This window comes from Caulobacter sp. GW456-12-1-14-TSB4, assembly GCF_059424195.1.
Map to the genome: position 1 here is coordinate 1 of NZ_JBWKZF010000013.1, position 56711 is coordinate 56711.

51 protein-coding genes and 2 pseudogenes (1 of these 53 running past the window's edge) are annotated in these 56711 nt (G+C 67.5%); 15 read left to right on the forward strand and 38 right to left on the reverse strand.

What is annotated here, in order from left to right; all coding sequences use genetic code 11:
• Positions 1–136 precede the first annotated feature (136 nt).
• On the reverse strand, positions 137–1975 hold the full coding sequence (gene aspS, locus AC07YH_RS13755) for an aspartate--tRNA ligase (RefSeq protein WP_494747547.1): 1839 nt from the start codon (positions 1973–1975) through the stop codon (positions 137–139).
• A 90-nt stretch (positions 1976–2065) separates the two neighbouring features.
• Complete coding sequence (tpiA, locus tag AC07YH_RS13760; protein ID WP_494747548.1) at positions 2066–2827, reverse strand: triose-phosphate isomerase; 762 nt, start codon at positions 2825–2827, stop codon at positions 2066–2068.
• Between the two features lie 137 nt (positions 2828–2964).
• On the opposite strand from tpiA, the gene AC07YH_RS13765 reads away from it, so the two are divergent.
• Positions 2965–4926, forward strand: coding sequence for a peptidylprolyl isomerase (locus AC07YH_RS13765; protein WP_494747549.1), 1962 nt, complete (start codon positions 2965–2967; stop codon positions 4924–4926).
• Positions 4926–6461, forward strand: a complete 1536-nt coding sequence (gene trpE / locus AC07YH_RS13770) for an anthranilate synthase component I (protein ID WP_494747550.1) — start codon at positions 4926–4928, stop codon at positions 6459–6461. Before AC07YH_RS13765 ends, trpE begins: the two co-directional genes overlap by 1 nt.
• Before the next feature lie 25 nt (positions 6462–6486).
• Here trpE and AC07YH_RS13775 read toward each other — a convergent pair whose 3' ends face one another.
• Positions 6487–6696 carry a hypothetical protein gene (locus tag AC07YH_RS13775; RefSeq protein ID WP_494747663.1) on the reverse strand — a complete coding sequence of 70 codons (210 nt, stop codon included), beginning with the start codon at positions 6694–6696 and terminating at the stop codon, positions 6487–6489.
• A gap of 117 nt (positions 6697–6813) precedes the next feature.
• Here AC07YH_RS13775 and AC07YH_RS13780 point away from each other — a divergent pair, with 117 nt between their 5' ends.
• The 6 genes and pseudogenes from AC07YH_RS13780 to lexA all read left to right on the forward strand — a co-directional run bounded on the left by AC07YH_RS13780 (position 6814) and on the right by lexA (position 11605).
• Positions 6814–7410 carry an anthranilate synthase component II gene (locus tag AC07YH_RS13780; RefSeq protein ID WP_494747551.1) on the forward strand — a complete coding sequence of 199 codons (597 nt, stop codon included), beginning with the start codon at positions 6814–6816 and terminating at the stop codon, positions 7408–7410.
• A 7-nt stretch (positions 7411–7417) separates the two neighbouring features.
• Complete coding sequence (gene trpD / locus AC07YH_RS13785; RefSeq protein ID WP_494747552.1) at positions 7418–8443, forward strand: anthranilate phosphoribosyltransferase; 1026 nt, start codon at positions 7418–7420, stop codon at positions 8441–8443.
• Positions 8440–9228, forward strand: coding sequence for an indole-3-glycerol phosphate synthase TrpC (gene trpC, locus AC07YH_RS13790; RefSeq protein WP_494747553.1), 789 nt, complete (start codon positions 8440–8442; stop codon positions 9226–9228). Before trpD ends, trpC begins: the two co-directional genes overlap by 4 nt.
• Positions 9229–9313: 85 nt before the next feature.
• Positions 9314–9883 (forward strand): lysophospholipid acyltransferase family protein, encoded by a 570-nt coding sequence (locus AC07YH_RS13795; RefSeq protein WP_494747554.1) that lies wholly within the window; start codon positions 9314–9316, stop codon positions 9881–9883.
• A 42-nt stretch (positions 9884–9925) separates the two neighbouring features.
• Positions 9926–10726: pseudogene (locus tag AC07YH_RS13800) on the forward strand (class I SAM-dependent methyltransferase); the annotation flags it as partial.
• 171 nt (positions 10727–10897) lie between these two features.
• The gene (lexA, locus tag AC07YH_RS13805) at positions 10898–11605 is read left to right on the forward strand and encodes a transcriptional repressor LexA (RefSeq protein WP_494747555.1); all 708 of its coding nucleotides are present in this window, start codon (positions 10898–10900) and stop codon (positions 11603–11605) included.
• Positions 11606–11671: 66 nt separating this feature from the next.
• Here lexA and AC07YH_RS13810 read toward each other — a convergent pair whose 3' ends face one another.
• Complete coding sequence (locus AC07YH_RS13810) at positions 11672–12427, reverse strand: isocitrate lyase/PEP mutase family protein (protein ID WP_494747556.1); 756 nt, start codon at positions 12425–12427, stop codon at positions 11672–11674.
• 30 nt (positions 12428–12457) lie between these two features.
• Positions 12458–14641 carry a ComEC/Rec2 family competence protein gene (locus AC07YH_RS13815; RefSeq protein ID WP_494747557.1) on the reverse strand — a complete coding sequence of 728 codons (2184 nt, stop codon included), beginning with the start codon at positions 14639–14641 and terminating at the stop codon, positions 12458–12460.
• A gap of 162 nt (positions 14642–14803) precedes the next feature.
• On the opposite strand from AC07YH_RS13815, the gene gltX reads away from it, so the two are divergent.
• Together gltX and gltA are read left to right on the forward strand one after the other, a co-directional pair.
• A complete protein-coding gene (gltX, locus tag AC07YH_RS13820) occupies positions 14804–16216 on the forward strand; it encodes a glutamate--tRNA ligase (RefSeq protein ID WP_494747558.1) in 1413 nt (470 codons plus the stop codon).
• Positions 16217–16283: 67 nt separating this feature from the next.
• Positions 16284–17564 (forward strand): citrate synthase, encoded by a 1281-nt coding sequence (gltA, locus tag AC07YH_RS13825; protein WP_494747559.1) that lies wholly within the window; start codon positions 16284–16286, stop codon positions 17562–17564.
• Between the two features lie 56 nt (positions 17565–17620).
• On the opposite strand, the gene AC07YH_RS13830 is transcribed toward gltA, so the two are convergent.
• Entirely contained in the window at positions 17621–17884 is a 264-nt protein-coding gene (locus tag AC07YH_RS13830) for an EscU/YscU/HrcU family type III secretion system export apparatus switch protein (protein WP_494616755.1), read from the reverse strand.
• Complete coding sequence (gene fliK, locus AC07YH_RS13835; protein ID WP_494747560.1) at positions 17881–19596, reverse strand: flagellar hook-length control protein FliK; 1716 nt, start codon at positions 19594–19596, stop codon at positions 17881–17883. Before fliK ends, AC07YH_RS13830 begins: the two co-directional genes overlap by 4 nt.
• 125 nt (positions 19597–19721) lie before the next feature.
• On the opposite strand from fliK, the gene AC07YH_RS13840 reads away from it, so the two are divergent.
• Positions 19722–21470, forward strand: a complete 1749-nt coding sequence (locus AC07YH_RS13840; RefSeq protein ID WP_494747561.1) for an ATP-binding protein — start codon at positions 19722–19724, stop codon at positions 21468–21470.
• Here the strand turns inward: AC07YH_RS13840 and lpxB are convergent.
• The 15 genes from lpxB to rpsB all read right to left on the reverse strand — a co-directional run bounded on the left by lpxB (position 21429) and on the right by rpsB (position 36339).
• Positions 21429–22616: a lipid-A-disaccharide synthase gene (gene lpxB / locus AC07YH_RS13845; protein WP_494747562.1), complete on the reverse strand. Its 1188-nt coding sequence runs from the start codon at positions 22614–22616 to the stop codon at positions 21429–21431. The two genes, AC07YH_RS13840 and lpxB, sit on opposite strands and share 42 nt — an antisense overlap.
• Positions 22616–23458, reverse strand: a complete 843-nt coding sequence (lpxI, locus tag AC07YH_RS13850) for a UDP-2,3-diacylglucosamine diphosphatase (RefSeq protein WP_494747563.1) — start codon at positions 23456–23458, stop codon at positions 22616–22618. The genes lpxB and lpxI overlap by 1 nt, the downstream gene beginning before the upstream one ends.
• Before the next feature lie 9 nt (positions 23459–23467).
• Complete coding sequence (lpxA, locus tag AC07YH_RS13855) at positions 23468–24262, reverse strand: acyl-ACP--UDP-N-acetylglucosamine O-acyltransferase (protein ID WP_494747564.1); 795 nt, start codon at positions 24260–24262, stop codon at positions 23468–23470.
• The gene (gene fabZ, locus AC07YH_RS13860; protein WP_494616749.1) at positions 24259–24735 is read right to left on the reverse strand and encodes a 3-hydroxyacyl-ACP dehydratase FabZ; all 477 of its coding nucleotides are present in this window, start codon (positions 24733–24735) and stop codon (positions 24259–24261) included. The genes lpxA and fabZ overlap by 4 nt, the downstream gene beginning before the upstream one ends.
• Positions 24732–25757, reverse strand: a complete 1026-nt coding sequence (gene lpxD / locus AC07YH_RS13865; protein WP_494747565.1) for a UDP-3-O-(3-hydroxymyristoyl)glucosamine N-acyltransferase — start codon at positions 25755–25757, stop codon at positions 24732–24734. Before lpxD ends, fabZ begins: the two co-directional genes overlap by 4 nt.
• 53 nt (positions 25758–25810) lie before the next feature.
• Positions 25811–26449, reverse strand: a complete 639-nt coding sequence (locus AC07YH_RS13870) for an OmpH family outer membrane protein (protein WP_494747566.1) — start codon at positions 26447–26449, stop codon at positions 25811–25813.
• Between the two features lie 2 nt (positions 26450–26451).
• Positions 26452–28815 (reverse strand): outer membrane protein assembly factor BamA, encoded by a 2364-nt coding sequence (gene bamA, locus AC07YH_RS13875; protein ID WP_494747567.1) that lies wholly within the window; start codon positions 28813–28815, stop codon positions 26452–26454.
• 17 nt (positions 28816–28832) lie between these two features.
• A complete protein-coding gene (locus AC07YH_RS13880) occupies positions 28833–30029 on the reverse strand; it encodes a M50 family metallopeptidase (protein ID WP_494747568.1) in 1197 nt (398 codons plus the stop codon).
• Positions 30030–30050: 21 nt separating this feature from the next.
• The gene (dxr, locus tag AC07YH_RS13885; RefSeq protein WP_494747569.1) at positions 30051–31250 is read right to left on the reverse strand and encodes a 1-deoxy-D-xylulose-5-phosphate reductoisomerase; all 1200 of its coding nucleotides are present in this window, start codon (positions 31248–31250) and stop codon (positions 30051–30053) included.
• Complete coding sequence (locus AC07YH_RS13890) at positions 31238–32068, reverse strand: phosphatidate cytidylyltransferase (RefSeq protein WP_494747570.1); 831 nt, start codon at positions 32066–32068, stop codon at positions 31238–31240. Before AC07YH_RS13890 ends, dxr begins: the two co-directional genes overlap by 13 nt.
• A complete protein-coding gene (uppS, locus tag AC07YH_RS13895) occupies positions 32046–32825 on the reverse strand; it encodes a polyprenyl diphosphate synthase (protein WP_494747571.1) in 780 nt (259 codons plus the stop codon). The genes AC07YH_RS13890 and uppS overlap by 23 nt, the downstream gene beginning before the upstream one ends.
• Before the next feature lie 49 nt (positions 32826–32874).
• Entirely contained in the window at positions 32875–33441 is a 567-nt protein-coding gene (frr, locus tag AC07YH_RS13900; RefSeq protein ID WP_494747572.1) for a ribosome recycling factor, read from the reverse strand.
• Between the two features lie 28 nt (positions 33442–33469).
• Positions 33470–34210 carry a UMP kinase gene (gene pyrH, locus AC07YH_RS13905; protein ID WP_494747573.1) on the reverse strand — a complete coding sequence of 247 codons (741 nt, stop codon included), beginning with the start codon at positions 34208–34210 and terminating at the stop codon, positions 33470–33472.
• A 190-nt stretch (positions 34211–34400) separates the two neighbouring features.
• Positions 34401–35339 carry a translation elongation factor Ts gene (gene tsf / locus AC07YH_RS13910; protein ID WP_494747574.1) on the reverse strand — a complete coding sequence of 313 codons (939 nt, stop codon included), beginning with the start codon at positions 35337–35339 and terminating at the stop codon, positions 34401–34403.
• 151 nt (positions 35340–35490) lie between these two features.
• Positions 35491–36339: a 30S ribosomal protein S2 gene (gene rpsB / locus AC07YH_RS13915; protein ID WP_494747575.1), complete on the reverse strand. Its 849-nt coding sequence runs from the start codon at positions 36337–36339 to the stop codon at positions 35491–35493.
• A 359-nt stretch (positions 36340–36698) separates the two neighbouring features.
• On the opposite strand from rpsB, the gene AC07YH_RS13920 reads away from it, so the two are divergent.
• Together AC07YH_RS13920 and AC07YH_RS13925 are read left to right on the forward strand one after the other, a co-directional pair.
• The gene (locus AC07YH_RS13920) at positions 36699–37349 is read left to right on the forward strand and encodes a haloacid dehalogenase-like hydrolase (RefSeq protein ID WP_494747576.1); all 651 of its coding nucleotides are present in this window, start codon (positions 36699–36701) and stop codon (positions 37347–37349) included.
• Positions 37350–37486: 137 nt separating this feature from the next.
• Complete coding sequence (locus AC07YH_RS13925) at positions 37487–37711, forward strand: hypothetical protein (protein ID WP_494747577.1); 225 nt, start codon at positions 37487–37489, stop codon at positions 37709–37711.
• Positions 37712–37730: 19 nt separating this feature from the next.
• Here AC07YH_RS13925 and AC07YH_RS13930 read toward each other — a convergent pair whose 3' ends face one another.
• The 4 genes from AC07YH_RS13930 to sidA all read right to left on the reverse strand — a co-directional run bounded on the left by AC07YH_RS13930 (position 37731) and on the right by sidA (position 42435).
• Positions 37731–37979, reverse strand: a complete 249-nt coding sequence (locus AC07YH_RS13930; RefSeq protein WP_494747578.1) for a hypothetical protein — start codon at positions 37977–37979, stop codon at positions 37731–37733.
• A gap of 438 nt (positions 37980–38417) precedes the next feature.
• Positions 38418–38768 (reverse strand): GFA family protein, encoded by a 351-nt coding sequence (locus AC07YH_RS13935; RefSeq protein WP_494747579.1) that lies wholly within the window; start codon positions 38766–38768, stop codon positions 38418–38420.
• Between the two features lie 116 nt (positions 38769–38884).
• Positions 38885–42316: a DNA polymerase III subunit alpha gene (dnaE, locus tag AC07YH_RS13940; protein WP_494747580.1), complete on the reverse strand. Its 3432-nt coding sequence runs from the start codon at positions 42314–42316 to the stop codon at positions 38885–38887.
• Between the two features lie 29 nt (positions 42317–42345).
• Positions 42346–42435 (reverse strand): cell division inhibitor SidA, encoded by a 90-nt coding sequence (gene sidA / locus AC07YH_RS13945; protein WP_099577629.1) that lies wholly within the window; start codon positions 42433–42435, stop codon positions 42346–42348.
• Positions 42436–42603: 168 nt separating this feature from the next.
• On the opposite strand from sidA, the gene AC07YH_RS13950 reads away from it, so the two are divergent.
• Together AC07YH_RS13950 and AC07YH_RS13955 are read left to right on the forward strand one after the other, a co-directional pair.
• Positions 42604–43563, forward strand: a complete 960-nt coding sequence (locus AC07YH_RS13950) for a nucleoside hydrolase (RefSeq protein ID WP_494747664.1) — start codon at positions 42604–42606, stop codon at positions 43561–43563.
• A gap of 157 nt (positions 43564–43720) precedes the next feature.
• Entirely contained in the window at positions 43721–44836 is a 1116-nt protein-coding gene (locus AC07YH_RS13955; RefSeq protein ID WP_494747581.1) for a hypothetical protein, read from the forward strand.
• On the opposite strand, the gene AC07YH_RS13960 is transcribed toward AC07YH_RS13955, so the two are convergent.
• The 12 genes and pseudogenes from AC07YH_RS13960 to nuoL form a co-directional block, all read right to left on the reverse strand.
• Positions 44837–45523 carry an ABC transporter ATP-binding protein gene (locus AC07YH_RS13960; RefSeq protein WP_494747582.1) on the reverse strand — a complete coding sequence of 229 codons (687 nt, stop codon included), beginning with the start codon at positions 45521–45523 and terminating at the stop codon, positions 44837–44839.
• The gene (locus tag AC07YH_RS13965) at positions 45516–46796 is read right to left on the reverse strand and encodes a lipoprotein-releasing ABC transporter permease subunit (RefSeq protein WP_494747583.1); all 1281 of its coding nucleotides are present in this window, start codon (positions 46794–46796) and stop codon (positions 45516–45518) included. Before AC07YH_RS13965 ends, AC07YH_RS13960 begins: the two co-directional genes overlap by 8 nt.
• Complete coding sequence (proS, locus tag AC07YH_RS13970; protein ID WP_494747584.1) at positions 46796–48124, reverse strand: proline--tRNA ligase; 1329 nt, start codon at positions 48122–48124, stop codon at positions 46796–46798. Before proS ends, AC07YH_RS13965 begins: the two co-directional genes overlap by 1 nt.
• Positions 48091–48412: pseudogene (locus tag AC07YH_RS13975) on the reverse strand (hypothetical protein). Before AC07YH_RS13975 ends, proS begins: the two are co-directional and overlap by 34 nt.
• 48 nt (positions 48413–48460) lie before the next feature.
• Positions 48461–48721 carry a DUF1467 family protein gene (locus AC07YH_RS13980; protein WP_494747585.1) on the reverse strand — a complete coding sequence of 87 codons (261 nt, stop codon included), beginning with the start codon at positions 48719–48721 and terminating at the stop codon, positions 48461–48463.
• Positions 48721–49137, reverse strand: a complete 417-nt coding sequence (mce, locus tag AC07YH_RS13985; RefSeq protein ID WP_099577617.1) for a methylmalonyl-CoA epimerase — start codon at positions 49135–49137, stop codon at positions 48721–48723. Before mce ends, AC07YH_RS13980 begins: the two co-directional genes overlap by 1 nt.
• A 109-nt stretch (positions 49138–49246) precedes the next feature.
• Positions 49247–50926, reverse strand: a complete 1680-nt coding sequence (locus AC07YH_RS13990) for a ribonuclease J (protein ID WP_494747586.1) — start codon at positions 50924–50926, stop codon at positions 49247–49249.
• Entirely contained in the window at positions 50926–51711 is a 786-nt protein-coding gene (locus AC07YH_RS13995; RefSeq protein WP_494747665.1) for a type III pantothenate kinase, read from the reverse strand. Before AC07YH_RS13995 ends, AC07YH_RS13990 begins: the two co-directional genes overlap by 1 nt.
• Positions 51708–52463, reverse strand: coding sequence for a biotin--[acetyl-CoA-carboxylase] ligase (locus tag AC07YH_RS14000; RefSeq protein WP_494747587.1), 756 nt, complete (start codon positions 52461–52463; stop codon positions 51708–51710). Before AC07YH_RS14000 ends, AC07YH_RS13995 begins: the two co-directional genes overlap by 4 nt.
• Positions 52450–53895 carry an NADH-quinone oxidoreductase subunit NuoN gene (gene nuoN / locus AC07YH_RS14005; protein ID WP_494747588.1) on the reverse strand — a complete coding sequence of 482 codons (1446 nt, stop codon included), beginning with the start codon at positions 53893–53895 and terminating at the stop codon, positions 52450–52452. Before nuoN ends, AC07YH_RS14000 begins: the two co-directional genes overlap by 14 nt.
• Positions 53896–53902: 7 nt before the next feature.
• The gene (locus tag AC07YH_RS14010; protein WP_494747589.1) at positions 53903–55405 is read right to left on the reverse strand and encodes an NADH-quinone oxidoreductase subunit M; all 1503 of its coding nucleotides are present in this window, start codon (positions 55403–55405) and stop codon (positions 53903–53905) included.
• On the reverse strand, positions 55402–56711 hold the 3' portion of the coding sequence (nuoL, locus tag AC07YH_RS14015) for an NADH-quinone oxidoreductase subunit L (RefSeq protein WP_494747590.1). It continues 790 nt past the right edge of the window; only the last 1310 of its 2100 coding nucleotides appear in the window; the start codon falls outside the window, past its right edge; the stop codon is at positions 55402–55404. Before nuoL ends, AC07YH_RS14010 begins: the two co-directional genes overlap by 4 nt.

The window sequence follows — 56711 nt, forward strand, 5'->3', positions numbered from 1 at the left end:
GGCGCCGCCCGCGCCCCCTGCCCCTCCGGCGCCGCCGAAGAAGTGGTAGTCGGCCTCCAGGCCAACCGACCAAGAAAAAGCCCTCCGATCGCAAGACCGGAGGGCTTCTTTGTTTCTGGGCTCTACCGCCCGCGCCTTAGACCTTGATAGGCGGCGCGGTGCGGATGTGCAGCTCCTTGAGCTGCTTGTCGAGCACGTTGGCCGGCGCGTTCATCAGCAGGTCCTGGCCCTGCTGGTTCAGCGGGAAGGCGATGACTTCGCGGATGGCGACCTGGTCGGCCAGCAGCATGACGATGCGGTCGATGCCGGGGGCCAGACCACCGTGCGGCGGGGCGCCATAGCGGAAGGCGTTCAGCATGCCGCCGAACTGCTCCTCGACCACTTCCGGGCCATAGCCGGCGGTGGCGAAGGCCTTGAGCATGATCTCGGGCTTGTGGTTCCGGATCGCGCCCGAGCACAGCTCGTAGCCGTTGCAGACGATGTCGTACTGGTAGGCGCGGATGGTCAGCGGGTCCTGGGTCTCCAGGGCCTCCAGACCGCCTTGCGGCATCGAGAACGGGTTGTGGCTGAAGTCGACCTTCTTCTCGTCCTCGTTCCACTCGAACATCGGGAAGTCGACGATCCAGCAGAACTTGAACTGGTTCTCGTCGACCAGCTTGAGCTCCGTGCCGACGCGCGTGCGGGCCAGGCCCGCGAACTTGGCGAACACGGAGGGATCGCCGGCCACGAAGAAGGCGGCGTCGCCGGCGCCCAGGCCCAGCGACTCCATGAGCGCTTGGGTCGGTTCGCCCAGGTTCTTGGCGATCGGGCCGCCCCAGCCGCCCTGGTCTTCCGACCAGAAGACATAGCCCAGGCCTGGCTGGCCTTCGCCTTGGGCCCAGCTGTTCATGCGGTCGCAGAACGCGCGCGAACCACCGGTCGGAGCTGGGATCGCCCAGATCTGGTTCTTGGCGTCCGCGCCCAGGATCTTGGCGAAGAGGCCGAAGCCGCCATCACGGAAGTGCTCCGAGACGTTCTGCATCTTGATCGGGTTGCGCAGGTCCGGCTTGTCACTGCCGTACCAGGCCATCGACTGCATGTAGGTCAGGCGCTCGAAGCCTTGGTGCTCGAACGAGTCGCCCAGGTCGTTGGTGAAGGTGTGCGTGCCCGAGATCGGCGAAACCGGCTTGCCGCTCGAGAACTCCTCGAACACGCCGTGCATGACGGGCTCAATGGCCGCGAACACGTCTTCTTGCGTGACGAAGCTCATCTCGACGTCGAGCTGGTAGAATTCCAGCGAACGGTCGGCGCGCAGGTCTTCGTCGCGGAAGCACGGGGCGATCTGGAAGTAGCGGTCGAAGCCCGAGACCATCAGCAGCTGCTTGAACTGCTGGGGCGCCTGCGGCAGGGCGTAGAACTTCTCGGGGTGCAGACGCGACGGCACCAGGAAGTCACGCGCGCCTTCCGGCGAGCTGGCCGTCAGGATCGGCGTCTGGAACTCGTTGAAGCCCTGAGCGAACATGCGGTTGCGGATCGACTGGATCACGCGCGAGCGCAGGACGATGTTCTTGTGCAGCGTCTCGCGACGCAGGTCGAGATAGCGGTGCTTGAGGCGAATCTCTTCCGGATAGTCCGGCTCGCCGAAGACCGGCAGCGGCAGTTCGGCGGCTTCCGACAGCACCTCGACGGCCGAGACACGAATCTCGATCTCGCCGGTCGGCAGGTTGGCGTTCACCACGCTGGCGTCACGGGCGACGACTTCACCATCGATCTTGATCACGCTCTCGGCGCGCAGACGCTCGACGATCGCGAAGCCCGGGGTCTCCGGGTGCAGGACCAGCTGCGTCAGGCCGTGGTGGTCGCGCAGGTCGATGAAGACCAGACCGCCGTGGTCGCGCTTGCGATGGATCCAGCCCGACAGGCGCACCGAGGAACCGGTGTCGGAAGCGCGCAGGGCGCCGCAGTTGTGGGTGCGATAGGCGTGCATGGAGGTCATGAAAGTCTTGAATACGCGGTGATTTGCAAGGCGCGGTAAGGCGCACGTGGGCGCCCGGATGTCAAGGATTCTGGGGCCGTTTCTGGCCCCTCACGCCGCCGCGATGATCGCCAGGAAGTCCTTGGCCTTCAGCGACGCGCCGCCGACCAGGGCCCCGCCGACGTCGGGCGCGGCCAGGATCTCGTGGGCGTTGTCGGGCTTGACCGAGCCGCCATAGAGGATCGGGACCACCCGGCCCTGCTCGCCGAACAGGGCGATCAGCTCGGCGCGGATCGCCGCGTGCATCTCGACGATGTTGTCGATCGAGGCCACGTGGCCGGTGCCGATGGCCCAGATGGGCTCGTAGGCGACGTTGAAGGCCTTGCCGGCCAGGCTGGGCGGCAGCGAGTTGTGCAGCTGGCCGACGACGAAGGCCACGGCCTCGCCGGCCTCGCGCTGGGCCAGGCTCTCGCCGACGCAGATGATGGGCTCCAGGTCCGCGGCCAGCGCGGCCTCGACCTTGCCGGCCACCAGCTGGCAGGTCTCGGCATGGTCGGTGCGGCGCTCGGAGTGACCCAGGATCACCATCGTGCCGCCAGCGTCGACGATCATCTCCGCCGAAGTGTCGCCGGTGTGGGCCCCGCTGGCCTTGCCGTGGCAGTCCTGGCCGCCGGTCAGGACGACCGTGCCCTCCACGGTCTGCGCCAGGCGGTGCAGCAAGGTGGCCGGCGGGAAGATGGCGACGCGGGCGGCGGCCGGCTGGCCGTCCAGGCCGGCGGCGATGGCGCGGGCCTCGTCGAGCGCGGCGCTCAGGCCGTTCATCTTCCAATTTCCGGCGATCAGCGGCCGAGGAGTCGTGTTCGATTGGGTCATAGGCGCCTTCTTGGCGTCACGCTCGCTTGGGAAGTCAAGCCCGCGCGCTTGCTCACGCGCCCACGGCTCTACTATACCCGCTGCTCTTGGTCGGTGCGCGAGCGCGTCGCCGACCCGACTGGAAGGTTTTCGATCGCATGCTCGCCGGTTTCCGCTCTTTCGCCAAATCGCCGTTCGCGGTGCTGCTGTTTGGCCTGCTGATCGTCAGCTTCGCCATCTTCGGCATCAGCGACGTCTTCAAGGGCCCCAAGGGCTCGGGCGTGATCAGCGCGGGCTCGCGCTCGGTGTCCGCCCAGGACTTCAAGCAGCGCTTCGACAACTATCGCAAGGCGATGGAGCAGCGCAGCGGCCAGGCCCTGACGCCCGACCAGGCCGTCGAGCAAGGCATCGATCGCCAGATCGTCGCCGAGCTGACCCTGCAGGAATCGATGGCCGCCGCCATCAACAAGATGGGCGTGAAGCCGTCGGACAAGCTGGTCGGCGACATCGTCCACGAGCAGATGAGCCAGCTGCCGCCCACCCAGCGTCCGTTCAATCCGATCACCGGCAAGTTCGACCAGCAGGCCTACGCGGCGCTGCTGGCCCAGAACAACCTGACGCCGGCGAACTACGAGGCCTCGCTGCGTGACGAGATCGCCAACGCCCACTTCTTCTCGGCCGTCGCCGCCGGCCTGAAGGCCCCGCGCATCTATGGCGCCCTGCAAGGCGGTTACATCCTGGAAGCGCGCGACGTCGCCGCCTTCGCCGTGAACCCGGCGTCGGTCGAGCGCCCGGCCCCGCCGACCGACGCCCAGCTGACCGCCTTCATGAAGGAAAACGCCGAGCGCCTGACGCGTCCGGAGACCCGCGTCCTGTCGATCATGCGCGTCAGCGCCAAGGCCCTGGAGCCGACCGTCGCCATCGACCAGGCCGCCGTGCAGAAGGCCTACGACTTCCGCAAGGACAGCCTGGCCAAGCCGGAAACCCGCACCCTCGTCCAGATCGTCGCCCCGGACGCCAAGGCCGCCGCCACGATCTCGCAGCGCCTGGCCAAGGGCGAGGACCCGGCTGTCGTCGCCAAGGCGTTCGGCAAGACCCCGCTGGTCCTGGCCGACAAGCCCAAGACCGCCATCCCGGACCGCAAGGTCGCCGACGCCGCCTTCGCGCTGGCCGCCGGCCAGGTCAGCGGCCCGATCACGGGCGAGCTGGGCGTCTCGGTGGTCAAGGTCGCCAAGATCACCGCCGGCTCGGCCGCCACGCTGGACAGCGTGCGTCCGCAGATCGAAGCGGAGGTCCGCGCCCAAGCCGCCCAGACCAAGGCCTACGACCAGACCCAGACCTATCAGGACGCCCATGACGGCGGCGCCGACCTGCTCGCCGCGGCCAGCAAGGCCGGCGCCCTGGTGCTGACGACCGCGCCCATCACCGCTCAAGGCGCGGACCAGACCGGCCAGCCGGTCGCCGGCCTGACGCCGGACATCGTCAAGACCGCCTTCGGCCTGTCGCAAGGCGGCGAAAGCGAGCTGATCGAGCTGGGCAAGGGCGAATACTACGCCGTGAAGGTCGAGAAGGTCGTCCCGGCCGCCATGCCGGCGCTGGCCGAGATCAAGCCGCAACTGACCGCCGTCTGGATGGGCCAGGAATTGACCAAGCGCTTGAAGGCCAAGGCCGACGAACTGGTCGCCCGCGTCAAGAAGGGCGAGTCGATCGAGGCCGTCGCCGCCTCGGTGCAGTCCAAGGTCCAGAAGGTCCCGGGCCTGTCGCGCCAGAACGCCCAGCAGCACATGGGCCTGGGCCGCGAGTTCCTGGGCGCGGCCTTCCAGGCCAAGAACGGCGAGGCGTTCACCGCCCGCGCCGGCCCGCAGGGCGAGGCCTATGTGGTCGCCAAGCTGGAAGCGGTCCGCCCGGCCCCGACCGCCGCCATCGCCCAGATCGCGGCCATGGCCGGCGCCCAGGCCGGTGAAGGCCTGATGCGCGACCTCGGCGAGGCCGCCCGCGGCGCCGCCAAGACCCAGCTGAAGAGCAAGAGCAACCTGACCCTGGCCCGTCAGGCCATCGGCGTCGACACCGAGGCGCTGGCCAAGGCCGACGCCGCCAAGGGCGGAAAGAAAGCCGAGTAATGAGTCTGGAACCCGCGTTCGACGCCTTTTCGGAAGCCTATGATTCCGGACGGCAGCAGGTCGTCTGGACCCGCCTGATCGATGATCTCGAGACCCCGGTCTCGGCCTATCTGAAGATCGCCCAGGCGCGTCCCTACAGCTTCCTGTTCGAAAGCGTCGAAGGCGGGGCCTGGCGCGGTCGCTACTCGATCGTGACCATGAACCCGGACCTGGTGTGGCGCTGCCGCGGCGACCAGGCCGAGATCGCGGAAGGCGACGACATCGCCGCCGGCCGCTACACGCCCCAGCCCGGCGGCGCGCTGGACAGCCTGCGCGACCTCGTGGCGCGCTCGCGCATGGAGCTGCCCAAGGGCCTGCCGCCCATGGCCGCCGGCGTGTTTGGCGCCCTGGGCTACGATCTGGTCCGTCTGGTCGAACGCCTGCCCGACATCAACGAAGACACGCTGGGCCTGCCGGACGGGATCATGACCCGCCCGCAGATCGTGGCGATCTTCGACGCCATCGCCCAGGAGATCATCCTGACCACGGCCGTGCGCCCGCAGGCCGGCGTCTCGGCCAAGCAGGCTCACGACGCCGCCCGCGCGCGGATCGAGGCGGTGATGGCCGACCTGCATCGTCCGCTGGGCCACGACGCCCCGCGTCCGGCCCGCGATCCGATGGAATTCACGACCCCGGTCAGCCGCGCCGACTACGCCGACGTGGTCGCCAAGGCCAAGGACTACATCGCCGCCGGCGACATCTTCCAGGTCGTGGCCAGCCACCGCTTCCGAGCGCCCTTCGACCTGCCGCCGTTCGCGCTGTACCGCTCGCTGCGCCGGACCAACCCGTCGCCGTTCCTGTTCTTCCTGAATCTGGACGGCTTCAATCTCGTCGGCTCCAGCCCCGAGATCCTGGTCCGCCTGCGCGACAACAAGATCACCATCCGGCCGATCGCCGGCACTCGTCCGCGCGGCGCCACGCCCGAGCAGGACGCGGCGCTGGAAGCCGAGCTGCTGGCCGACCCCAAGGAACGCGCCGAGCACCTGATGCTGCTGGACCTGGGCCGTAACGACGTCGGTCGTGTGGCGATGCTCAACCACCAGGGCCGTAACGCCCCAGCTGAGCGTCCCAAGGGTCCGAACGTCCGCGTGACCGAGAGCTTCAAGATCGAGCGCTACAGCCACGTGATGCATATCGTCTCGAACGTCGAGGGCACCGCCCCCGACGGCGTCGATCCGGTCGACGTACTGATGGCCGCCCTGCCCGCCGGCACGCTGTCGGGCGCGCCCAAGGTGCGGGCCATGGAGATCATCGACGAGCTGGAAGTCGAGAAGCGCGGCATCGGCTATGCCGGCGCGGTCGGCTATTTCGGCGCCGACGGCTCGGTCGACACCTGCATCGTGCTGCGCACGGCGCTGGTCAAGGACGGCATGATGTACGTGCAGGCCGGCGGCGGCATCGTCGCTGACAGTGATCCGGACGCCGAATACGACGAGACCCTGCACAAGTCCCGCGCCCTCAAGCGCGCGGCCGAGGAAGCCTGGCGATTCAGCTGAGCCTTAGGGCTGTCTTCCCTTTGGACTAGGGACCGCCGAGCCGGTCGTCCGGAAGGTGCTGGGTGACCGCGGGCGGCGCCAGCACCATCACCGTGGCGAAGGCCAGCGCGCAAAACGCGGCGAAGGCCGCGGCGGCCAGCACCGGCGCCATCTTCTGGGCGCGACGCTTGGGCCGCAGCAGCGCGCGGACATAGGCGACGGCGACAGGGTCCAGGGCGGAATCACTCGGGTCCATGGCTTCCATCATGCCGGGCTCCGTGACCGCTGTAACCGTTACTGAAAGCCGCAGGCGAAATTGGCGCTACACATCGGCCCGCCGCGCGCTAGAACCTGACACCCGAAAGGCGGCGTCATGATCCTCGTCATCGATAACTACGACAGCTTCACCTACAACCTCGTCCACTATCTGAACGAGCTGGGGGCCGAGACGGTCGTCTACCGAAACGACGCCCTGACCGTGCAGGAGGCCCTGGGCCTGCAGCCGGCCGCCGTCCTGCTGTCGCCAGGTCCCAAGGCCCCGGACCAGGCCGGCATCTGCCTGCCGCTGCTGACCAGCGCGCCCGCCGACCTGCCGATCCTGGGCGTCTGCCTGGGTCACCAGGCCATCGGCCAGGCCTATGGCGGCGAGGTGATCCGCGCCAAGGCCGTCATGCACGGCAAGGTCAGCAAGGTCCGCCACGACGACAAGGGCATCTTCAAGGGCCTGCCCAACCCGTTCACCGCCACGCGCTACCACTCGCTGGCCGTCCGCCGCGAGGACTTGCCCGCAGAGCTGGAGGTCACCGCCTGGACCGACGACGGCGAGATCATGGGCGTGCAGCACAAGACCCGTCCGGTGTTCGGCGTGCAGTTCCACCCGGAATCGATCGCCACCGAGGGCGGCCACCAGATGCTGGCCAACTTCATGGACCTGGCGAACGTCAAGCGCGACGCGCAGATCTGGGTCTAGGCCGATCATGTCCGACGCTTTCAAGCCGCTGCTGGCCAAGCTGGCCGACGGCCAGACCCTGGGCGACGAGGACGCCGAGGTGTTCTTCGCCGCCTGCCTGCGTGGTGAGCCCTCTCCGGCCCAGGTGGCCGCCGCCGTCACCGCCATGCGCCTGCGCGGCGAGACGGTGGGCGAGATCGCCGCCTGCGCCCGCGCCATGCGCCGCGCCGCCGTCCAGCTGGAGCATCCGTACGAGGTCATCGACGTCTGCGGCACCGGCGGCGATGGCCTGCACACGCTGAACATCTCCACGGCGGTCGGCTTCGTGGCCGCCGGTGGAGGTCTCAAGGTCGCTAAACACGGCAACCGCGCCATCACCTCCAAGTCCGGCACCGCCGACGTGCTGACCGCCCTGGGCGTCAATATCGACGCCACGCGCGAGCAACAGCGCAAGGCGCTGGACGAGGTCGGCATCTGCTTCCTGTTCGCCCAGGCCCATCACGGCGCGATGAAGCACGTCTCGCCGATCCGCCAGCAGCTAGGCTTCCGCACCATCTTCAACCTGCTGGGCCCGCTGACCAATCCGGCCGGCGCCAAGCGTCAGGTGGTCGGCGTCTCAGCCCCGCGCTTCGTCGAGCCGATCGCCAAGGCCCTGGGCGCGCTGGGCGCGGAGCGCGCCTGGTCGGTGCACGGCTCGGGCATGGACGAGCTGACCACCACGGGCGAGACCGAGGTCGCCGAATGGCGCGACGGCCGCATCCATCTGTTCAAGATCACGCCGGAGGCCGTCGGCCTGCCGCGCGCCTCGCTGTCGGACATCACCGGCGGTGATCCGGACTTCAACGCCGCCGCCCTCACCCGCCTGTTCGACGGCGAAAAGGGCGCCTATCGCGACATCGTGCTGCTGAACGCCGCCGCGGCCTTCCTGGTCGCCGACAAGGTCGAGACCCTGGTCGAGGGCATCGAACTGGCCGCCGACGTCATCGACGAAGGCCGCGCCAAGGTCGCCCTCGCCGGCCTGGTGGCCGCCACCAATACGGAAGCACCCGCGTGACCGACATCCTCGCCAAGATCGCCGCCTACAAGCGTGACGAGGTCACCGACCGCAAGCGCCGCCGCACGCTGGGCGCTCTCGAAAACGCGGCCAAGAACGCCTCGTCGCCGCGCGGCTTCAAGCGCGCCCTGATCCACGGCCACGCGCCCGGCAAGCTGTCCCTGATCGCCGAGATCAAGAGGGCCTCGCCGTCCAAGGGCCTGATCCGCGCTGACTTCGATCCGCCGGCCCTGGCTCGCAACTATGAAGCCGGCGGCGCAGCTTGCCTGTCGGTGCTGACCGACGGCCCCAGCTTCCAGGGCGCCGACGCCTATCTGATCGACGCCCGCGCCGCGACCGCCCTGCCCTGCATCCGCAAGGACTTCCTGGTCGATCCCTGGCAGGTGGCCGAGAGCCGCGCCCTGGGCGCCGACGCCATCCTGGTCATCCTGGCGATGATCGACGACGTCCTGGCCGCCGAGCTGATGGCCGAGGCCAAGCGCCTGGGCATGGACGCCCTCGTGGAAGTCCATGACGAGGCCGAGATGGAACGCGCCGGCGCCCTGGGCTCGGATCTCGTCGGCATCAACAATCGCGACCTGAAGAGCTTCGTCGTCGACCTGGCCGTCACCGAACGGCTGGCGGCGCAGGCTCCGAAGAACGCCCTGCTGGTTACCGAAAGCGGCCTCTTCACCCACGACGACGTCGTGCGGATGGAAGCCGCCGGCGCCAAGGCCATGCTGGTTGGCGAAAGCCTGATGCGCCAGGCCGACGTCACGGCCGCCACCAAGGCCCTGCTCGGCTGACGGATCGGGTACGCGCCATCTGGCGTTTTCCGTCCCGCCCGATCACAGTCTCCTCAACAAGAAGCCGCCACGCGAGGAAACGCGCATGCATTGGATCGCCCGCGTGGTGAACTGGTCCCTCGTCGCCTTCTTCAAGCGCGAGGGCTGGACGATCGAGGGCGCGGCCCCGACCACGACCCGCAAGTTCGTGATCATCGCCGCGCCGCACACCAGCAACTGGGACTTCGTCTACTTCCTGGGCGCGGCCGACGCGCTGAACCTGAAGCTCAGCTTCATGGGCAAGGCCTCGCTGTTCCGCTGGCCGTTCGAGAGGCTGATGAAGGACCTGGGCGGCGTGCCGATCGACCGCTCGCAATCGCGCGACACGGTCCAGGCCATGGCCGACGAGTTCGCCCGGCGCGACGAGTTCATGCTGACGATCGCGCCCGAGGGCACGCGCGGCAAGGCCGGCGGCTGGAAGACCGGCTTCTACAACATCGCCCTGAAGGCCGGCGTGCCGATGGTGCCCGGCTTCATGGACTACAAGCGCAAGGTGGTCGGCCTGGGTCCGGCCATGACGCCCAGCGGCGACTACGAGAAGGACCTGGCCGTGCTGGCGGCGTTCTATGCGCCGGTCACGCCCAAGCATCCGGAACTGAAGAGCGCCGTTGGCTGAAGCTTGATCGCTCGCTAGGGTCCCGCCGCTCTTCCTGAAAGGAATCGGATGCGGGCGTTCCTGTCCAAGCTTCGTCGCGCGCTGTCGCTGACGCCCACGCCGCCGCCGGCCGTTGACGCCGTCGCCGCGCCGCAGGAGCTCTGGCACCTGGTCGGCGCCGCCGACGCCGACTTCATCCGCGTGGGCCAGCAGTTCAAGGAGCTGTTCGTCGCCGCCGGCCTGCAGCCGCACCACGCCTTCCTCGACGTCGGCTGCGGCATCGGCCGCGCCGCCGCCCCGCTGGTCGACTATCTGAATGATGCCGGCCGCTATGCCGGTTTCGACGTCATGGCCCAGGCCATCGACTGGTGCAAAGCCAACATCGCCGTCGGCGACCCGCGCTTCGAGTTCGTCCACGCCGACATGCACAGCGACCGGTACAATCCGGGCGGCGCGCAGCCGGCCAGCGCCTTCGTCTTCCCCTATCCGGACGCCAGCTTCGACTATGTCTGGCTGGGCTCGGTGTTCACCCACCTGCTGGCCGCCGACCAGGCCCAGTTCGCGCGCGAGATCGCCCGGGTGCTCAAGCCCCACGGCACCAGCATCGTCTCCTGGTACCTGATCGACGAGGAGGCCCGCGCCAACACCGGCAATGGCCAGATCGCCTTCGACTTCGTCCACGCCCTGGACGGCTGCTGGACCGCGACGCCGGAACTGCCCGAGGCGGTGATCGGCTACGACCTAGAGCCGATCCTGGCGCAGTACGAGGCCCTGGGCCTCGACGTGCTGAACCAGGCCCTGGGCGTCTGGCGCCGCCAGCCGATGCAGGACCAGGACATCATCATCGCCCGCAAGCGCGCCTGAAAGCTTTCGTTAAGCTTTTGATTCTGGGCGCTATTTGCCTTACCGGCCAAGCTAGCTATTGATTTTCCTCGCCTTTCTCGGGCGAACGACGCTCGACTTGACTTTAACGCGGAACGCCTAGAGAACATTCGCAAGGTTTGCGGTTTGTTCCGCGCTCCAGCCGAGGTCATCATGCTCACCCGCAAGCAGCACGAACTGCTGATGTTCATCCACGAGCGGATCAAGGAGACCGGCGTCTCCCCCTCGTTCGACGAGATGAAGGAGGCCCTGGACCTGGCGTCCAAGTCGGGCATCCACCGGCTGATCACGGCCCTGGAAGAGCGCGGCTTCATCCGCCGCTTGGCTCACCGGGCCAGGGCGCTGGAGGTGGTGAAGCTGCCGCAGCAGGCCACGACGGCCGCCCCGCCCAAGGGCCGTGGCGCGTTCCGCCCGCAGGTGTTCGAGGGCGGCGGTTCGCCCCCGCCCTCGCCGGTCTCGTCCTCCGCTCCGGCCAATGACAGCCGCGACCTGCCGATCCTGGGCAAGATCGCCGCCGGCACCCCGATCGACGCCATCCAGCACGAGCGCGAGCGCCTGCCGGTGCCCGAGGCCATGCTGGGCAATGGCGAGCACTATGTCCTCGAGGTGCAGGGCGACTCGATGATCGAAGCCGGCATCCTCGACGGCGACTACGTGATCATCAAGAAGGGCGACACCGCCACCTCGGGCGAGATCGTCGTCGCCCTGGTCGGCGAGGAAGCCACCCTCAAGCGCCTGCGCAAGAAGGGCGGCTCGATCGCCCTGGAAGCCGCCAACCCGAAATACGAGACCCGCATCTTCGGCCCCGACCAAGTCGAGGTGCAGGGTAAGCTGGTGGGCCTGATCCGCCGCTACCACTAGGCCGTTTCGGCGACTTGAGAATTGGCCCCGACCTCGCTTGAGGATCGGGGCCTTTTCGTATCGGGGCTACAGCCGCCCCTCCTCCGCCAGCCGCTTGGCGGCGGCGTCGAAGCCGGCCCAGGCGGCGACGGCCAGGCCCGCGCCGGTGCTGACCCGGCGCACGCCCAGCGCGCCCAGGCTCTCGACCGACATGTCGCCGCCCCAGAACAGGATGTTGACCGGCTTGGGCGCCACGGCCTCGACGATGGCCTTGATCTCGTCCGGATCGGTGACCGCCGGGGCGTAGAGGCAGTCCGCGCCGGCGGCGGCATAGGCCTTCAGGCGCTCCAGGGTCGGGGCGAGGTCGCGGGCGCCACGCAGATAGCCTTCGGTGCGGCCGACCAGGATCACGTCCTGACCCGAGGCGTCGATGGCGGCGCGGGCGGCCTTCAGACGCTCGACGGCGACCGGCAGGTCATAGAGCGCCGAGCCCGACCAGTCCTCGATCGACAGGCCCGAAACGCCGACCTCGATGGCCAGGGTGACGCTTTCGCCAACGCCCTCGGCGCTATCGGCGAAACCGGCCTCGAAATCGGCGTTCACAGGCAGGTCGGTGGCGGCGCACAGCATCTTGAGATGTTCGATGACCTCGTCGCGCGTGACCTGGCCGTCGTCCTTGCCCAGGGCCCAGGCCATGCCGGCGCTGGTCGAGGCTAGAGCCTGGAAGCCCTGCTTCTCCAGCCGCCTAGCGCTGCCGATATCCCACGGGTTCGGGAGGGCGAAGCAGCCCTCGGCATGCAGGGCGCGGAAGGCCGCGCGGCGGGCGGCGAACGGGTTCGACATGGCGGCAACTCCTGTGGTGCTGCTGAAGCTTTACCCGCCGCTGGTGACATCGGCTGTCAGCAGGCGGCTCTCCTCTGGACGACTCCACGGCCGATCGCCGCGCAATGGCTGAGCCCAGACGATGCGCCAACCGTTGGAACGGCGATAGAGTTCTGCGGCGCCGCCGCGGGCGAAATCCTCGGCCGCCAGCAGCACGGTCTCGGCGCAGAGCGGCGGAGTCCTGGGCGGCGCCGGCCCACGGATCACCACGACTTCGCTGCGGATGCACAGGCCCGACAACGTCTCGGCGTCGGGCGTCTTTCGGCCCCAGACCAGTGACAGCCGCACGGGCGCGCCCAGTTCCGGCGCGCAAATCCGCTTGTCGCAGGCGTAGAGGCTCCAGGTCGCCGGCGTCAGGCCGCGCCGACGCGCCCACAGCTCGGCCCCGAACCGCTTGGCGTCGGTGCGCAGCAGCACGGCCGCGTCGCCGGAGCGGACGGCGGCCGTCGCCCCGTCATTGGCGATCCAGGCGTCCGGCGGCGCAGGCCTGGGCCATAGGGCGACCGCCAGGGCCAGGGGCGCGCCGATCCAGCGCAGGCGGCCGCGCCACAGGCACAGGACCATCAGACCCAGGAAAGCGACCACCAGCACCTGCGGCGGCGCGCTGGCGACGATCCGCTGCGCGCCGTGCGCATCGGCGAAGCCGTTGGCGATGGCCAGCATGGCGTCGACGCCCCAGCCAGCCACGGCCAGGAACGGCGCGCCCAGGCCGAACGGCTCCAGCAGGGTCCCGACCGCCAGGAACGGCATGATCACGAACGACGACAGCGGCGCGACCGCCAGATTGGCCGGCAGGCCCCAGACGGCGACGCGGTTGAAGTGCTGCATGGCGAACGGCGCGGTGGCCAGGCCCGCCACCAGGCTCGCCGCGACCGAGGCCGCCAGCCAGGTGAAACCCGCCTGCGGCCAGCGGATCCACCATGGCGTCGAAATCTCCTTCACCGGCTGCGGCCAGCTCTCGGCCAGGGCCACCAGGGCGGCGGTGGCGGCGAAGGACATCTGGAAGCCGGGCTCGCCGGCGGTCTCGGGCTTCATCGCCAGGATCACCAGCGCCGCCACGGCCAGGCCGTGCAGGGTGATCGCCCGGCGGTCGAACAGGATGGCCAGGAAGGCGACGCTGGCGGTGATCGCCGAGCGCTCGGCCGGGGGCGGCGCGCCGGAGATGACCAGATAGGCCAGCACCGCTATCAGCCCCGCCACGGCGGCGATCTTCTTGCCCGGCGCCCGCAGCGCCAGCCACGGCCAGGCGGCGACGCCCAGCCGCACCGCGCCGAACATGAAGCCGCCGACGATGGCCATGTGCAGGCCTGAGATCGAAATGATGTGCGCCAGGCCCGAGGCACGCATGGCGTCGGTCTGCGCCTGGGGAATCCACGCCTCGTGGCCGGTGACCATGGCCGCCCCGAGCCCGCCGCTGGTCGGTCCCATTCTGTTGTAGATCCGTTGCGCCAAGTCCCAGCGGAAAGCGTTGATCGCCATGGTCAGGCTCAGTCGCCAGGGCGGCGGATCGAGGCCTGTCTCCCCCAGCTCGCCGATCACGAACCCCACGCCGCCGATCGAGTCGAACCAGGCGTCGCGGGCGAAGTCGTAGGATCCGGGCGCAGCCGGCGGCGGCGGCGGTCCCAGCATGGCCCGCAGTCGCACCGCTTGCCCTGGCGCCGGCGTCTCGTTCTCGCCGATCGTCACCCGAATGCGGCGAGGCGTGCGCTCCGGCGGCAGGCCGGACACGGTCACCGGCGCGATCAGCAAACGCGTCCCGCCCGCGCCGGGACTGACCACGTCCACGACAAAGCCGTCCACCCGCCGCACGACCCGCTCCCCAGCCATCCGTGGAGCCGCCACGCGGTCGCTGCGAATCTTGGCGGCCAGACCGCCGGTAGCCCCGAACGCCATCAGACTGACCAGCACGACGAAGCCACGTGGCGCGTTCCAGCGCTGGCCGGTCCACCAGATCGCCGCCAGCGCTCCAGCCGCCAAAGCCAGCATCCAGAGCTTCGGCTCGACTCCAGCTTCCAGATAGCCCGCCGCGCCGAGACCGAACGCCACCGGCGTCCATAGAAACGCCCGATCCAGATTGACTCGCCCTTCCGTCAGCAGCCCGGCCTTCAGGGCCGACCACGACAGACGCGCCGCTGGCGCGGCAGACGCGACCTCGGCAAGTTCCGCGCCTAACATACCGAAACCACTGTATTTTTGACGGTTAAGCCAAGTTCGCCGCGATGCGGAAAACCGCTAGGCCCGGCGCGAAGCGGCGTGCTAAGACGCCCCGCCCGAGCCACCTTGCGGTTCGCGCCCATCGACGCCATTTCGGCCTCCAGCCCCACAGTTTTGAAGCCCATGTCGAACCCCACCTCTTCCGGCGTCGTCACGCGCTTCGCCCCCTCGCCCACCGGTTTCCTGCATATCGGCGGCGCCCGCACGGCGCTGTTCAACTGGTTATATGCACGCCATACGGGAGGGAAGTTCCTTGTTCGCGTCGAGGACACCGATCGTGAGCGCTCGACCGAAGCCGCCGTCGCCGCGATCTTCGAAGGCCTGAACTGGCTGGGCCTGGAATCCGACGACGAGGTCGTCTTCCAGCACACCCGCGCCCCGCGCCACGTCGAGGCCGTGCAGCAGATGCTGGACGCCGGCCGCGCCTATCGCTGCTGGATGACCGTCGAAGAACTGGAAGTCGCCCGCGAGAAGGCCCGCGCCGAAGGCCGCGCCATCCGCTCGCCCTGGCGTGACGCTCCGGAAGGCGACCTGGCGGTCCCGCACGTGATCCGCTTCAAGGGCCCGCTGGACGGCGAGACCGTGGTCAACGACCTGGTCAAGGGTCCGGTGACCTTCAGGAACATCGAGCTGGACGACCTCGTCCTGCTGCGCGCCGACGGCGCGCCGACCTACAACCTCGCCGTCGTGGTCGACGACCACGACATGGGCGTCACCCACGTGATCCGTGGTGACGACCATCTGAACAACGCCGCCCGCCAGAGCCTGATCTATCAGGCCCTGGACTGGAGCGTGCCGGCCTTCGCCCACATCCCGCTGATCCACGGCCCGGACGGCGCCAAGCTCAGCAAGCGCCACGGCGCCCAGGCCGTCGGCGAGTTCGCCGACCTCGGCTACATCCCCGAAGGCATGCGCAACTACCTGGCGCGCCTCGGCTGGGGTCACGGCGACGACGAGGTGTTCAACGACGAGCAGGCGATCAGCTGGTTCGACGTGGCCGACGTGGTCAAGGCGCCGGCGCGCCTGGACTGGGCCAAGCTGAACCACATCAACGCCCAGCATCTGCGCAAGGCCGATGACGCCCGCCTGACCGAACTGGCCCTGACGGCCGCCGAAAAGCGTGGCGAGCCCCTGCCCGCCGACGCCCGCGAGCGCATCGCCCGCACGGTCCCGGAAGTGAAGGAAGGCGCCAAGACCATCCTGGAGCTGGTGGATCACTGTGCGTTCGCACTGAAGGTCCGGCCGCTGGCCCTGGAAGAAAAAACCCAAAAGCAGCTGACCGAAGAAACGGTCGAGCGCCTGAAGCGCCTGCGCGATCAGCTGGCCGCCGCCGAGGCATTCGACGCTCCGACGCTGGAAACGGTGTTGAAAACGTTCGCGGAATCCGAGGGCGTCGGCTTCGGGAAGTTCGGCCCTGCCCTGCGCGGGATCCTGACCGGCGGCGCGCCGGCTCCGGACCTGAACAAGACCATGGCCGCGCTCTCTCGCGAAGAGAGTTTGGGGCGCCTTGACGACGCCCTGGCGTCGCGCGCATGAGGCGCTATAACGCACGTGCGAAAACGAAAGTTGGACTGCTCGTTCCAATTTATGGAGAGGTCTAAGTATGACCGATAAAGCCACGCTGACGATTGGCGACAAGAGCTACGACCTGCCGATCCTCAAGGGCAGCACGGGTCCGGACGTCCTGGACATCCGAAAGGTCTATGCCGAGAGCGACCACTTTACCTTCGATCCCGGCTTCACCTCGACCGCTTCTTGCGAAAGCAAGATCACCTATATCGACGGCGACGCGGGCATCTTGCTGCACCGCGGCTATCCGATCGACCAGCTGGCCGAGAAGTCCTCGTTCCTCGAGGTCTGCCATCTGCTGCTGAACGGCGAACTGCCGACGGCGGACGAATTCGCCAAGTTCGAAAAGAACATCACCTACCACACGATGCTGCACGCGCAGTTCGACGCCTTCTTCCAAGGCTTCCGCCGCGACGCGCACCCGATGGCCGTGATGACCGGCGCGGTCGGCGCCCTGTCGGCCTTCTACGCCGACAGCATCAATGTCGACGACGCGCGTGAGCGCGAGATCAGCGCTCACCGCCTGATCGCCAAGATGCCGACGATCGCCGCCCGCGCCTACAAGTACACGGTCGGCCAGCCGTTCGTGTCGCCGCGCAACGACCTGTCGTACTCGGAAAACTTCCTGCGCATGTGCTTCGCCGTGCCGGCCGAGGACTGGAAGCCGAACCCGGTGCTGACCCGCGCCATGGACCGGATCTTCATCCTGCACGCCGACCACGAGCAGAACGCCTCGACCTCGACCGTCCGCCTGGCCGGTTCGTCGGGCGCGCACCCGTTCGCCTGCATCGCCGCCGGCATCGCCTGCCTGTGGGGCCCGTCGCACGGCGGCGCCAACCAGGAAGCCCTGGAGATGCTGGAAACCATCGGCTCGGTCGAGAACATCCCGGACTACGTCCAGGGCGTGAAGGACAAGAAGTACAAGCTGATGGGCTTCGGCCACCGCGTGTACAAGAACTTCGACCCGCGCGCGAAGGTCATGCAGAAGACCGCCCACGAAGTGCTGGCGGAACTGGGCCACAACAACGACCCGCTGCTGCAGGTCGCCCAGGAACTGGAAAAGGTCGCCCTGAGCGATCCGTACTTCATCGACCGCAAGCTGTACCCGAACATCGACTTCTATTCGGGCATCACCCTGCGCGCGATGGGCTTCCCGACCAACATGTTCACCGTGCTGTTCGCTCTGGCCCGCACCGTCGGCTGGATCAGCCAGTGGAAGGAAATGTTCGAGGACCCCACTCGCAAGATCGGTCGTCCGCGTCAGCTCTACACGGGCGCCACGCAACGCGATTACGTCGACGTCGAGAAGCGCTAAGCGCTTTTCTCCTCGGAGACATGGATCAGGCCCCGCTTCGGCGGGGCCTTTTTCGTTTAGCGCTTGAGCAGGAAGCTGAGGACCTCGGCGACGGCGCGGTAAAGCGCCTCGGGGATTTCCTCGTCGATCTCCAGGCTCGATAGAGCTTGGGCCAGGACCGGGTCCTCCTCGATCGGCACGCCGTGCTCACGCGCCGTCTCGATGATCTTCTCGCCCAGCCAACCCTGGCCCGAGGCCACGACCTTGGGGGCGTTGGGCTCTTCGTAGAGAAGGGCGACAGCGATGCGCGGCCGCGCCGAGGGTCCGGTGATCCCGCTCATGAGGCCTGGTCCACGAAGTGGCCCAACGGGCTGACGCCCCCAGGGCTGGTCGGCGCGCCGGAATGGACGGCGACCTCGGGCGACAGCTCGGCCTGGCGCAGGGCCGCGCCCAGGCTCTCCTCGCCAGCCCGCAGGCGGGCGATGGTCTCGGCCCGCTCGGCCCACAGCGATACGCGGGTGCGTGAGCCCGTCAGGGTGACCAGGGCATGGACGGGACCCAGCGGCTCCAGATCGATCGAGAACCGGGCCTTGTAGGTGCGCTCGGCTGGACCGACCGCGCCGCCGCTAGAGCCGCCGCCGTCGTGGCTGATCTCGAACTGGGCGACGGCCAGGCCCTGGGGCGTCATGAACGGCAGGTCGAGGTTCAGGCGACCGGCCTGCTGGGGACGGGCTTCAGCCGTCTCGGCCTCGTGGGGAACGGAGTCAGGCAGCGAGGCGATCTGCATCAGGTCCTGGCGAGCCAGGGCGCCGTTGGTCCCCTTCAGCAGGCCCCGCACGAGATCGGCGGGCGACTGGTTCATGGACAGCTCGGGCGCGACCGGCTTCTGGCCGGCCATCGGACCGCCGGCATAGGGCGGCGGCGGGACCTTGGAGCGCGCGACCTCGGCCGGGACGGCGCCATAGCCGCGCGGCGTCAGAGCCCTGGGCTCGGCGGGCGTCGCGGTCGTAGGCTCCTCGTGAAGCGCTTCCTCGGCGATCAGGCCCAGTTGCACCAGCGCCGAGAGCGCGGCGCGGACGGGCGTAGCGACGGACGCGGAGGGCTTGGGCATGGCCACGAAGGCGCCGAAGCGGGCGGCGAGGCCGTCGTCCTCGGGCGGCGGCTCTGGAGCCTTGGCGAGCGATTGCGGAGCCTCGGCGGTAAGCTCGGAGACCTCGGCTTGCGGAAGCGGAGACGCGACTGTCGGCGCGGTCTTGAGATCGGGCTGGGCCAACGGCGCGGAGTTGGCGCCCAGCTGCGGTCGTGGCGCCGCCGACGAAGAGGCTGACGGCGTCGCGATCGGAGGCGCCTCGCTCCCCTCCTCGGTCGGAGCGGAAACCGGCTCGGCGACCGGGGCTTCCGACGCCTGCGGCGGCGCCTTGGCCAGCCAGGCCGACAGCGCCCCACGGAACACCAGCAGCGCGGCCTTCATATCGACGGCCTCGGGAAGGCGCGGCAGGCCCTCCTGGGGCGGCGTCGCGGCCGCGCGAGCCATCTTGGCCTCTAGGAATACGCCAGAGCGCTCGACAGCTTGGCGCAGACCCTGGGGCGTGGCGATCTCGGCGGCCGTGGGCGCCTTGGCCAGCAGCGCCCTGCCCGCCTCGCGCACCTCGGGCGGCATGTCGGGACGCTCGACGACGGCGCGGACATTGGCCATCAGCGGGGCGAGGCCCGTCTGACGCGGCACGGCCTCTGCGGCGGCGGTGCGCACGGCGCGGACCAGGCGCGTCTCGGGCCGGGCGGCCTGTTGCAGCGCGGGCGGAACGGTCTTCGCGCCCTGCGCGTCGGCGGCGTGGCCGGCGTCCTGGGTCGAGACCTGTCCGGCCTGTTCGATGGGCGCGCCGGGCGTGACCTGTGGATTGGTGGGACGGCCGACGATCTCGCCCAGTTGAGCGGTCGTGTTGGCGATCGCCTGGCGCGCCAGCGCCTGGATGACGGCGACGGATTCCGGTCCAGTCCCAATCGTGGGAGTTGGAAGGATGGGGGTCACGGGCGTGGTCGGGTCGATGGCCACGACAACGGCTCCACGGCGACAGTTATGAGTATACTAGGCTGGGGACGTAAATCAGCGGTTAACCTTCGCTATATGAACTCACAAAGCCTTGTGGAGCTTGGACTTCACGGATTCTCCTGCGTCGTGTGAGGTGCGTTCTGGATACGCGGTGGCTGAGTATCGTCGAGCACCGGCGCCGCGATCTGCTGTCCATCGTGCCGATGACCCTGCTGGCCGCCGCCGGCGCCTGCGCCTGGCTCGATCCCAGGATCTGCCTCGGCTGGCTGGCCGCCGCCGTGGCGCTGATCGGCATCAACCAGCTACTCTGCGGCATCGTCGCCAGGCACGGGCAAGGCAAGCCCGCCCTAGAGACCGTTCTGGCGGCCTTCACCCTGGTCTACACCTTCATCTACGCCAGCCTGCCCTCGGCCCTGGTGTTGCTGGGTACGCGCGCCTCGGTGCTGGCTGGCGGGGCGATGATGGCCGCCATCGCGCTGAGCTGCACCGCCGAGTTCGTGATCTCGCGCCGTATCGGCCTGGCCGCCCTGTCGGCCGTGCTGTTGCAGGTTTTCGTGGGCACCGCCCTGGCGGCGCTGTCGACCGGCCTGCCCCAGCTGCTGCTGTCGCTGGTCGCGGTGCTGTGCTTCTTCGCCTATGTGCTGCGCTACGCGATCCAGCGCGAGCAGACGATGCAGAGGATGGCCGAGGCCGCCGCCCTGGCCCAGGCCCGCGAGGCCGAGGCCGACGGCGCCAACCGGGCCAAGACCGCCTTCCTGGCGACCATGAGCCACGAGATCCGCACGCCGCTGAACGGCATCCTGGGCATGACCCAGGTAATGCAGGCCGATGACCTGTCGCCGGCCCAGCGCGAGCGCCTGGACGTGGTCCGCCAGTCGGGCAAGGCCCTGACCGAGATCCTCAACGACGTGCTGGATCTGGCCCGCATCGAGGCCGGCCAGCTGGAGCTGCGCCCCGAACCGTTCGACCTGCGCGAACTGCTGGTCGGCTGCGGCCAGACCTTCGCCGCCCTGGCCCAGGGCAAGGGCCTGACCCACGACCTGTCGATCGCCCCGGCCGCCGAGGGCGCCTATCTGGGCGACGCCGGACGGTTGCGGCAGATCCTGCACAATCTGCTGTCCAACGCCGTGAAGTTTACCGAACGCGGCGGCGTCTCGATCGTCGCCGACTACGAGGCCGGCCAGTTGGAGCTGACCGTGGCCGATACCGGTCCCGGGGTCGCGCCCGAGGAGCAGGAGCAGCTGTTTGGCCGCTTCGTGCTGCTGGACGACATCGCCACGCGTCGGCACGGCGGGGCGGGTCTGGGCCTGGCCATCTGCCGCGAGCTGGCCCGCCGGATGGACGGCGACGTCACCCTGTTCAGCCGCCCGGGCGAAGGCAGCGCCTTCACGGTCGTCCTGCCGCTGGCCAAGGTCGCCGCGCCCGCCAGGACCAAGACCGAGGACGAGACCCTGCCCGACACCGCGCCGGGCCTCCGGATCCTGGCCGCCGAGGACAATCCGACCAACCAGCTCGTCCTGCGCCTGGTGCTGCGCCAGGCCGGCCTCGAGCCGGTCATCGTCGATGACGGCGCGAAAGCCTTGGCCGCCTGGCGCGAAGGCCAGTGGGACGCGGTGCTGATGGACATCCACATGCCCGTCATGGACGGCCTGACGGCGCTGAAGGAAATCCGTCGCCTGGAGGCCGAGGAAGGTCGTCCGCGCACGCCGGTGATCGCGCTGACGGCCAACGCCATGCGCCACCAGGTCGAGCTGTTGCTGGAGGCGGGCATGGACGACCATGTCGGCAAGCCGATCGACGTCGCCAAGTTGCTGACCGCCCTCGACAAGGCTGTCTCAGGCCGTGACCAGGCCCCGCGTCTTCAGGAAGTCGATTAGGGCGTCGGCGGCGGCCTCCGACGGGTCGGGCATGCCACGGCCCATCTTGTCCAGCGCCGCGTTTTGTTCCGCCGCCTGCTTTTCCCGCAAATCCGGATCGTCCAGCCGCTTGCCGACCTCGCGCGCCAGGGCCTCGCCCTCGCAGGCGTCCTGGAGCAGCTCCGGGGCGATCTCGCGGCCGGCGGCGATGTTGAACAGGGTGACCCAGCGCGGCTTCATCAGGCGCTTGACGATGGCGTAGGTCAGGGGCGCGGTCTTGTAGCCGACCACCATCGGCCGGCCGGCCAGGGCCAGCTCGGTCGTCACCGTGCCGCTGCAGGCCAGGGCGACGTCGCCAGCGACGAAGGCGTCGTCCTTCAGCTGCTCGTCCTCGATGACGTGGGCGCGGAACGGCCAGCCGGCGACGCGCGCCTTGACCGCCTCGGCCACGGTGTAGGCGGCGGGGATGACGACCACCAGCTCGGGCCGGTCAGCCTTCAAACGGCGCACGGCGTCCTCGAAGGCGGGCAGCACGCGCTCGATTTCAGACGGACGGCTACCGGGCAGGACCAGCAGGATAGGATCGGTCGCCGAGGCCCCGACCGCCGCGCGCAACCTAGCGCCGTCGGCATGGTCGAAGCGCTTGGCCAGGGCCGAGTTGCCGACGAAGACGCTGGGCAGGTCCACGGCGTCGAAATACGGCTTGTCCATCGGCTGGATCGACAGCAGCAGATCGACCGACTTGGCCAGGCTGCGCGCGCGGCCGGCGCGATAGGCCCAGACCTGTGGCGCGACGTACTTCACCAGCGGCAGCTTGGGGTCGAGCTTCCGTAGGGTGTGGGCCAGGCGGATATTGAAGCCCCAGCTGTCGATCAGGACGGCCACATCGGGCTTTTCCCGGGCCGCCAGGGCCACGGAGTCCTTCAGACGAGCCAAGACCGTCGGATAGGCCTTCAGGCCCTCCACGATGCCCAGGATCGAGAGCTGGGCGATGTCGAAGGGGCTATCGACCCCCTGCTCGGCCATCTTGGCTCCGCCGACGCCCACGAAGGTGATGTTGTCGCCCAGTCGCGCCCGCAGCGCCTTGGCCAGGCTGGCGCCCAGGGCGTCGCCCGAGGCCTCGGCGGCCACCAGCATGACTTTTAGATGCTTTTTTGGGAGCGCCATCAGGGCCGCCCCTGCGGATCGACCCCCAGCACGAAGAGGCCCAGATCGTCGGCGCAGGCCATCACCGCGTCGCGGTCGACGACCAGCAGGCGGCCAGCCTCGCCGACCACGCCGGCCAGGCCCGCGCGGGCGGCGCGCTGGATGGTGGCGACGCCGATGGTGGGCAGGTCGACCTTGGTCTCCTGGATCGGCTTGGGGGCCTTGGCCAGCACGCCGCGCGGCGTCTCGGCCGAGCCACGGATGGCCTGGGGCAGTTGCTCCACCCGGCGCAGCATGGCGTCGGTGCCCTCCTGGGCCTCGACGGCTAGGACGAGGCCGTTGCAGACCACGGCGCCCTGCCCCACGTCCAGGCGACCGATCTCGCGCGCCACCATCAGGGCCTTTTCGATATCGGCCATGTGCTCGTCGCGCGGATAGAACTTGCCCAGGCGTCCGCGCGGCAGGGTCATCTCGCCGACGACCTCGTGCGCGCCCTCGATCTCGAAGCCTTCCTTCTCGAACTCGTCCAGCACCCGGCGCAGCAGGGCGTCGTCGCCCTGGCGCGCGGCCTTGATCAAGCTGGGCACGATCAGCAGGCCTCGCGCGTCGGGCATCAGGGCGCCGAAGTCCGGACGACTGACATTGCCGGCGAAGCAGACGACCTCGCAGCCCTCGGCCCGCAGCGCCTTGAAGGCCTTGCCGAACTCGCCGATGCCGACCTCGACGCCCGGGTAGCGGGCCAGGGCGGGATCGGCGAAGCTCCTCAGCCGCATGACCGCGAAGGCGCGGCCAGCGGCCTCGCAATGGGCCGCCAACTCGACGGGCAGCGCGCCGCCGCCGGCGATCAGGCCTAGCTTACGCATCGTACGAGCCTAGACCTCGCGCTCGGGCAGGCAAAGCGGCCGGTTGGCGTCGGCGCGAATGAAGTCGACGATCTCCATCACTTCCGGATTGCCGGCGTGGATCTCGGCGACATCGTCCAGGCGCTCCTGGAACGTGCCTTCGTCGGCGAACATCAGGCGGTAGGCCGCGCGCAGGGCGTTGATCGTCTCGCGCGAGAAGCCCCGGCGCTTGAGGCCGACCAGGTTGAGGCCCTCAAGGTGGGCGTGGTTGCCCCACACCGACCCGTAGGGGATGACGTCCTTGGTCACCGCGGCCAGGCCGCCGATGAAGCTGTAGCGGCCAATGCGCGAGAACTGGTGCGCGGCGGCCAGGCCGCCCATGAACACGTAGTCGCCGATCGACACGTGGCCGCCCAGGGTCGCGCCCTTGGCCAGCACCACGAAGTCGCCGACGATGCAGTCATGGGCGATGTGCGAGCCGACCATGTAGAGGCCGTCCGAGCCAATCGTGGTCACGCCACGGCCCGAGGCCGTGCCCGTGTGCATGGTCACGTGCTCGCGGATGATGTTGCGCGGACCGATCAGAAGCTCGGTCTTCTCGCCCTTGTGGCCCAGATGCTGGGGCGGACCGCCCAGATTGGCGAACGGATGGACGGTGCAGCCTTCGCCCAGGGTCGTCGCGCCTTCCACCACCACGTGCGACAGCAGGCGAACGCCGGCCTCCAGGGTCACGTCCGGGCCGACGATGCTGTAGGGCCCGATCTCGACGTCCGAGGCGATCCTGGCCTCGGGCGCGATAATCGCGGTGGGATGGATCGCGGTCATTTCGTGGGGGTCTCCACGACCATGGCGGCGAACTCGGCCTCGGCGGCCACCTTGTCGCCGACCTTGGCCACGCCCTTGAACTTGAAGATCGACGAGCGCGCGCGCACGACCTCGACCTCCATGCGGATCACGTCGCCAGGACGGACGGGATTGCGGAAGCGCACGCCATCGATCGACATGAAGAAGATGGTCTTGCCCTCGGTGTCGACCTCAAGCGTCTTGCTCATCAGCACAGCGCCCGTCTGGGCCAGGGCCTCGACGATCAGCACGCCGGGCATCACCGGATTGCCCGGGAAGTGGCCTTGGAAGAACGGCTCGTTGATCGTCACGCACTTGATGCCGACGATCGACTGGCCGGGGTTGTAGGCCTCGGCGCGATCGACCAGCAGGAACGGATAGCGGTGCGGGATGCGCGCCAGGATTTCCGCGATGTCGATGTCGGTCTGCACCGTTTGCTCGGTGTTCTCGCTCATGGTCTGCCCTTCGCCCCTCGACCGCCCGCCATGCGCGACAGCCATGCGGTCTCCCGAAGCCACCGCTTGAGCGGTCGCGCCGGGAATCCCGTCCAAGTTTCGCCTTCCGGCACGTCCTTGAACACCGAGGCGGCCGCCCCGATGCTCGCGCCCGAGCCGATGTTCAAATGGTCGGCGACGCCGGCCTTGCCGCCGAAGGCCACGCCGTCGCCGACGATGGTACTGCCCGACAGCCCGGTATAGGCCGCCAGCACGCAATTGCGTCCTACACGGACGTTGTGCGCGACATGCACCAGGTTGTCGATCTTGGTGTTCTCGCCGATCGTCGTGTCGGTGAAAGCGCCGCGGTCGACGCAGCTGTTGGCGCCGATCGTGACGTTGTCCTGGATCACCACCCGGCCCAGCTGGGGCATGTCGACCATGCCGCGCGGCCCGACGGCGGCGCCGAAGCCCGCCTCGCCCAGCACCGCGCCGGCCGAGACCGACACGCGGTCGCCCAGCAGTGCGAAACCGATCACGGCGTTGGGGCCGATCACGCAGTCGCGGCCGATCAGGACGCCCGGACCGATGACGGCGCCTGGGCCGATCCGCGTGCCGCGCCCGATCCGCGCGCCCTGCCCGATCGTCACGTTGGGCGACAGCAGGACACCCTCCTCCAGCTCCGCCTCCGGATGGATGGCAGGCGCCGAAGGCTCGTGGCGACGCGGGGCGTGGAGACGATTGGCCGCCGCGGCCCAGGCCGCCTGCGGGTGCTTGGTCACCAGCGCCGCGCAGGTCGCCGGCAGGAAATCCTTGTGTTCCGGCCGCACGAAACAGGCGCCGGCCAGGGTGGTCCCAGCAGCGTCCTTGCGCTTGGCGTCGGAGAAGAAGGCGACACCCTGCGCATCGGCGCTATCCAGCGGCGCGGCGCGGGCGATAGCCCGGTCACCCAGGGCGGCGTCCACCAATTCGGCGGCGCCGGCCCGGGCCAACTCGGAAAGCGAAGCCGGACCCAGGCTGTCGAAGAAACGCGGGTCCGGCATGGCTCCTCACGGCAAATACGTTCCCTTAGGTAACCCCAAAGGAGACGATTCGCTTATTTGTTCGTCGGTTGCAGGGCCGCGGCGCCCGGAGCGGCTTGGTCCAGACGTTCACGGTCGAAGGTCAGGGTCTTGATGCGGGCGTCGAGCGCGGCGACCACACCGTCGGTGATGTCCATCGACGGGTTGGCCAGCATGACCGACTCGCGGTCGAGCAGGATGCTGCACTTCTGGGTCTGGTAGACCTGACGGATCGGCGTATCCAGCTCTTGATAGACGCGGGCCAGCGCCTTCTGCTCGGTCGCTTCGACTTCCTTCTGGCGCAGTTGGCCCTTGCGCTGCCAGGCGTTGGCCTTGACCTGCAGAGCCGAGGCCTGCTGCTCCAGGGCGTCCTGGGCCAGGGTGGCCTTCTTGGCGTCGAGGGCCTTGGCTTCGTTGTCGAGGCCGGTGCGCTCGGCGGTCAGCTCGGCGTTGACCTGCTGGATGATGGTCTTCAGGCGAGCGTCGACCGCCTTACCCACGGCCGAGGTGGCGACAGCGCGCTGGCTCGAGAAGATGCAGACGCCGGTCAGGGCCGGGCCGTGCGTGACGGCCGGAGCGGCCGGAGCAGCGGCGGGAGCCGTCTGGGCCGAGGCGCTGGTCGCGAGGGCGAGAGCGACGACGCTGGACGCGGCCGCGGACAGGAACTTGGACATGTTTATTGGAACCTTGTGGAGGTGGAGAACCGGAAGGTTTCGGTTCGATCGTAGTCTTCCTTGGCCAAAATGCGGCTGATATCGAATCGAATGGGACCCATGGGGGACTTCCAGTCGATCGAGATACCGGCCGTCGCACGCAGGCCGAGGTTATCCTTGATGTTCGGATCGAAGACGCCGGGCGACTTCTGACGATCCACATCATCCAGCAGACCGGCCGTACCCACGTCGCTGAACAGGGCGGCCTTGATGCCGTACTGCTCGGGCAGGAAGGTCGGGACGGTCAGCTCGAAGGTGCTGATGGCGTAAAGCTTCGCGCCCATCGAGTTGTTGGTGCTCGAGATATCGCGCGGACCGATACCGGCGATCTCGAAGCCACGGAACGAGGTGCCGCCGCGATAGAAGCGGTCGTTGATGCGGACGTTGTCGCCGCCCCAGCCCTCGATATAGCCGAACGAGCCGGTGGCGCTGAACACCAGGTCCTTGGTGAAACCCCAATACCAGCCGGCGTCGGCTTCGGTCTTGAGGTACTTCACGTCGCCGCCGATGCCGGCCAGATCCTGGTTCAGGTCGGCGAACCAGCCACGGGTCGGGTTGATCGGGTCGTTGCGCTTGTCGATGCGCAGGCCGTAGCCGATCAGTGAGGTGATGTAGGCGCCGCGCTGCAGGCAGAGAATCTGCGAGACCGAGCCGCTGGTGCAGAGGCTGTCGGCCACGCTCACGTCGTCCTGGCGGATCGTGTAGCGCAGGCTCATCGACGAGTCGTTGGTCAGCGGGAAGCCCAGGCGGACGTCACCACCAACCGACTTGGTGTCGTAGGCCGCATAGTCCGACAGGTCATAGCGGAAGGTGTAGAGGTTCACCCCCGCCACCAGGTTACGACCCAGGAAGCGCGGCTCGCTGAAGCCGAAGTCGATCTGCTGACGCAGCGAACCGACCGAGGCGCGGGCCCGCAGGTTCTGACCGCGGCCGCGGAAGTTCCGCTCGGTGATGCCGACGTCGAGCACCAGCTTGTCGACCGAGCTGTAGCCGGCGCTGAACGACAGTTCGCCCGTCGGCTGCTCCTCGACCTTCACCTTCAGGCTGGTGCGGTCCGGCGCCGAGCCGGGGGTGTCCTCGATATCGACTTCCTTGAAGAAGCCGAGGCGACGGATGTTGTTCTTCGAACGGTCGACCAGCACGCGGTTGTAGGCGTCGCCTTCGGCCACTTCCAGCTCGCGGCGCAGGACGTAGTCGAGCGTGCGGGTGTTGCCGACGATGTCGATGCGATCGACATAGACGCGCGGGCCTTCACGGACCGAGAACACCACATCGACGGTCTTGGTCTCGCGGTTGGGCACGTAGCGCGGACGCACGTCCACGAAGGCGAAGCCGGCCGCGCCCGCCGCGAAGGTCAGGGCGTCGGTGGCCTGCTCGATGCGCTCGTCCTCGTATAGCTGGCCAGCACGGATCGGCAGGATCTGGGCCAGCAGGTTGCCGTCCAGCTTCTTCAGCTCGGTTTCGACGGTGACCTTGCCGAACTTGTACTTCGGGCCTTCGTCGAGGGTGTAGGTGACGGCGAAGCCGTTCTTGTCCGGGGCCAGTTCGGCCACCGACGAGACGACGCGGAAGTCGAAGAAGCCGCGGTTGCGATAGTGCTTGCGCAGCTGCTCGCGGTCGTACTCGATCCGGTCGGGGTCGTAATTGTCGTTGCTGGTCAGGATCTTGTACCAGCGGCTTTCCTTGGTCACGACCACGTCACGCAGGTCGTTGTCCGAGTACTCGCTGTTGCCCAGGAAGTTGATGCCCAGGACGCCGCTCTTGGGGCCTTCGGCGATTTCGAACACCAGGTCGACGCGCTTCTGCGGCAGTTCGACCACCTTGGGCGTCACGGTCGCCGAGATGCGGCCCGAGCGGCGATAGAGTTCGATGATGCGCTGGACGTCGGCCTGCACCTTGGCGCGGGTGAAGATGCCGCGCGGGCGGATCTGCACTTCGTCCTTCAGCTTGTCTTCCTTCAGGGACGAGTTCCCCTCGAAGACCACCTGGTTGATGATCGGGTTCTCGACGACCTTCACGACCAAGTCGCCGCCCTGCATCTCGACCTTCACGTCGGCGAACAGATCGGTGCGGGCCAGGGTCTTCAGCGCCAGGTCAAGGCGTTGGGAATCGACCGTGTCGCCCGGCTGGATCGGCAGATAGGACAGAACCGTGCCCTGCTCGATGCGTTCGTTGCCCTGCACGACGATGCGCGAGACCACACCGGTCTGGGACGCCTGGGCGAAGGCTTGCTGCGGAGCCACCAAGGCCGTCGAGCCGAGGAGCAGCGCCATACCCGTGGCGAACGCGGCGCTTTGGGCGCGAAGTTTGTTCATGGGACCAATCATGGACGAAGAGCGGGCGTTCACGTGAACAGGCCGCCGATGAATTTGAACACGTCGTAGCGGTTGAGGTCGTTCCACGCCGCGAACAGCATGAAACCCAGGATCAAGGCAAGCCCCGCGCGGAAGCCGGCCGCCTGGAAGTCCGCTCGTAGAGGCCGTTTGGCCACGGCTTCATAGGCGTACATCAGCAGATGTCCGCCATCGAGGACCGGGATCGGCAGAAGATTCATGAAGCCGATGCTGACCGACAGGCTGGCGATCAGCAGCATGGACGAGATGAAGACGCGCAGCACCATGGTGGCCGCGTCGGGCGCGCCGGCGGCGCTGGCCTTGGTCACCGCGCCGGCGGTGTGACCGATTCCGATGAGGCCGCTGATCTGGTCGGCTGGCAATTGGCCGGTGACCAGACGGCCCAGATAGAAGCCGATCGTCTTGATCATGCCCCACACCTCGACCGTGGCGTCGGGAATGGCGGTCAGCACGTTGGAGCGCTTGAACTGGGTGACCCCGGCGTTCTCGATGCCCAGCTGGCCGGTCTTCATGCGGCCGCTGATCTTGTCGGTGATCTCCACCAGGCGCGGCGTGGCCGTCAGATGGACTTCCTGGCTGGCGCGCTTGACCGTGAAGTCGATCGGCAGATTGGCGCGCAGCGAAACATAGCCCTGCAGGTCCTGGAACGTGCCGATCTTGCGGCCGTCGGCGGCGACGATGACGTCGCCCTTCTTGAAGCCCGCCGCCTCGGCCGGGCCGCCGGGCACGACACCGTTGACGGTGGCCGCGCGCTGCGGCGCGCCGACCATCACCAGGAAGACGGCCATGATCAGGATGGCCAGGACGAAGTTCGACACCGGACCAGCCACGGCGATGATCGCCCGCTGCCATACCGGCTTGAAATGGAAGTACTTGGAGACCCCCTCCTCGCCCTCGCGCCGGACGATCGAGTCGCGCATGGCTTCGAGGTTGTCCTGGTCGGGCACGCTGGCGGCGTTCTCGTCGCCGGAAAAGCGGACATAGCCGCCCAGGGGGATCGAGGCGACGCGCCACTCCACGCCGTGCTTGTCGCGCCACGACAGCAACGGCGGGCCGAACCCGATCGAGAAGCAGTCGATGGCCACCCCGCACGCCCGCGCGGCCCAGTAGTGCCCCAGCTCGTGGATGGTCACCACGACGGACAGCACGAAGGCCGTGGACAGGATGAAGATCAAGACGTCAGTCATAAGGTTGGCCGGTCCCCCGGATCAGAGCCGGCGATGCTTTTGCGCGACAACCTCGGCCGCAATGCGGCGAGCGCTAGCGTCGATCATCATCGCGTTTTCGACAGCGTCGTTTTCATCGACGGCCAGGTTGCCAAGACTGTTCATACGCTCAAGGGTTCCCGCCACCGCGGCGGCAATATCGAGAAAGCCAATCCGCCGGTCAAGGAAAGCGGCCACGGCGACCTCATTGGCCGCATTCATCGCCGTCGGCGCGCCCCCGCCCAGGCGCAGGGCCTCGCGGGCGATTCCGATCGACGGGAAACGATCCAGGTCCGGCGATTCGAAGGTCAGCTGCCCATAGGCGGCCAGGTCCAGGCGCTGCGCCGGCCACGGCAGGCGATCGGGCCAGGCGAAGGCGCACGAGATCGGGCTGCGCATGTCGGGCGGCCCTAGCTGGGCCAGGGTCGAGCCATCGACATACTCCACGAGGCTGTGGATCACCGATTGCGGGTGGACCACCACGTCGATGCGGTCCTCCGGCGTGTTGAACAGATAGGAGGCCTCGATCATCTCGAGCCCCTTGTTCATCATCGTCGCGGAATCGACCGAGATCTTGGCGCCCATGCTCCAGTTCGGATGGGCGATGGCCTGTTCCGGGGTGGCGGCGGCCATGGCGGCCTTGTCCCAGGTACGGAACGGGCCGCCCGAGGCGGTCAGGATCAGTCGCGCCACGCGGTGGGCGCAGTCAGGCTGCAGCGCCTGGAAGATGGCCGAGTGTTCGGAATCAACCGGGATCACCGTGCCGCCGGCCGCCTTGGCGATCGCCAGCAGCGCGGGCCCGGCGCAGACCAGGCTTTCCTTGTTGGCCAGGGCGATGATCGCGCCGGTGCGAGCGGCCGCGACCGTGGGCGGCAAGCCCGCCGCGCCAACGATGGCCGACATCACCCAGTCCGCGCCCATGGCGGCGGCCTCGGCCACGGCGGCAGCACCGGCGGCGGCGCGCACGCCCGTGCCGGCCAGGCCGTCCTTCAGCGTCTGGAGCTTGGTCTCGTCCTCGATCACCGCGACCTGCGGCGTCCAGCGCCTAGCCTGTTCGATCAGGCGCTCGACGTTACGCCCGGCCGTCAGGGCCAGGATTTCGACATCGACGCCGGACTCTTCGAAAAGGCTCAGGGTCGAAAGGCCGATCGATCCCGTCGAGCCCAGCACCACCACCTTGCGGGGCAAGGTCAATGCGCCCATCCCACGTGGTCGATCAGCCGGACGGCGGCGATGACGATCGCCGCGAACATCAGGCCGTCGACGCGATCCAGCAGACCGCCATGGCCCGGGATGATGTCGCCGCTGTCCTTGACGCCGAAGCGGCGCTTCAGGATCGATTCCCAGAGATCGCCGGCCATGGTCGCCAGGCCGCCGAGGAAGCCGACCAGCGCCGCGGCCGGCCACACCAGCCTCAGATGCGCGAAGTGGGCCACCAGGACCGCGCCGATGGTCGCCGCCACCAGACCGCCGATGAAGCCCGACCAGGTCTTGTTGGGCGAGATCTGGGGCCACAGCTTGGGCCCCTTCAACAAGCTACCGACCAGATAGGCGAAGATGTCCGCGAACCAGGTCACCACGAACAGCAGCAGGGTCCAGTAGAGCCCGTCGGTGGGCAGCGAGCGGACCCAGACCAGGGCGATGACGGCCGGAGCGATATAGACCACGCCATAGGCCGCGTCGGCCCGGCGCTCAACCGCGCCGCGCGCGATCAGGCCAGCCAGAAAGGCGCCGGCCAGCACGACCGACCAGGCGATGAGAAATTGATGCAGATACGCGGCGACGACCGCGACCGCGCAGAACAGGCCGACCACGGCGCCGACGGCGTTGGGCGACTTGGGCGCGCTGATCTTGCCCCACTCACGGGCCAGCAGCGCCGTGCAGACCAGGGCCAGGGCCAGGAACCAGAAGTTCCCCAGCCAGACGGCGGCCACGACCATAGGCACGAGCACGGTGGCCGAAACCACGCGCGTCTTCAGATTACCCCAGTTGAAGCGCTTAGCCGGCGACGGCGACGTCATCGGCAGCGACCCCTCCGTAGCGTCGATCCCGACGGCGATAATCGGCGATAGCCGCCGCCAGGGCCTCGGGGCCGTAGTCGGGCCACAGCACGTCCTGGAAGACGAGCTCGGCGTAGGCGCATTCCCAGAGCAGGAAGTTCGAGATGCGGCGCTCGCCGCTGGTGCGCACGATCAGGTCTGGCGCCGGGGCCGACGCCGTCGACAGGAAGCGCTCGAAGGTCTGTTCGGTCAGGTCCGAGGCCTTGGCCTCGCCGCGCTCGACCTTCTCGGCGAAGGCGCGGGCCGCATCGGTGATGTCGGCCTGGCCGCCATAGTTGAAGGCCACCTGCAGCGTGAACTGGGTATTGCCCTCGGTGCGCTTCTCAGCCCGCTCGATCACCTCGGCGATGTCGGCCGAAAGCCCGGTGCGACGGCCGATGATGCGGACGCGGACGCCCGCCTTGGCCAGGCGCTCCAGGTCCGATTCGACATAGGCCTTGAGCAGGCTCATCAGCTCGGAGACCTCGTGCGCCGGCCGGCGCCAGTTCTCGGTCGAGAAGCCGAAGACCGTCAGCACGCCGACGTTCTGGGCCTGCGCGCCTTCGACGGTGCGCTTCAGCGCGTTGACCCCGGCGCGATGGCCGAGGACGCGCGGCATCCCCCGCTGCTTTGCCCAGCGGCCGTTGCCATCCATGATAATGGCCACGTGCAGACGTTGGTCGGTCGCCTCGCCCCCGGCGCGCCCCGACACGTTCTGCGGACCGGTGGTCGCCGGCATTCGCTTCAACCTTCCCTCATCGCTCCCCACCCACTCGAAGAGGGGGCGATTAAACCTGCATGATCTCTTGTTCTTTGATTTTCAAGGCCTCGTCGATCCGCTTGATGGCCTCGTCGGTCATCTTCTGGACCTCGGTCTCCATCTTCTTCAGATCATCCTCGCTGATGACGCTGGCCTTCTCGGCCTTCTTGAGGTCGTCGTTGGCGTCACGGCGAATGTTTCGCACGGCGACCTTCTGGGCCTCGGCGTACTTGCCGGCGATCTTCGAGAGGTCCTTGCGGCGCTCTTCGGTCAGCGGCGGGATCGGAATCCGCAGATTGTTGCCTTCAAGAACCGGATTCAGGCCCAGGTCCGAATTGCGGATCGCCTTCTCGACGGCCGAAACGGCGCCCTTGTCCCAGACATTGACATTGATCTGGCGCGGCTCGGGCACACTGACCGAGGCGACGGTGTTCAACTGCACCATCGAGCCATAGGCGTTGACCATGATCTGGTCGAGCAGGCTGGAAGACGCGCGACCGGTGCGCAAACCAGCGAAGTCTTCCTTCAAGGACACGACGGACTTGTCCATGCGGTCCTTGTAGCCGGACAGGACGGGCTTTTCGGCGGCGGCCATAACGGGCTCTCCTCGCTTGTCTTGAATCTTAGGCGGCGCGGTCGGCGGCGACCACGGTGAAGGTCCCCTTGCCATCCAGGACGTTGAGCAGGTTGCCACGTCCCTTGATGGAGAAGACCACGATCGGAATGTTGCTGTCGCGCATCAGCGCCACGGCCGAAGCGTCCATGACCCGCAGGTCCTTGGCCAGCACGTCCATATAGGTCAGGCGATCATAGCGCTCGGCCTTCGGATCCTTCTTGGGGTCGGCCGTGTAGACGCCATCGACGCTGGTGCCCTTGAACAGGGCGTCGCACTCCATCTCGGCGGCGCGCAGGGCCGCGGCGGTGTCGGTGGTGAAGTACGGGTTGCCGGTGCCCGCGGCGAAGATCACGACGCGGCCCTTCTCCAGGTGACGCTGGGCGCGGCGGCGGATGTAGGGTTCGCAGACCGTGGCCATCGGGATGGCCGACTGCACGCGCGTCTGGACGCCGATACGCTCCAGGGCGTCCTGCATGGCCAGGGCGTTCATGACGGTGGCCAGCATGCCCATGTAGTCGGCGCTGGAGCGCTCCATGCCCTTGGCCGCGCCGGCCATGCCGCGGAAGATGTTGCCGCCGCCGATCACCAGGCACAGCTCGACGCCTGACTTGACGATCTCGGCCACGTCGTCGGCCACCGATTGCACGGTGTTGGTGTCGATGCCGTAGGGCGTATCGCCCATCAGGACCTCGCCCGACACTTTCAGCAGGATACGACGATATTTCTGAGGTGCGTTGGTATCGGACATGGGACCGCTATTCCTGAGTCGTCGGCACGCACATTACGGTGCGTTCTACAGAAGTGGGACGTGTTTTGCCAACCACTGTCCCCCTTTCGAACGAGGGGCTGACAGCAGGCGCAAAAAAGGCGCGGCGCGCGTCTAAACGCGCCGCGCCCTGATTGTCTGCCAGGACCTTGAGGGCCCCAGCGGTCAAGCCTTAGGCCTGGCCGGTCATCGAGGCGACTTCGGCGGCGAAGTCGTCTTGCTTCTTTTCCACGCCTTCGCCCAGGGCGAGACGGGTGAAGCCCTTCACGGTGATCGGCGCGCCCAGGGTCTTGCCGGTCTCGGCGACCAGTTGCTCGACGGTCTGGTCCGGGTTCATGACGAAGGCTTGCTTCAGCAGCACGACTTCTTCCAGGAACTTGCGGATGCGGCCTTCGATCATCTTCTCGATGACCGCCGGCGGCTTGCCCGACTCCAGAGCTTGCTCGGTGAACACGGCCTTTTCACGCTCGATGGCGGCCGGGTCCAGATCGTCCGGCGACAGCGACAGCGGAGCGGTCGCGGCCACGTGCATGGCGATCTTGCGGCCCAGGTCGCGCAGGGCGGCCTTGTCGCCGGTCGACTCGAGGGCGACCAGAACGCCGATGCGGCCGAGGTCCGGCGCGGTGGCGTTGTGGATGTACGAGGCGACGACGCCGTTCTCGACCGTCCACTTGGCGGCGCGACGCACCATCATGTTTTCGCCGATCGTGGCGATCAGGTTGGTCAGGTGGTCCTGGACGGTCTCGCCGCCGGCCAGCTTGGCCGCGACGATGGCGTCGACCGAACCGTCGGTGCTGAGCGCAGCGCCGGCGATCTGACGGGCAGCGCCTTGGAACAGGTCGTTACGCGACACGAAGTCGGTTTCGGCGTTCACTTCGACGGCCGTGGCGGTTTCACCAGCGCCTTGCTCGGCGGTGGCGATGGCGACCAGGCCTTCAGCGGCGGCGCGATCGGCCTTCTTGGCGGCCTTGGACAGGCCCTTGGCGCGCAGCCAATCGATGGACGCTTCGATGTCGCCGTTGTTTTCCGACAGCGCCTTCTTGCAGTCCATCATGCCGACGCCGGACTTTTCGCGCAGTTCTTTGACGAGCGCGGCGGTGATCTCAGCCATCGAAAATCTCCAGATTCAAACGGTTAGCAACCGGGCCTGCACCCAGCCGTAGTCTCTAATACGTAAGCGACCGGGCTTGTTAGCCCGGTCGCATGTCAGGGTCGCGACGGTCCCCAGCCCAGGCCTAAGCCCGGCGGGGACGCGTGGGAAATCAGCCTTCGGCCGATTCCGGAGCCGCTTCGGCGGCGGCTTCAACCGGCGCTTCCGGAGCAGCTTCAGCAGCTTCCGGGGCGGCTTCCGGAGCCAGAGCGCGGGCCAGGGCCGGCTCGGTCGGGTTCACGGCGGCGCCCAGGTCAACGCCCGAACCGGCTTGGCCAGCGGCCAGACCGTCCAGGACGGCGTCGGCGATCAGGTCGCAGTACAGCTGCAGGGCGCGGGCGGCGTCGTCGTTACCCGGGATCGGATAGGTGATGCCGTCCGGATCGCAGTTGGTGTCGAGGATGGCGACGACCGGGATGTTCAGCTTGCGGGCTTCCAGGATCGCGATCGCTTCCTTGTTGGTGTCGATCACGAACATGATGTCGGGGATGCCGCCCATGTCCTTGATGCCGCCCAGCGACAGTTCCAGCTTGTCGCGCTCGCGGGTCAGCTGCAGCAGTTCCTTCTTGGAACGGCCTTGGCCTTCACCCGACAGGACGCCTTCCAGCTCGCGCAGACGCGCGATCGAGCCCGAGACGGTGCGCCAGTTGGTCAGGGTGCCGCCGAGCCAGCGGTGGTTCACATAGTACTGGGCGCAGCGCTTGGCGGCCGTGGCGACAGGGTCGCTCGCCTGGCGCTTGGTGCCGACGAACAGCACGCGGCCGCCGGCGGCGGCGACTTCACGGACCTTCACCAGGGCTTGGTGCAGCAGCGGGATCGACTGCGACAGGTCGATGATGTGGATGTTCGAGCGCGAGCCAAAGATGTAGCGGTCCATCTTCGGGTTCCAGCGGTGCGTCTGGTGACCGAAGTGGGCGCCGGCTTCCAGGAGCTGACGCATGGAGAATTCGGGAAGAGCCATCGGGCCTATATCCTTTTTCCGGTTGAACCTCCGCGGACACCCCCGTTCCAGACCATTCTGGAGCGGGACCGGAACGGCGACGCCGGGATGTCTCCCCGGTGCAACCGAACGTCCACGTGTGGAATGGCCGCGCAGATAGTCTCTCAGCGGAGAAAAAGCAAGCCCCCGACGCGATCGGACGCATCGCCGGCACGGTTGATCCGCCGCCGGACCGTCGATCGCAAGATCCATCCCCCGAAACCCAGGGCTGTCCACCGACGTTCCACAGGGGGACGGGAAGGCTGTCGCCATTCCGACATACTGATGTGGCCCGCTCGATCTGGCGACGTCGTTACCACGGCATAGCTGGAGGACGTCTTATGCTCGCGGTCTTCGATCTGGACGGAACGTTGCTGGACGGTGATTCCACGGGCCTTTGGCTCTGGGGGCGCGTCAAGCGCTCGCCCGTGCGCGCCCTGGCGGTCCTGGCGGCGGCTCCGATCGCCGCGCCCCTGGTGATCATCCCGCGCACGCGCCGGCTCGGCGCCTCGATCCTGCTGTGGATCGCCACCGTGGGTCTTGGTGAGCGGGCCCTGCGCGAATCGTGCGCGCGGTTCGGAAAGGACTTCCGGGCGGGCGACAGCGCCCTCGCCTGGCGCGCCGGCGGCCTCGCGGCCCTGGAGAGCCATCTGGACGCCGGCGACCGGGTCGTGGTGGTCACCGCCGCGCCCGCCATCCTGGCCGAGGCGCTGATCCGGCCGTTGGGCCATCCGATCCAGGTGATCGGCACCTCCCTGAAGCGCCGGGGCGGCGGCTGGGTCGCCGACATCCACTGTCGCAACCAGCGCAAATGCCAGGCGCTCGCGGAAGCCGGCCACGGCGCGCGCTGGGCCTATGCCTACACCGACAGCCTCGATGATCTGCCGCTCCTGCGCGGTGCGGAAACGCCGGTGATCGTCAAAGGCGGCAAGAGGGCCGAACGCCGGCTGTTCCGGGCGGGACTGGAGAATGGCCGGGCCGCGGCCTGGTGATCAGGCGGTGCAGCTCGCATTGCAAATAACCTCCAGGGTCCGCACTTTCAGTCATGACTCCTGGCGCAACGCTCCAAGTTCGTTGGCTCTTGCTCTGCACCGGCTCAGGCGCGCTGGCGGGCGTGATCGCGGCGGTCTTGGCGCTGCTGATCTCCGGAAATCTCTACGGCACGGGCCTGCCAGACGCGGCTCTCTGGGCTCCGTTACCGCTTGTCCCAATGATCGCGCTTGTCGCGCTGAACAGCGCGCGGCCAACGGTCAGCTGGAAGGTCAGGCTCATTGGCCTTGCCTTGCTCGCCACGGCGGCGGCGAGCGGCGAGTTCATAGTCGCGATCGCGATCGCCCAGGCGGACCATGGCTGATCGCGCGACGGTTGCCCCCTCAGGCGGTCGCCACCGGAACGTAGAAACCCCAGACGCCGTTCGACAACTCGCTCACCGCGAACGTCCGCGCCTCCGCGCCGACGCCAATCTGGTAGAGAAAATAGAGATGCCGCTGATGGCGATAGGCGGGATGCGGCAACTCCAGGGGCTCCTGGTTCAACGGCCGCCACGTCTCTTTCCAGACCTGCAAGCCGCCGATCAGAAGGTCATCGCCTTCGAACCCGATATGGACGTCGCGCCATTCCATGAACACCTCCACACCCAGGCCCCACGCTGGGCCAGCGCACGTCAACGCCCGCGCGTCGCGTGTGGACCTGGACCATATCGGCGCCATTCCAGCAACGCTGCCTCAAGAACCAGCTCTCCCGACGTGCGCGAAGAGCGGTGGGCGTACGACTCTCGTCATCGCGAGGCGCGATCGGAACGCACCGGCGTTGAATCTCGATACCCCCTCAAACCCGACGATCGACGGGCCAGGCCGCGTTTGACGGCAGAAGGTCAACGCGGCCTGATCCGAGGCGCTCGCTTTCACTGCCCCGCGTCCTCGAACCTGGAGCTTCAGTCGGGAATGGATCGTCATGGCGTCGCGAAACCACCACGACCGGCGCCAATCGGCTTGGGTACGGCGGCGCTCGCCCAAATTCGACTTTCCGGACGCCAAGGTCGCGCTTGTTTGAGCGCCCCCCTAGAAGGACTGGCCGTCAACCTGCTGCGGCTTCAGGGCGAAGACATCGACGCCGTCCAGGCAGCGGACATTGATCGCCGCCATCTTGTCCCCGTTCGGGGCCGCGCCCAGGCCGAACGACTGGATGCCGCACGTCTCGCAGAACAGGTGCGAGATCTTGTGGGTATTGAACTGGTACTCCGTCAGGGCGTCCTGGCCGCTCTGGAGTTGGAAAGCGCTCTCCGGCGCGAAGGCCATGATCGCGCCCAGTTTGCCGCACCGCGAGCAGTTGCAGCTGATCACATTGTCCAGTGACACATCGACCGCATAGCGCACGCGCCTGCACTGGCAACCACCTTCATGCCTGGCCATCGGCTCTCTCCTGACATCCGACCCTATGGGCTCTGATCTAACGTCTTTGCCTCCGCGGCTGGTATCGAGGGTTCGCATCCCTCCGTCTCCGCCGCTAGTGAAATAGGAATATATTCCTAAACATCTTCCAACAACGCCACGCCCGGAGCGGTCTTCAGCGCTCCGCGCAGCGCCGCATCCAGCGTGTAGCGCCCCGGCAGACGCAGTTCGATCTCACGCCCGCCGCCGATAGCGGCGACGAAGGTCACCTCCCCGCCTTTCTGGCCTTGGGCGGGTTCGAGCCGACGCCTCAGCGCCTCGATCTCGGTCGCCGACGGTGAAAGATGGACGCGCAGGCCGGCCACGACGTTCTCGATGGCCTTCTCGATCGGCTCGGCGTCATCGCCGAAGAAGCGCACCTCGCCGTCGCGGGCCTTGGCGCGGACCTTGATGACCACGGCCTTGCCGGGCTCCAGAACATCGCGGCACTTGCGCAAGCTTTCAGGTGGGAACAGCACCTCATATTCGCCGGACGGATCCGACAGCGACACGAAGGCGAACTTCTCGCCGCTCTGCGAAGCGCGCTCCTGGCGGCGGCGGACGACGCCGCACATGCGCAGGGCCTCCATGCCGGCCTCGGCCTGGGCCATGGCCTCGGTCACCAGGGCCACGCGCTTGCGGCGTAGCATGCCGACCACGTCTTCCAGCGGGTGACCGGTCAGGTAGAAGCCGACGGCCGACAGCTCTTCGTCCAGCAGATCGACCTGGTTCCAGTTCTCGGTCTTGGCCAGGCGCGGACGGCCAGCGCCCGGATCCGAGCCGAAGAGACCGCCCTGCCCGCCCTGACGGTCGGCGTGGCAGCTCTGGGCGTGGGCGATCAGCACATCCGCGGACGCCACGATCTGGGCGCGGTTCTTGTGAATCTGGTCGAAGGCCCCGGCCCGGGCCAGGTTTTCGATGGCGCGCTTGTTGACCTGCTTGGGGTCGATCCGCTCGACGAAGTCGAAGATGTCGCGGAACGGCCCGCCCTCTTCGCGGATCGCCACCAGGTGCTTCATGGCCTCCAGGCCGACGTTGCGGATGGCGCCGAGGGCGTAGAGCACCTCGCCGTTCTCGACCTCGAAGTCGGCGCCCGAGACATTGACGTCCGGGGCCCGGACATTGATCTCGAACTTGCGAGCGTCCTGGTGAAAGACCGCCAGCTTGTCGGTGTTCGACAAGTCGAGGCTCATCGAGGCGGCGAAGAACTCGACCGGCGTGTTCGCCTTCAGCCAGGCCGTCTGATACGAGATGAAGGCGTAGGCGGCAGCGTGCGACTTGTTGAAGCCGTAGCCGGCGAACTTGGCCACCAGTTCGAAGATCGAGCCCGACTGTTCCTCGGGGACGTTCTTTTCCTTGGCCCCGGAGACGAAACGGATCTTCTGGAGATCCATCTCCTCCTTCTTCTTCTTACCCATGGCGCGACGCAGAAGGTCGGCCTCGCCCAGGCTGTAGCCCGCCAGGATCTGGGCGATCTGCATCACCTGTTCCTGGTAGACGATGACGCCGTAGGTCTCCTTCAGCACCGTCTCCAGCGACGGGTGCAGGGTGTCGACGGGTTTTCGGCCGAACTTACAGTCGACGAAGGTGTCGATGTTATCCATCGGGCCCGGGCGATAGAGTGAGATCAGCGCGGTGATCTCCTCGATCGAGCCGCAGCGCATCTTGCGCAGCGTGTCCCGCATGCCCTGGCTTTCCAGCTGGAACACGCCGACCGTCTGACCGGAGGCGAGCAGCTCGTAGGTCTTGGTGTCGTCGAAGGCCAGCTTGCCCAGATCGATCTCGAAGCCACGCTTCTTCAGGTGCTTCACCGCGCGGTCCAGCACGGTCAGGGTCTTCAGGCCCAGGAAGTCGAACTTCACCAGACCGGCGCTCTCGACCCACTTCATGTTGAACTGGGTGGCCGGCAGGTCCGAACGCGGATCCTTGTAAAGCGGGGTCAGCTGGGTCAGCGGCCGGTCGCCGATCACCACGCCGGCGGCGTGGGTCGAGGCGTTGCGGAACAGGCCTTCCAGCTGCAGGGCCACGTCCAGACAGGCCGAGACGTTGGCGTCTTCCTTCTTGGCCTGCTTGAGGCGTGGCTCAAGGTCGATGGCCTGGGCCAGGGTCACCGGCGCGGCCGGGTTGTTGGGCACCATCTTGCAGAGACGGTCGACCAGACCCAGCGGCAGCTGCATCACCCGGCCGACGTCGCGCAGCACGGCGCGCGCCTGCAGCGAACCGAAGGTGATGATCTGGGCCACGCGGTCGCGGCCGTACTTCTCCTGCACGTAGACGATCACCTCTTCGCGTCGCTCCTGGCAGAAGTCGACGTCGAAGTCGGGCATCGAGACCCGCTCGGGATTGAGGAAGCGCTCGAACAGCAGGCCAAAGCGCAGCGGGTCGAGGTCGGTGATGGTCAGCACCCAGGCGACCAGCGAACCGGCGCCCGAACCGCGCCCCGGACCAACGGGGATGCCCTTGTTCTTCCCCCATTTGATGAAGTCCGACACGATCAGGAAGTAGCCGGGGAAACCCATCTTCTCGATGATGTTCAGCTCAAACTCGAGCCGCTTCCAGTACTCCTCCTCGGGCGCCGACAGGGTCAGGCTCACGAAGCGCGCCTTCAGACCCTCGCGCGCCTGGTGGCGCAGCTCCTCGGCCTCGTTGCGGCCGTCGCCGGTCGGGAAGCTGGGCAGGATGGGGTCGCGCTTGTGCACCATGAACGCGCAGCGGCGGGCGATATCGAGGGTGTTGTCGCAGGCTTCCGGCAGATCGGAGAACAGCTTGCGCATGTCCGCCGCCGGCTTGAACCAGTGCTCGGGCGTGACGCGGCGGCGCTCGTCCTGACCGACGAACGAACCGTCGGAGATGCAGAGCAACGCGTCGTGGGCGTCGTAGAAGTTTTCCTTGGCGAAATAGACGTCGTTGGTGGCGACCAGCGGCGCGTCGTGTTCGTAAGCCCAGTTGACCAGACCCGGCTCAGCCGCCGCCTGCTTGGGCAAGCCATGGCGCTGCAGCTCGACATAGAAGCGGTCGCCGAACACCCGCTGCATCTCGGCCAGGGCCGCCGAGGCCTCGGCTGTCTTGCCGGCGGCGAACAGCGCATCCACCGGACCGTCGGTGCCGCCCGACAGCAGGATCAGGCCCTCGCTGTATTCGACGACCTTGGCCCAGGGCACGATCGGCTCGGGCAGTTCGGCGCTGTCGAGATAGGCGATCGACGACAGTTCCGAGAGGTTCAGATAGCCCCGTTCGTTCTGGGCCAGCAGCATGATCGTCGGGGCCCGGGCCCAACGCTCGGTCGGACCGCCGCCGATGCCGGTGATCGGAATGGCGCAGCCAATGATCGGCTGGACCCCCGCGTCCTTGGCGTAGGACGAATATTCAAGCGCCCCGAACAGGTTGGCCCGGTCGGCGATTCCGGCGGCCGGCATACCCACGCCCGCGGCCAGCTTGCCGATCTGATCAGCCTTGATGGCGCCTTCCAGCAGCGAATAGGCCGATCGGACCCGCAGGTGGACGAAACCTTGCCCTTCCCCGTCCGCCATGACCGACCTCCGCTACACGACCAAAAGACTCAGGCCACCAGATTGGCGACCGTACACATCATCCAGACGAAGCTGGCGACCGACACAAGGGCCAAAGACTCACGGGCGATACGGATCATAGGAGCCTCCACAGATTTCTTGTTTTGTTCCATATTCCGCTTTTGTTCTGTTCACAAGATGTTCCGCGACGTTCCACCGCATTTTCTTGAGCCGAGTCACTCGATAGGCCGCTCGCCGCAGCGATAATCGATATGGCCAAGGCGCGCGGATCGGTTCAGATCGAGCCCATGCGCCTGATCATCGACACCGACACCGCCGGCGACGACGTCTTCTCGCTGATGCTCGCCCTCACCCGCCCCGGCGTCACGGTCGAGGCGATCACGATCGCCCACGGCAATGTCGGCTTCGTCCAGCACGCCGAGAACGCGCTGGTGACGCTGGAACGCTGCGGGCGCGCGGGAGAGGTCCCGGTCTATCTGGGCGCCCAGGCGCCGTTCACCCGCGCGCCGCTCGACGCGGCCTATGTCTTCGGCCACGACGGCATGAGCGACAGCGGGTTCGCCAAAACAGCCCAACGCCCCGCCGACGGCCACGCGGTCGACGAGCTGGTCCGTCGGATCATGGCCGCGCCCGGCGAGATCACCCTGATCGCCCAGGCTCCGCTGACCAACATCGCCCTCGCCTACCTGCGCGAGCCGCGCATCGCCAAGGCGCTGAAACACCTGTGGGTCATGGGTGGCACGGACAATGGCGTCGGCAATGTCACGCCAGCGGCCGAGTATAATTTCTATGTCGATCCGGAGGCGGCCAAGATCGTCGTCAACGCCGGCTTCAACCTGTCGATCGCCACCTGGACCCTGACCTTGCAGGATGGCCTGTGGAGCACGCAGCAGCTGGCCGAGCTGGAGGCCCTGGGTACCGACAAGGCCCGGTTCTTCACCGACGTGAACCGCGCTTCTCTCGCCTTTGCCCGCGAGACGGAGGGGCTGGACGGCAGCCTGCATCCGGACGCCCTGACCTGCGCCGTCGCCCTGGATGAGCGCCTGATCCTGGACGCCGAGGACTGCATGGTCGATGTCGAGACCATGGGCGAGCTGACGCGCGGCTATCTGAGCGTCTCGCACTCGATCCTGCCCGATATCGAGATCGCGGATCCCGCGCTCAAACGTCGACTACCCAACGCAAGGATCATCAAGAAGATCGACCAGGCCGGTTTCTTCGCCGCCATGAAGACCGCGCTGCTTTAACCTCATCGTAGGCGCTTGCCCGCAGATTTCGGGCATGGGACGAAACGCCGCATCATGGCTGGTTATGTGGCTAAGCTTAGCAAGTGCTGGCGCGGCGCACGCGCAGGCTGACCTTTTCTCGCGCGACACGATTTCCGGTCTGATCGATCTGCGCCTCGTGGCCGCCGACGGCGAGACGTCGTGGGTCGATGGGGCCGTAGGCAAGGCCCGGTTCGGCGACGGCCACCAGGGTGTGCGCCTGGGCGAAGCGGCCCTGGTCTGGAACCCGCGCTTCACCGACACCCTTTCGGCGGTCGTCGTCGGCGAGAGCCAGGATGGACAGCGCCATCTGGTCGATCTGGGCGAAGGCTATCTGGCCTATCGATCGCGACCGGGTTCGGCTCTGCGGCTGTCGGCGCGGGCCGGGGTCTTCTATCCGCCGATCTCGCTGGAGCATGATGGTCTCGACTGGTCCGTGTCCGACACCATCACACCGTCGGCGATCAACAGCTGGGTGGCTGAAGAGGCCAAGGTCGTCGGCGTCGAGGCCACGGTTCGGCGCACGATCGCCGGCCAGACCTTCAGCCTGACGGCCGGCGGCTTTACGCATGGCGACACCTCGGGCACTGAACTGACTTTCCGCGGCTGGGCGCTGCACGATCTGAAGTCGCCCGTGTTCGGCCGCTTCCCGCTGCCGCCGCTGAGCCCGCGCATGGCCGCGCGCCAGGCGCCGTCGACCACGCCGCTGGCCGAGATCGACGGGCGGATCGGCTACTACGGCCGAATCGCGTGGCAGCCGTCGTCGCGGCTGGTCTTCGATCTCTTCCGCTACGAGAACGAAGGCGATCGGACCAGCGTCGATGACCGCCGCGAATGGTCGTGGGAGACGCGGTTCTGGAACCTGGGGATGCGGCTGGACCTCGACGCCGTCGCGGTGAAAGCCCAGATCATGACTGGCGAGACCCTGATGGGCTATTCGAACGCCCAAGGCGTCTGGGCCGACATGGGATTCGACGCGGCCTATGCCTCGGCGACCAAGGCGCTGGGGCCGGGTTCGGCGACCGTGCGCTACGACCGGTTCTCGACGAGCGATCGGACCAACAAGGCCACCGACAACAACGCCGAGCACGGGTGGTCGGCGTTGGCGGCCTATCGCTGGGACTTAAGGCCCAACGCCCAGATCGTGGTCGAGGCGCTCTACATCGACAGCTTTCGCCGCGACCGCGCACGGCTGGGCCTCGCGCCCGCTCAGGACCAGACGGTCCTGCAGACGGCCTTCCGCCACCAGTTCTAGCTAGAAGCTCTGCGCTTCCAAGTGCCCGTCCTTGAGGGCGACCACGCGGTCCATGTAGCGCGCCAGCTCCATGTTGTGCGTGGCGATCACGGCCGCGACGCCCTGCTCACGGCAGGTCTGGTACAGGGCCTGGAACACCGCCGAAGACGTGGCCGGATCGAGGTTGCCGGTCGGCTCGTCGGCCAGCAGCAGCTTGGGACGATTGGCGAGCGCCCGGGCGATGGCCACGCGCTGCTGTTCGCCGCCGGACATCTGGGCCGGCTGGTGGGTCATGCGATGACCCAGGCCCAAGCCTTCCAGCAGTTCCTTGGCCCGCGCCTCGGCCTCGCGGCGGCTCTTGCCGGCGATGGTCAGGGGCATGGCCACGTTCTCGAGGGCCGAGAACTCGGGCAGCAGGTGGTGGAACTGGTAGACGAAGCCAACGGTGCCGAGGCGGATGCGGGTGCGGGCGCGCTCGGAGAGCTTGGAGCAGTCGCGACCTTCCAGGGCCACGAGCCCCGCGTCGGGGTGCTCCAGCAGACCCGCCGAGTGCAGCAGCGACGACTTGCCCGAACCCGAGGGGCCGATCAGGCCGACGACCTCACCCGGATAGACGTCGATATCGACACCGCGCAGCACGGGCAGCGGGCCGGCCTCGGTCTTGTAGACACGCTCGACCCCGCGCAGGGCCAGGATAGGATCACTCATAGCGAAGCGCCTCCACCGGATCGAGGCGCGAGGCGCGCAGGGCCGGCGGCAGGGTCGCCAGGATGCTCATCAGGGCCGACATCGCGACGATACCGCCGACCTCGGTCCAGTCGATCTTCGCGGGGATGTGCGAGAGCATGTAGACGTCGGCACTGAATACGGCCGTGCCGCTGACCCATTCGACGAAGTTCTGGATCGGGGTGATGTAGGCGCAGAACACCACGCCCAAAGCCAGGCCGCACAGGGTGCCGGCCACGCCGATCGATGCGCCGGCCATGACGAAAATCCGCAGCACCGCGCCCTGGCTGGCGCCCATGGTGCGCAGGATGGCAATGTCCTTGCCCTTGTTCTTCACCAGCATGACCAGGCTGGAGATGATGTTCAGGGTGGCGATGGCGACGATGCAGAACAGGATCAGCCGCATCACCTTCCGCTCGACCTGGAGCGCGGTGAAGTAGCTGTGGTTCTTGTCCTGCCAGTCGCTGACGACGGCGCCGGGGCCGGAGGCGACCTCGACGTCGTGCTTGTAGTCCTTGGCCTTGTCGGGGTCATCGACCTTGATCTCGACATAGTCGACCGAGGTGTCGCGGCCGAAGAACAGCTGGGCCTGCTCAAGCGGCATGTAGATGAAGGCCTCGTCGAACTGGCTCATGCCCACGCTGAACAGGCCGCCGACGATGTAGTTCTTCTCGCGGGTCGAGGAGCCGAAGGCCGTGGCCGGGCCCGAGGGCGAGATCAGGGTGATCGGGTCGCCCGGCTGCACGCCCAGGGTCTGGGCCATGCGATCGCCGATCAGGACGATGTCGCCGCCGTACTCGCCTTGGCCGAAGCCCTGTAGCGAGCCTTTCTTGATGTTGCTGGCGATCAGCGACATGTGCCGCAGATCATTGGTGGTCACCCCGCGTACGATGGCGCCGGTCACTTGCGTCGGGCCGATGACCATGGCCTGGGCCTCGACCATCGGCGCGGCCTGGGTCACGCCTGGCGCGGCCTTGATGCGACGGATGATGGTGTCGCGGTCGGGGCCATTGATCAGCGGCGACTGGGCGTAGAGGTGGCCGTTGAAGCCGACGATCCGGCCCAGCAGCTCGGCCCGGAAGCCGTTCATGACGCTCATCACGGTGATGAGGGCGAAGACCGCCAGCATCACCGCGCAGAACGAGATGACCGCGATCAGCGCCACGCCGCCGTTCTTGCGCTTGGCGAACAGATACCGGGCGGCGACAGAGCGCTCCCAGCGACTGAAGGGACCGGCGGCGCGGACGTCTGGCATCAGGCGGTCTTGCTCTTGGTCAGGCCGTCGAGGACCGATTCCAGCGAGGCGGTGTGGCGCTCACCCGTCTTGCGGTTCTTGATCTCGACCACGCCCTCGGCGATGCCCTTGGGACCGACGACCAGCTGCCAGGGCAGACCGATCAGGTCCATGGTGGCGAACTTGGCGCCGCCACGAGCATCCGTGTCGTCGTAGAGCACGTCCTTGCCGGCGGCCTTGAGCGCGGCATAGGCCGTCTCACAGGCCGCGTCGCAGGCCGCGTCGCCCTGGCGCATGTTGACGATGCCGACGTCGAACGGCGCGACGCCTTCCGGCCAGATGATGCCGGCGTCGTCGTGGCTGGCCTCGATGATCGCGCCCAGCAGGCGCGAGACGCCGACGCCGTAGCTGCCCATCTGCACCGGCACGTCCTTGCCGTCCGGACCGGTGACCACGGCCTTCATCGGCTCGGAGTACTTGGTGCCGAACGAGAAGATGTGGCCGACCTCGATGCCGCGCGCCGACAGGCGGTCGCCTTCCGGCAGCGCGCCGAAGGCGGCTTCGTCGTGCATTTCCTCGGTCGCGGCGTACAGCGCCGTGCGCTGGTTCACCAGCGGCTGCAGGTCGCCGTACCAGTCGACGTCCGGACCAGGGGCCGGCATCTCGACCAGGTCCTTGTGGCAGAAGACGGCGCTTTCGCCCGTCTCGGCCAGGACGATGAACTCGTGGCTGAGATCGCCGCCGATCGGGCCGGTGTCGGCGCGCATCGGCACGGCCTTCAGGCCCATGCGCTCGAACAGGTTCAGATAGGCCACGAACATGCGGTTGTAGGCCTTGCGCGCGCCCTCGGCGTCGAGGTCGAAGCTGTAGGCGTCCTTCATCAGGAACTCGCGGCCGCGCATCACGCCGAAGCGCGGGCGGGTCTCGTCGCGGAACTTCCACTGCACGTGGTAGAGGTTCTTGGGCAGGTCACGGTAGCTGCGCACCGAACCGCGGAAGATCTCGGTGATCATTTCCTCGTTGGTGGGCCCGTACAGCAGCTCGCGCTCGTGGCGGTCGGTGATGCGCAGCATCTCCGGGCCATAGGCGTCGTAGCGGCCCGACTCGCGCCACAGGTCGGCCAGCTGGAGCGTTGGCATCAGCAGCTCGATGGCGCCGGCGCGATCCATTTCCTCGCGGACGATCTGCTCGACCTTCTTCAGCACGCGGAAGCCCAGTGGCAGCCAGGCATAAATGCCCGCGGCCTCTTGGCGGATCATGCCGGCGCGAAGCATCAGCTGGTGCGAGACGATCTGGGCGTCGGACGGTGCTTCCTTCAGCACCGGCAGGAAATAGCGCGACAAGCGCATGCGCGTGGAAACTCCGGGAATTCGAGAAGGGCCTGAGATAGCCCCTCCCCCGACAGCTTGGCAACGCGCGAGGCTAAAGTAAGGCTCCGACGCTGAATAAAAGAGAGGCCGCGCGGATCGCCGCGCGGCCTTTCAAGTCATCGTCGGGGAAGACGCCACAGAGCGAGACCGGCAAGGCCGATCTCCTGAAGTCACCTTACCAACCGAACATGTGTTGGGGCACGATCCTGCGAGGGAAGCGCTAACAATGAGGCCGTTCGCCCAAGGCTTGGGCGATTGAAGGCAGATTGCTCAACCCGCGCCCAAGGCTTGTGCATCCGCACGCCTGCGTCGTCGTCACTTCCAGTCCGGCAGATCGGGCAAGTTGATCAGGTTGAAGTGGATCACCAGGAACAGCAGCACGAACACGACGGCCGAGACCCAGGTCGTGGTGATGAACTTGCGCTTCAGGTTCGGATTGATCGGCGCGCCCGGATCCCCGCCGCCCGGCGGCTTGATCCCGGCCTCGTGGTAGCTGCGCGAACCCAGCGGCAGGACGGCGAACAGCACCGTCCACCAGATGGTCAGGTAGATCGCGAACCAGGTGATCGGGCTCATCAGTGAGCATCCTTGGGGGTTTCCATGAGCTCGACCAGCAGGCCGCCCATGTCCTTGGGGTGGACGAAGATGATCATGGTGCCATGAGCGCCGATGCGGGGCTCGCCCAGCACGGTCGCGCCCTTGGCCACCAGATCATCGCGCGCTTCGTAGATGTTCTCGACCTCGAAGCAAATGTGGTGCTGGCCACCCTTCGGGTTCTTGGCCAGGAAGCCGTGGATCGGCGAGCTCTCGCCGTAGGGCTCGATCAGCTCGATCTGACTGTTGGGCAGGTTGACGAAGCAGACCCAGACGCCCTGCTCCGGCATCGCCCACTTCTCGGTCACCGAGGTCGCGCCCAAGAGGTCACGGTACATCTTCACCGAGTCGTCGATCGAGGGCGTGGCGACGCCGACGTGATTGAGCTTGCCGATCATCCTGGAAACTCCCGCTCTGCTTCTCTGGTCGTTGGCTTGGGCCTAGCACCAGGGCTTCATCGCGGGAAGATACGGGCGACCACGGTGTTTCCGTGACCGCCCGATCAGATCACAGGCGCAGGACCGTCGTTTCCACGACCGGCTTGCGTTCCCAGATGCGGAACGCGGCCTTCTTCACGGCGCGGGAGATGGCGCTCTCGATCGCCTCGTCCTGCTCGCGGGTGTCCCCGGTGAGCTTCTTGTAGGCGGTCTCGGCTTCCTCGGCGAGGTCGTCCAGAGCGTCGTCGAGGCTGTATTCCTCGTCGCCGGTCAGGCCGATGCCGCGGACCTGCGGGCCCGAGACGATGCGGTTGCGGCCGTCCAGCACGATCGACACGGCCAGCATGCCGTTGAACGCCGCGTGACGGCGCTCGCGCAGGGCGTCGCCATTCTCAGGCGTGACCACGCCGCCATCGACGTACAGACGCCCGGCGGGCACCTCGTCGATGATCTCCGGATGGCCCGGCGCCAGTCGCACCATGTCGCCGTTGCGCGGCGAGACGGCGTGCGGGACCTGCAGGTCCTTGGCGAAGGCGGCGTGCTCGATCAGGTGACGGCGCTCGCCGTGGGTCGGCACGGCGATCTCCGGCCGGACCCACGCGTACATCTGGCGCAGCTCTTCACGGCACGGGTGACCCGAGACGTGGATGCCGGGCGTATCGCGCTCGGTGTGCAGGCGCACGCCGCGATCGGCCAGCTTGTTCTGCAGGTTGCGGATCGGGATCTCGTTGCCCGGGATGACCCGCGAGGAGAAGACCACGTGGTCGCCCTGCCCCAGCTTCACGTGCGGATGGCTGCCGTCGGCAATGCGCGACAGGGCCGCGCGGGCCTCACCCTGGCTGCCGGTGCAGAGGAACAGGACCTCATTCTCGGGCAGGTGCTTGGCCTGGTCGTCGTTGACGAACGGCTCCAGGCCCTGCAGCAGACCGACCGACCGCGCGGCGGCGGCCATGCGGTGCATCGAGCGGCCGGCCAGGCAGACCTTGCGGCCGCAGGCCTGAGCCGCGCGGATCACGGTGTCCATGCGCGCCACGTTCGAGGCGAAGCAGGCCACGGCGATCTTGCCCGACAGACTCTTGATCAAGCCGCCCAGCGCTTCACGGACGTCGGCTTCCGAACCGGCTTCACCTTCGACGAAGACGTTGGTGCTGTCGCAGACCATGGCCAGCACGCCCTCGTCGCCGAGGCGGCGCAGGGCGGCGTCGTCGGTCGGGGCGCCCAGCTGGGGCTCGGGATCGATCTTCCAGTCGCCGGTGTGCAGGATCGTGCCCAGCGGCGTCTTGATCGCCAGGCCGTTCGGCTCGGGGATCGAGTGCGTCAGGGTGATCAGTTCCAGGTCGAACGGGCCGAGCGAGAACTTGCCGCCCAGCGGCACCTCGGTGATCGGCACCTCGTCCAGGATGCCCGCGTCACGCAGCTTCTCGCGTAGCAGGAAGGCGGTGAACGGCGTGGCGTAGACCGGCGCCTTCAAGCGCGGCCACAGCCAGTGCACCGCGCCCAGGTGGTCTTCGTGGGCGTGGGTCAGGACAATGCCGATGATGTCCTTGGCATAGGGCTCGATATAGGACGGGTCCGGCAGGATGATCTCGACGCCGGGCGTCGTCTGGTCGCCGAAGGTCACGCCCAGGTCGACCACGATCCACTTGCGATCGTGAGACGGGCCAAAGCCGTACAAATTGAAATTCATGCCGATCTCGTTCGACCCGCCCAGCGGCAGGAAGACGAGCTCGTCGCTCTTGGATTTTTTCATCAGGTCTCGGAAATGGTGTTTCGACGATAGATTTCGAGAAGACCCCGTATCGTCAGGTCGGAGTCGAAGTGGTCGATGCTGTCGGTGGCGCCCTCGAACAACGAGGCGACGCCGCCGGTGGCGATAACGGTCATGGGCTCGCCGCGCTCAGCCTTGATGCGCGAGACGAGGCCCTCGATCAGGGAAATATACCCCCAGAAGACGCCGGACTGCATGGCGGAGACGGTGTCCGTCCCCACGATCCTGTTACCGGACGGCCGCTGGATGGCGATCCGGGGCAGCTTGGCCGCCGCTTCGTGCAGGGCCTGCATGGACAGGTTGATGCCGGGCGAGATGATCCCGCCCTCGAACGCGCCATCCGCGGCCACGATGTCGAAGGTGGTGGCCGTGCCGCTGTCGATGACGATCAGCGGGCCGGAATAGACCATGGCCGCGCCGATGGCGTTGACCAGGCGGTCGGCGCCGGCCTCGGACGGCTTCTCGATGCGGACATCGATGCCCAGCTTGGCGTTCTCGCCGATCACCAGCGGCTCGACATTGAGATAGCGGCGGCTGAGGTTGCGCAGGTTGAAGATCGACTGCGGCACGACGCTGGAGATGATCACAGCATCGATGGCCCGGAAGCCGATGCCCTGCATCGACAGCAATTGCGACAGCCAGACCACATATTCGTCGGCGGTGCGGGTGCTTTCGGTCGCCGCGCGCCACTGGGCCAGCCACGACTGACCGTCGTGGATGGCGAACATGGTGTTGGTGTTGCCCTGTTCAATGGCGAGAAGCATCAGGCCGCTCCAAAGAAGACATCGCCGGCGGTGATCCGGCGGACACGGCCGTCGTCCAGACGCAGGCGCAAGGCCCCGTCGCCGTCGAGGCCTTCAGCGATGCCCTCGACCGTCTCGGTTCCCAGGCGCGCGACGCAGGCCTCGCCCAGGCCGTGGGCCCGGGCCGTCCAGGCGTCGGCGATGGCGGGGAAGCCCAGCGAGGTCCAGACGCGCCGCCAGCGCTCGAAGGCCTCAGCCAGGCACTGGGCGGCCTCGGGCGCGCGTGGCGGCGGGACTTCGCGATAGGTGGCGATGGAAGTCGCGGGACGCTCACTGTCGATCGGCTTGCGGGCCAGGTTCACGCCGACGCCGACAGCCAGCCACAGGCCGCCGGCCGGGGCGGCGCCGGACTCGATCAGAATGCCGCTGACCTTCAGCCCACCCAGCAACGGGTCATTGGGCCATTTCAGACTGACGAGGGACGCAGGCACGTAGCAGGCCAGCATATCGGCCACGGCCAGGGCGGCCACGAACGAGACCTGGGCGGCCTCGCCTGGCGGCTTGTCGGTATGGAGAAGCAAGGTGGCGGCGAGGTTGCCCTCGCCCGTTTCCCAGGCCCGGCCGCGACGGCCACGGCCGGCGGTCTGGCGGAGGCCGACCAGCCACACGGGGCCGGCCTCGCCCGCCTCGGCCCGGCGACGGGCTTCGGCGTTGGTGGAGTCGATCTCGTCCAGGACGACGACGGGCGGAACGCCCGTCACGTCACGCGTGACCAAAGGCGGCCGCGGCGGCCTTGGCGGCGGGATCCAGCCAGACCAGGGCCACGAGCACGATCGGGAACGAGAAGAACGCGGCCGCGATGCCGACGGCGCGGGCCGAAGGCGACGGGGCGTCGACCGAGCCGGCCGGCGCGTCGAACCACATCGATTTGATCAGGCGCAGATAATAGAACGCCGCGACGACCGAACCGACCAGGCCCAGCACGGCGGCCCATTGCAGGACCACGTCGCCGGCGCCCATGGCGGCCTTGAACACATAGTACTTCGACCAGAAGCCCGAGAACGGCGGCAGGCCCAGGGCCGACAGCGAGAACGCCGTCATGGCCAGGGCGACGCCCGGACGTTCCTTGATCAGGCCCGCCATGTCCTCGATGGTCTCCATCGGCTTGCCGTCGCGGTTCAGCGCCTGCAGGCAGGCGAAGAAGCCGGTGACGTCGACCATGTACAGCACCATGAAGACCAGCATCGCGTGCAGGCCGACCTCGCCGCCGGCCGCGACGCCCAGCAGGGCGTAGCCGACATTGGCGATCGAGGAATAGGCCCACAGGCGCTTGAGGTTGGTCTGGGCCAGACCCGCGAAGGCGCCGACGAAGATCGACAGCAGGGCCGCGATCACCAGGATCTGGCGCCACTGGTCGGTGGCCGTCGGGAAGGCGTCGCCCAGCACGCGGGCGAACATCATCATGGCGGCCAGTTTCGGCGCGGCGGCGAAGAAGCCGACGACCGGGGTCGGGGCGCCTTCGTAGACGTCCGGAGTCCACATGTGGAACGGCGCGGCCGAGACCTTGAACGCCAGGCCGCAGATCAGGAACACCAGGCCAAACAGCAGGCCCGTGCCGTGCGAACCGCCGTGGGCGGCGGCCAGGGCGATCTGGCTGAAGTGGGTCGAACCGGTGAAGCCGTAGATCAGCGAGCTGCCGTACAGCAGCAGGCCCGACGACAGCGCGCCCAGCACGAAGTACTTCAGGCCCGCTTCCGACGACTTGGCGTCGTCGCGGCGCATGGCGGCCAGGACGTACAGCGCCAGCGACTGCAGCTCGACGCCGACATAGAGGCTGATCAGGTCGCCGGCCGAGGCGGTGACGCCCATGCCCAGGGCGGCCAGGATCACCAGGACGGCGTATTCGAACTTCTGGTCGCCGCGCTGGGCCAGCCAGCGGTCGCCCAGCACCACGGCGATGGCGCTCGACAGATAGATGGCCACCTTGGCGTAGGTCGCCGCGGCGTCGGCCGCGTAGACGCCACCGAAGGCGCGGCCGTGCGGACCCAGCACCGCCGTAGCGGCGGCCGCGATCAGCGCCGCGACGGCGGCCAGGGTGAAGATGGCCCCGACCTTGCCCCGGAAGGCACCGGCGACCAGCAGAACCAGCGCCGCGATCGCGAGAACGATCTCAGGCAGGACGAGCGTGAAGTGAGCGGAAAAGGTCATAGGCTCCTCACCCGCCCACGGCGGCGCGCCAGGCGCCGACGAGCGCGTCGACGGACGTCGCGGTCAGGTTGAACACGAGGTTGGGGTAGATACCCAGCAGCAGGGTCATCGCGATCAGCGGCACGAAGAGAAGGATCTCGCGCGCGTCCAGATCGGTGATGGTCTTCAGCTCGGGATTGGTGATCTCGCCGTACATGACCCGACGGTACAGCGTCAGGGCGTACATGGCCGACAGGATCACGCCGGTGGCCGACACGATCGCCGTCCAGGTCGAGGCCTTGTAGACGCCGGTCATGGTCAGGATTTCACCGACGAAGCCCGAGGTGCCCGGCAGGCCGACATTGCCCATCGTGAACAGCAGGAACACGAAGGCGTAGTGCGGCATCCGGTTGGTCAGGCCGCCGTAGAAGGCGATCTCGCGGGTGTGCATGCGGTCGTAGACGACGCCGACGCAGAGGAAGAGCGCGCCGGAGATCACCCCGTGGCTCAGCATCTGGAACAGAGCGCCCTGCTCGCCCGCCGCATTGCCCGAGAAGATGCCCATGGTCACGAAGCCCATGTGGGCGACCGACGAATAGGCGATCAGCTTCTTGATGTCGGTCTGACGGAAGGCGACCAGCGAGGTGTAAACGATGGCGATGGCCGACATCGCGAACACCAGCGGCTGGAACATCTCCGAGGCATTGGGGAACATTGGCAGGCTGAAGCGCATGAAGCCGTAGCCGCCGAGCTTCAGCAGGATGCCGGCCAGGATGACCGAACCAGCCGTCGGGGCCTCGACGTGGGCGTCGGGCAGCCAGGTGTGCACCGGCCACATCGGCATCTTCACCGCGAACGAGGCGAAGAAGGCCAGCCACAGCCAGGTCTGCAGCCACGGGGCGAACTTGAACGTCATCAGCGCCGGGATCGACGAGGTGCCGGCGATGTTGATCATGGCCAGAATGGCGGCCAGCATCAGGATCGAGCCGAGCAGCGTGTACAAGAAGAACTTGTAGGCCGCGTAGATCCGACGCTTGCCGCCCCAGATGCCGATGATCAGGAACATCGGGACCAGGCTGAACTCGAAGTAGAGATAGAAGAGGATCAGATCCAGCGCGCAGAACACGCCGATCACCAGGGTCTCCAGGACCAGGAAGGCGATCAGGTACTCGACGACGCGCTTCTCGACCGACTTCCAGCTGGCGATGATGCAGATGGGCAGCAGGAACGCGGTCAGCAGGACGAACAGCACCGAGATGCCGTCCACGCCCATGCGGTAGTGGATGCCCGCGAACCAGGCGAGGTCTTCCACGAACTGGAAGCCCGGGTTCTTCGGGTCGAACTGGAGGGTCAGGACGATCGACAGGCCGAACGTGACCAAAGTGGTCACGAGCGCGATCCACTTGGCCAGCGTGTCGGTCTTGGCGCTCTCGCCGTTGAAGGCGCGCGCGGCGAGGATCACCGCGACGCCGACGATCGGCGCGAAGGTCGTAAGGCTGAGAAGGCCGCTCATTAGCTCCGTCCCCCTCAACGGAAGGCGTACAGGGCGAAGGTCAGCAGGCCGGCGACGCCGAGCAGCATGACAAACGCGTAGTGGTAGAGATAGCCGGTCTGCAGCTTGCCGGTGCGCTTGCCGACCTCATACGAGAGGTTGGAGACGCCATCCGGGCCCAGCCGGTCGATGATCTTCTGGTCGCCGCCCTTCCAGAACAGGTCGCCGAGGAACTTGGCGAAGCGCACGAACGTGGCGTCGTAGAGTTCGTCGAAGAACCACTTGTTGTAGAAGAAGACGTACAGCGGGCCCTTGCGCTCGGCCATTTTCAGGCCCAGGCGCTCGTCGCCCTTCAGCAGATAGACATAGACCGCGACCAGCAGGCCCAGGATCGAGGCGATCAGCGGGCTCCACTTCACCCACTCGGCCACTTCGTGCGCCTGGTGGAGGACGTGGTTGGTCGGGGCGTTGTAGATCGCGCCGCGCCAGAACTCTTCCTGGTGGTGGCCGACGAAGTAGTCGGTGAACACGAAGCCGGCGAAGATCGCGCCCAGCGAAAGCACCACCAGCGGGAACAGCATCACGATCGGGCTTTCGTGCGGCTTGTGGTCGTGACCATGGCCGTGATCGCCATGGGCGTCATGAGCCGCGTGGTCGTCCGCGAGCGGCTCGTCATGGGTCTCGTGAGCTACAGCGCCATGGGCGTGGTCGTCGTGACCGTGAGCATCGTGGGCGTGGTGGTCGTCATGACCCCAGCGCGCCTTGCCGTTGAAGGTGAAGAAGGCCAGGCGCCACGAGTAGAACGAGGTCAGGCCCGCGACGAGCACGCCGATCACCCAGGCGAACATGCCGATGCCGTTGTGCTGGCCGGCGGCGAACGCCGCTTCGATGATGGTGTCCTTCGAGTAGAAGCCGGCGAAGCCGAGGTGCAGCGGCGGCAGACCCAGACCGGTGATGGCGATCGTGCCGATCGTCATGGCGATGAAGGTCACCGGCAGCAGCTTGGCCAGGGCGCCGTAGCGACGCATGTCCTGCTCGTGGTGCATGCCGTGGATCACCGAACCGGCGCCCAGGAACAGCAAAGCCTTGAAGAAGGCGTGCGTGAACAGGTGGAACATGGCCGCCTGGTAGGCGCCGACGCCGGCCGCGAAGAACATGTAGCCCAGCTGCGAACAGGTCGAGTAGGCGATCACGCGCTTGATGTCGTTCTGGGTCAGGCCGACCGTGGCGGCGAACAGGGCCGTCACCGCGCCGATCACCGTGACGATGTTCTTGGCGACGGGCGCGTATTCGAACATCGGCGACAGCAGGCACAGCATGTAGACGCCGGCGGTGACCATGGTGG

Excerpts from the sequence above, each read along its gene's own strand:
- aspS (WP_494747547.1), bottom strand. The coding sequence starts at position 1,975 with ATGACCTCCATGCACGCCTATCGCACCCACAACTGCGGCGCCCTGCGC.
- AC07YH_RS13795 (WP_494747554.1), top strand. The coding sequence starts at position 9,314 with ATGCATTGGATCGCCCGCGTGGTGAACTGGTCCCTCGTCGCCTTCTTC.
- AC07YH_RS13810 (WP_494747556.1), bottom strand. The coding sequence starts at position 12,427 with ATGTCGAACCCGTTCGCCGCCCGCCGCGCGGCCTTCCGCGCCCTGCAT.
- nuoN (WP_494747588.1), bottom strand. The coding sequence starts at position 53,895 with ATGACCTTTTCCGCTCACTTCACGCTCGTCCTGCCTGAGATCGTTCTC.
- tsf (WP_494747574.1), bottom strand. The coding sequence starts at position 35,339 with ATGGCTGAGATCACCGCCGCGCTCGTCAAAGAACTGCGCGAAAAGTCC.
- AC07YH_RS13815 (WP_494747557.1), bottom strand. The coding sequence starts at position 14,641 with ATGTTAGGCGCGGAACTTGCCGAGGTCGCGTCTGCCGCGCCAGCGGCG.
- AC07YH_RS13965 (WP_494747583.1), bottom strand. The coding sequence starts at position 46,796 with ATGCCAGACGTCCGCGCCGCCGGTCCCTTCAGTCGCTGGGAGCGCTCT.
- dnaE (WP_494747580.1), bottom strand. The coding sequence starts at position 42,316 with ATGGCGGACGGGGAAGGGCAAGGTTTCGTCCACCTGCGGGTCCGATCG.
- AC07YH_RS13890 (WP_494747570.1), bottom strand. The coding sequence starts at position 32,068 with ATGACGTCGCCGTCGCCGGCTAAGCGCTTCAACTGGGGTAATCTGAAG.
- lpxA (WP_494747564.1), bottom strand. The coding sequence starts at position 24,262 with ATGACCGCGATCCATCCCACCGCGATTATCGCGCCCGAGGCCAGGATC.
- AC07YH_RS13765 (WP_494747549.1), top strand. The coding sequence starts at position 2,965 with ATGCTCGCCGGTTTCCGCTCTTTCGCCAAATCGCCGTTCGCGGTGCTG.
- gltX (WP_494747558.1), top strand. The coding sequence starts at position 14,804 with ATGTCGAACCCCACCTCTTCCGGCGTCGTCACGCGCTTCGCCCCCTCG.
- lexA (WP_494747555.1), top strand. The coding sequence starts at position 10,898 with ATGCTCACCCGCAAGCAGCACGAACTGCTGATGTTCATCCACGAGCGG.
- frr (WP_494747572.1), bottom strand. The coding sequence starts at position 33,441 with ATGGCCGCCGCCGAAAAGCCCGTCCTGTCCGGCTACAAGGACCGCATG.
- AC07YH_RS13920 (WP_494747576.1), top strand. The coding sequence starts at position 36,699 with ATGCTCGCGGTCTTCGATCTGGACGGAACGTTGCTGGACGGTGATTCC.
- bamA (WP_494747567.1), bottom strand. The coding sequence starts at position 28,815 with ATGATTGGTCCCATGAACAAACTTCGCGCCCAAAGCGCCGCGTTCGCC.
- AC07YH_RS13950 (WP_494747664.1), top strand. The coding sequence starts at position 42,604 with ATGCGCCTGATCATCGACACCGACACCGCCGGCGACGACGTCTTCTCG.
- lpxB (WP_494747562.1), bottom strand. The coding sequence starts at position 22,616 with ATGGCGCTCCCAAAAAAGCATCTAAAAGTCATGCTGGTGGCCGCCGAG.
- pyrH (WP_494747573.1), bottom strand. The coding sequence starts at position 34,210 with ATGTCCGATACCAACGCACCTCAGAAATATCGTCGTATCCTGCTGAAA.
- fabZ (WP_494616749.1), bottom strand. The coding sequence starts at position 24,735 with ATGAGCGAGAACACCGAGCAAACGGTGCAGACCGACATCGACATCGCG.
- AC07YH_RS13780 (WP_494747551.1), top strand. The coding sequence starts at position 6,814 with ATGATCCTCGTCATCGATAACTACGACAGCTTCACCTACAACCTCGTC.
- lpxI (WP_494747563.1), bottom strand. The coding sequence starts at position 23,458 with ATGCGTAAGCTAGGCCTGATCGCCGGCGGCGGCGCGCTGCCCGTCGAG.
- sidA (WP_099577629.1), bottom strand. The coding sequence starts at position 42,435 with ATGATCCGTATCGCCCGTGAGTCTTTGGCCCTTGTGTCGGTCGCCAGC.
- AC07YH_RS13880 (WP_494747568.1), bottom strand. The coding sequence starts at position 30,029 with ATGACTGACGTCTTGATCTTCATCCTGTCCACGGCCTTCGTGCTGTCC.
- mce (WP_099577617.1), bottom strand. The coding sequence starts at position 49,137 with ATGATCGGCAAGCTCAATCACGTCGGCGTCGCCACGCCCTCGATCGAC.
- tpiA (WP_494747548.1), bottom strand. The coding sequence starts at position 2,827 with ATGACCCAATCGAACACGACTCCTCGGCCGCTGATCGCCGGAAATTGG.
- AC07YH_RS13830 (WP_494616755.1), bottom strand. The coding sequence starts at position 17,884 with ATGAGCGGGATCACCGGACCCTCGGCGCGGCCGCGCATCGCTGTCGCC.
- dxr (WP_494747569.1), bottom strand. The coding sequence starts at position 31,250 with ATGGGCGCATTGACCTTGCCCCGCAAGGTGGTGGTGCTGGGCTCGACG.
- AC07YH_RS13990 (WP_494747586.1), bottom strand. The coding sequence starts at position 50,926 with ATGAAAAAATCCAAGAGCGACGAGCTCGTCTTCCTGCCGCTGGGCGGG.
- AC07YH_RS13960 (WP_494747582.1), bottom strand. The coding sequence starts at position 45,523 with ATGAGTGATCCTATCCTGGCCCTGCGCGGGGTCGAGCGTGTCTACAAG.
- AC07YH_RS13980 (WP_494747585.1), bottom strand. The coding sequence starts at position 48,721 with ATGAGCCCGATCACCTGGTTCGCGATCTACCTGACCATCTGGTGGACG.
- AC07YH_RS13930 (WP_494747578.1), bottom strand. The coding sequence starts at position 37,979 with ATGGAATGGCGCGACGTCCATATCGGGTTCGAAGGCGATGACCTTCTG.
- trpE (WP_494747550.1), top strand. The coding sequence starts at position 4,926 with ATGAGTCTGGAACCCGCGTTCGACGCCTTTTCGGAAGCCTATGATTCC.
- AC07YH_RS13935 (WP_494747579.1), bottom strand. The coding sequence starts at position 38,768 with ATGGCCAGGCATGAAGGTGGTTGCCAGTGCAGGCGCGTGCGCTATGCG.
- AC07YH_RS13870 (WP_494747566.1), bottom strand. The coding sequence starts at position 26,449 with ATGTCCAAGTTCCTGTCCGCGGCCGCGTCCAGCGTCGTCGCTCTCGCC.
- rpsB (WP_494747575.1), bottom strand. The coding sequence starts at position 36,339 with ATGGCTCTTCCCGAATTCTCCATGCGTCAGCTCCTGGAAGCCGGCGCC.
- proS (WP_494747584.1), bottom strand. The coding sequence starts at position 48,124 with ATGCGCTTGTCGCGCTATTTCCTGCCGGTGCTGAAGGAAGCACCGTCC.
- AC07YH_RS13775 (WP_494747663.1), bottom strand. The coding sequence starts at position 6,696 with ATGGACCCGAGTGATTCCGCCCTGGACCCTGTCGCCGTCGCCTATGTC.
- trpD (WP_494747552.1), top strand. The coding sequence starts at position 7,418 with ATGTCCGACGCTTTCAAGCCGCTGCTGGCCAAGCTGGCCGACGGCCAG.
- lpxD (WP_494747565.1), bottom strand. The coding sequence starts at position 25,757 with ATGCCGGACCCGCGTTTCTTCGACAGCCTGGGTCCGGCTTCGCTTTCC.
- uppS (WP_494747571.1), bottom strand. The coding sequence starts at position 32,825 with ATGCCGGCGACCACCGGTCCGCAGAACGTGTCGGGGCGCGCCGGGGGC.
- gltA (WP_494747559.1), top strand. The coding sequence starts at position 16,284 with ATGACCGATAAAGCCACGCTGACGATTGGCGACAAGAGCTACGACCTG.